The organism is Xanthomonas sp. NCPPB 2250, from assembly GCF_056725265.1.
On record NZ_CM161520.1, the window covers coordinates 111,107 to 168,777 of the forward strand.

At 69.7% G+C, this 57,671-nt stretch carries 45 protein-coding genes and 1 pseudogene; 22 read left to right on the top strand and 24 right to left on the bottom strand.

What is annotated here, in order from left to right:
* Positions 1-11: 11 nt before the first annotated feature.
* From AC1PMG_RS00535 to AC1PMG_RS00550, 4 genes are all read right to left on the bottom strand, one after another.
* On the bottom strand, positions 12-632 hold the full coding sequence (locus tag AC1PMG_RS00535; protein ID WP_267120140.1) for a response regulator transcription factor: 621 nt from the start codon (positions 630-632) through the stop codon (positions 12-14).
* The gene (locus AC1PMG_RS00540; RefSeq protein ID WP_481110265.1) at positions 629-1,699 is read right to left on the bottom strand and encodes a sensor histidine kinase; all 1,071 of its coding nucleotides are present in this window, start codon (positions 1,697-1,699) and stop codon (positions 629-631) included. The genes AC1PMG_RS00535 and AC1PMG_RS00540 overlap by 4 nt, the downstream gene beginning before the upstream one ends.
* 42 nt (positions 1,700-1,741) lie before the next feature.
* Entirely contained in the window at positions 1,742-2,470 is a 729-nt protein-coding gene (locus AC1PMG_RS00545) for an MgtC/SapB family protein (RefSeq protein ID WP_267082472.1), read from the bottom strand.
* Positions 2,471-2,594: 124 nt separating this feature from the next.
* Positions 2,595-2,921, bottom strand: a complete 327-nt coding sequence (locus AC1PMG_RS00550; protein ID WP_481110266.1) for a hypothetical protein — start codon at positions 2,919-2,921, stop codon at positions 2,595-2,597.
* Positions 2,922-3,304: 383 nt separating this feature from the next.
* Here AC1PMG_RS00550 and AC1PMG_RS00555 point away from each other — a divergent pair, with 383 nt between their 5' ends.
* The 3 genes from AC1PMG_RS00555 (at position 3,305) to AC1PMG_RS00565 (ending at position 6,237) form a co-directional block, all read left to right on the top strand.
* Positions 3,305-4,894, top strand: a complete 1,590-nt coding sequence (locus AC1PMG_RS00555) for a DNA recombination protein RmuC (protein WP_481110267.1) — start codon at positions 3,305-3,307, stop codon at positions 4,892-4,894.
* A gap of 526 nt (positions 4,895-5,420) precedes the next feature.
* Entirely contained in the window at positions 5,421-5,963 is a 543-nt protein-coding gene (locus tag AC1PMG_RS00560; protein WP_481110268.1) for a glutathione peroxidase, read from the top strand.
* A gap of 91 nt (positions 5,964-6,054) precedes the next feature.
* Positions 6,055-6,237 carry a hypothetical protein gene (locus AC1PMG_RS00565; protein ID WP_481110269.1) on the top strand — a complete coding sequence of 61 codons (183 nt, stop codon included), beginning with the start codon at positions 6,055-6,057 and terminating at the stop codon, positions 6,235-6,237.
* An 854-nt stretch (positions 6,238-7,091) separates the two neighbouring features.
* Here AC1PMG_RS00565 and AC1PMG_RS00570 read toward each other — a convergent pair.
* The 6 genes from AC1PMG_RS00570 to AC1PMG_RS00595 all read right to left on the bottom strand — a co-directional run bounded on the left by AC1PMG_RS00570 (position 7,092) and on the right by AC1PMG_RS00595 (position 11,339).
* Positions 7,092-8,180 carry an MlaA family lipoprotein gene (locus AC1PMG_RS00570; RefSeq protein ID WP_481110270.1) on the bottom strand — a complete coding sequence of 363 codons (1,089 nt, stop codon included), beginning with the start codon at positions 8,178-8,180 and terminating at the stop codon, positions 7,092-7,094.
* Between the two features lie 3 nt (positions 8,181-8,183).
* The gene (locus AC1PMG_RS00575; RefSeq protein WP_043093981.1) at positions 8,184-8,501 is read right to left on the bottom strand and encodes an STAS domain-containing protein; all 318 of its coding nucleotides are present in this window, start codon (positions 8,499-8,501) and stop codon (positions 8,184-8,186) included.
* Complete coding sequence (locus AC1PMG_RS00580; protein ID WP_017909943.1) at positions 8,491-9,159, bottom strand: MlaC/ttg2D family ABC transporter substrate-binding protein; 669 nt, start codon at positions 9,157-9,159, stop codon at positions 8,491-8,493. The genes AC1PMG_RS00575 and AC1PMG_RS00580 overlap by 11 nt, the downstream gene beginning before the upstream one ends.
* Positions 9,156-9,695 carry an outer membrane lipid asymmetry maintenance protein MlaD gene (gene mlaD / locus AC1PMG_RS00585; protein WP_481110271.1) on the bottom strand — a complete coding sequence of 180 codons (540 nt, stop codon included), beginning with the start codon at positions 9,693-9,695 and terminating at the stop codon, positions 9,156-9,158. The genes AC1PMG_RS00580 and mlaD overlap by 4 nt, the downstream gene beginning before the upstream one ends.
* 103 nt (positions 9,696-9,798) lie before the next feature.
* Positions 9,799-10,548, bottom strand: a complete 750-nt coding sequence (locus tag AC1PMG_RS00590; protein WP_017909945.1) for an MlaE family lipid ABC transporter permease subunit — start codon at positions 10,546-10,548, stop codon at positions 9,799-9,801.
* Complete coding sequence (locus AC1PMG_RS00595) at positions 10,548-11,339, bottom strand: ABC transporter ATP-binding protein (protein ID WP_209230300.1); 792 nt, start codon at positions 11,337-11,339, stop codon at positions 10,548-10,550. Before AC1PMG_RS00595 ends, AC1PMG_RS00590 begins: the two co-directional genes overlap by 1 nt.
* Positions 11,340-11,668: 329 nt before the next feature.
* On the opposite strand from AC1PMG_RS00595, the gene AC1PMG_RS00600 reads away from it, so the two are divergent.
* Positions 11,669-11,956: a DUF6916 family protein gene (locus AC1PMG_RS00600; RefSeq protein WP_017909947.1), complete on the top strand. Its 288-nt coding sequence runs from the start codon at positions 11,669-11,671 to the stop codon at positions 11,954-11,956.
* On the opposite strand, the gene AC1PMG_RS00605 is transcribed toward AC1PMG_RS00600, so the two are convergent.
* From AC1PMG_RS00605 to AC1PMG_RS00620, 4 genes are all read right to left on the bottom strand, one after another.
* Positions 11,949-12,518 (bottom strand): N-acetyltransferase family protein, encoded by a 570-nt coding sequence (locus tag AC1PMG_RS00605; protein WP_481110272.1) that lies wholly within the window; start codon positions 12,516-12,518, stop codon positions 11,949-11,951. The genes AC1PMG_RS00600 and AC1PMG_RS00605 overlap by 8 nt on opposite strands.
* Positions 12,519-12,528: 10 nt before the next feature.
* Positions 12,529-13,065: a phage tail protein gene (locus tag AC1PMG_RS00610; RefSeq protein WP_481110273.1), complete on the bottom strand. Its 537-nt coding sequence runs from the start codon at positions 13,063-13,065 to the stop codon at positions 12,529-12,531.
* 60 nt (positions 13,066-13,125) lie between these two features.
* The gene (locus AC1PMG_RS00615; RefSeq protein ID WP_481110274.1) at positions 13,126-13,653 is read right to left on the bottom strand and encodes a phage tail protein; all 528 of its coding nucleotides are present in this window, start codon (positions 13,651-13,653) and stop codon (positions 13,126-13,128) included.
* 68 nt (positions 13,654-13,721) lie between these two features.
* Positions 13,722-14,273 (bottom strand): phage tail protein, encoded by a 552-nt coding sequence (locus AC1PMG_RS00620; protein WP_481110275.1) that lies wholly within the window; start codon positions 14,271-14,273, stop codon positions 13,722-13,724.
* Positions 14,274-14,573: 300 nt separating this feature from the next.
* On the opposite strand from AC1PMG_RS00620, the gene AC1PMG_RS00625 reads away from it, so the two are divergent.
* From AC1PMG_RS00625 to recD, 4 genes are all read left to right on the top strand, one after another.
* Positions 14,574-19,574 carry a putative Ig domain-containing protein gene (locus AC1PMG_RS00625; RefSeq protein WP_481111734.1) on the top strand — a complete coding sequence of 1,667 codons (5,001 nt, stop codon included), beginning with the start codon at positions 14,574-14,576 and terminating at the stop codon, positions 19,572-19,574.
* Positions 19,575-20,029: 455 nt separating this feature from the next.
* Entirely contained in the window at positions 20,030-23,437 is a 3,408-nt protein-coding gene (recC, locus tag AC1PMG_RS00630; protein ID WP_481110276.1) for an exodeoxyribonuclease V subunit gamma, read from the top strand.
* Positions 23,434-27,258, top strand: a complete 3,825-nt coding sequence (gene recB / locus AC1PMG_RS00635) for an exodeoxyribonuclease V subunit beta (protein ID WP_481110277.1) — start codon at positions 23,434-23,436, stop codon at positions 27,256-27,258. Before recC ends, recB begins: the two co-directional genes overlap by 4 nt.
* Positions 27,259-27,379: 121 nt before the next feature.
* Positions 27,380-29,377, top strand: a complete 1,998-nt coding sequence (gene recD / locus AC1PMG_RS00640) for an exodeoxyribonuclease V subunit alpha (protein WP_481110278.1) — start codon at positions 27,380-27,382, stop codon at positions 29,375-29,377.
* A gap of 139 nt (positions 29,378-29,516) precedes the next feature.
* Here the strand turns inward: recD and AC1PMG_RS00645 are convergent, their stop codons facing one another.
* Positions 29,517-30,260, bottom strand: coding sequence for an SDR family oxidoreductase (locus AC1PMG_RS00645; RefSeq protein WP_481111735.1), 744 nt, complete (start codon positions 30,258-30,260; stop codon positions 29,517-29,519).
* Positions 30,261-30,345: 85 nt separating this feature from the next.
* On the opposite strand from AC1PMG_RS00645, the gene AC1PMG_RS00650 reads away from it, so the two are divergent.
* Positions 30,346-30,912 (top strand): TetR/AcrR family transcriptional regulator, encoded by a 567-nt coding sequence (locus tag AC1PMG_RS00650; RefSeq protein ID WP_481110279.1) that lies wholly within the window; start codon positions 30,346-30,348, stop codon positions 30,910-30,912.
* 223 nt (positions 30,913-31,135) lie between these two features.
* Here AC1PMG_RS00650 and AC1PMG_RS00655 read toward each other — a convergent pair whose 3' ends face one another.
* Positions 31,136-31,468, bottom strand: coding sequence for a hypothetical protein (locus AC1PMG_RS00655; RefSeq protein WP_481110280.1), 333 nt, complete (start codon positions 31,466-31,468; stop codon positions 31,136-31,138).
* Positions 31,469-31,682: 214 nt separating this feature from the next.
* Here AC1PMG_RS00655 and AC1PMG_RS00660 point away from each other — a divergent pair, with 214 nt between their 5' ends.
* From AC1PMG_RS00660 to AC1PMG_RS00670, 3 genes are all read left to right on the top strand, one after another.
* Positions 31,683-31,964, top strand: a complete 282-nt coding sequence (locus AC1PMG_RS00660; RefSeq protein WP_081616370.1) for a type II toxin-antitoxin system RelE/ParE family toxin — start codon at positions 31,683-31,685, stop codon at positions 31,962-31,964.
* A gap of 16 nt (positions 31,965-31,980) precedes the next feature.
* The gene (locus tag AC1PMG_RS00665) at positions 31,981-32,271 is read left to right on the top strand and encodes a HigA family addiction module antitoxin (protein ID WP_017911477.1); all 291 of its coding nucleotides are present in this window, start codon (positions 31,981-31,983) and stop codon (positions 32,269-32,271) included.
* Positions 32,272-32,353: 82 nt separating this feature from the next.
* Entirely contained in the window at positions 32,354-32,734 is a 381-nt protein-coding gene (locus AC1PMG_RS00670; protein ID WP_481110281.1) for a type II toxin-antitoxin system RelE/ParE family toxin, read from the top strand.
* 182 nt (positions 32,735-32,916) lie between these two features.
* Here the strand turns inward: AC1PMG_RS00670 and AC1PMG_RS00675 are convergent, their stop codons facing one another.
* Positions 32,917-34,308, bottom strand: a complete 1,392-nt coding sequence (locus AC1PMG_RS00675; RefSeq protein ID WP_481110282.1) for an ATP-dependent nuclease — start codon at positions 34,306-34,308, stop codon at positions 32,917-32,919.
* Between the two features lie 54 nt (positions 34,309-34,362).
* Positions 34,363-35,187 (bottom strand): restriction endonuclease, encoded by an 825-nt coding sequence (locus AC1PMG_RS00680; RefSeq protein WP_481110283.1) that lies wholly within the window; start codon positions 35,185-35,187, stop codon positions 34,363-34,365.
* A 272-nt stretch (positions 35,188-35,459) separates the two neighbouring features.
* Between AC1PMG_RS00680 and AC1PMG_RS00685 the strand changes: the two genes are divergently transcribed.
* Entirely contained in the window at positions 35,460-36,161 is a 702-nt protein-coding gene (locus AC1PMG_RS00685) for a DUF2306 domain-containing protein (protein ID WP_481110284.1), read from the top strand.
* Between the two features lie 287 nt (positions 36,162-36,448).
* On the opposite strand, the gene AC1PMG_RS00690 is transcribed toward AC1PMG_RS00685, so the two are convergent.
* The 4 genes from AC1PMG_RS00690 to AC1PMG_RS00705 all read right to left on the bottom strand — a co-directional run bounded on the left by AC1PMG_RS00690 (position 36,449) and on the right by AC1PMG_RS00705 (position 42,658).
* Positions 36,449-37,711, bottom strand: a complete 1,263-nt coding sequence (locus tag AC1PMG_RS00690; RefSeq protein WP_481110285.1) for an alpha/beta hydrolase — start codon at positions 37,709-37,711, stop codon at positions 36,449-36,451.
* A gap of 598 nt (positions 37,712-38,309) precedes the next feature.
* Positions 38,310-38,765: a hypothetical protein gene (locus AC1PMG_RS00695; RefSeq protein WP_481110286.1), complete on the bottom strand. Its 456-nt coding sequence runs from the start codon at positions 38,763-38,765 to the stop codon at positions 38,310-38,312.
* A gap of 655 nt (positions 38,766-39,420) precedes the next feature.
* Positions 39,421-40,326, bottom strand: a complete 906-nt coding sequence (locus AC1PMG_RS00700; protein WP_481110287.1) for a type II toxin-antitoxin system RelE/ParE family toxin — start codon at positions 40,324-40,326, stop codon at positions 39,421-39,423.
* Positions 40,327-40,549: 223 nt separating this feature from the next.
* Positions 40,550-42,658, bottom strand: a complete 2,109-nt coding sequence (locus AC1PMG_RS00705) for a methyl-accepting chemotaxis protein (RefSeq protein ID WP_481110288.1) — start codon at positions 42,656-42,658, stop codon at positions 40,550-40,552.
* Positions 42,659-42,993: 335 nt separating this feature from the next.
* Here AC1PMG_RS00705 and AC1PMG_RS00710 point away from each other — a divergent pair, with 335 nt between their 5' ends.
* The 6 genes from AC1PMG_RS00710 (at position 42,994) to AC1PMG_RS00735 (ending at position 51,857) form a co-directional block, all read left to right on the top strand.
* Entirely contained in the window at positions 42,994-43,548 is a 555-nt protein-coding gene (locus tag AC1PMG_RS00710; protein ID WP_481110289.1) for a YdeI/OmpD-associated family protein, read from the top strand.
* An 88-nt stretch (positions 43,549-43,636) separates the two neighbouring features.
* Complete coding sequence (locus AC1PMG_RS00715; protein WP_481110290.1) at positions 43,637-44,986, top strand: MFS transporter; 1,350 nt, start codon at positions 43,637-43,639, stop codon at positions 44,984-44,986.
* 168 nt (positions 44,987-45,154) lie between these two features.
* Positions 45,155-45,754 carry a GTP cyclohydrolase I FolE gene (gene folE / locus AC1PMG_RS00720; RefSeq protein WP_017909619.1) on the top strand — a complete coding sequence of 200 codons (600 nt, stop codon included), beginning with the start codon at positions 45,155-45,157 and terminating at the stop codon, positions 45,752-45,754.
* A 31-nt stretch (positions 45,755-45,785) separates the two neighbouring features.
* Complete coding sequence (locus AC1PMG_RS00725; protein ID WP_481110291.1) at positions 45,786-47,255, top strand: DUF3375 domain-containing protein; 1,470 nt, start codon at positions 45,786-45,788, stop codon at positions 47,253-47,255.
* Positions 47,242-47,931, top strand: coding sequence for a DUF4194 domain-containing protein (locus tag AC1PMG_RS00730; protein WP_481110292.1), 690 nt, complete (start codon positions 47,242-47,244; stop codon positions 47,929-47,931). Before AC1PMG_RS00725 ends, AC1PMG_RS00730 begins: the two co-directional genes overlap by 14 nt.
* Before the next feature lie 95 nt (positions 47,932-48,026).
* Positions 48,027-51,857, top strand: coding sequence for an ATP-binding protein (locus tag AC1PMG_RS00735; RefSeq protein WP_481110293.1), 3,831 nt, complete (start codon positions 48,027-48,029; stop codon positions 51,855-51,857).
* Positions 51,858-51,949: 92 nt separating this feature from the next.
* On the opposite strand, the pseudogene AC1PMG_RS00740 reads toward AC1PMG_RS00735, so the two are convergent.
* Positions 51,950-52,078: pseudogene (locus tag AC1PMG_RS00740) on the bottom strand (sulfite exporter TauE/SafE family protein); the annotation flags it as partial.
* 36 nt (positions 52,079-52,114) lie between these two features.
* Positions 52,115-52,888 (bottom strand): sulfite exporter TauE/SafE family protein, encoded by a 774-nt coding sequence (locus AC1PMG_RS00745; RefSeq protein WP_481110294.1) that lies wholly within the window; start codon positions 52,886-52,888, stop codon positions 52,115-52,117.
* Between the two features lie 96 nt (positions 52,889-52,984).
* Between AC1PMG_RS00745 and AC1PMG_RS00750 the strand changes: the two genes are divergently transcribed.
* From AC1PMG_RS00750 to AC1PMG_RS00760, 3 genes are all read left to right on the top strand, one after another.
* Complete coding sequence (locus tag AC1PMG_RS00750; protein WP_342074772.1) at positions 52,985-53,377, top strand: YchJ family metal-binding protein; 393 nt, start codon at positions 52,985-52,987, stop codon at positions 53,375-53,377.
* Between the two features lie 300 nt (positions 53,378-53,677).
* The gene (locus tag AC1PMG_RS00755) at positions 53,678-55,171 is read left to right on the top strand and encodes a GGDEF domain-containing protein (RefSeq protein ID WP_481110295.1); all 1,494 of its coding nucleotides are present in this window, start codon (positions 53,678-53,680) and stop codon (positions 55,169-55,171) included.
* Between the two features lie 167 nt (positions 55,172-55,338).
* The gene (locus tag AC1PMG_RS00760; protein WP_481110296.1) at positions 55,339-57,627 is read left to right on the top strand and encodes a lytic murein transglycosylase; all 2,289 of its coding nucleotides are present in this window, start codon (positions 55,339-55,341) and stop codon (positions 57,625-57,627) included.
* Positions 57,628-57,671 lie beyond the last annotated feature (44 nt).

The following is a 57,671-nucleotide window of genomic DNA, read 5'->3' on the forward strand; positions in this document are numbered from 1 at the left end:
TCGCAACCGACCTACCGCCCCAGCCGCTCCGCCAGCCGCACCAGCTCGGCCAGCGAGCCGACCTCCAGCTTGCGCATCGCATTGCCGCGGCGCACCTTCACCGTGATCTCGCTGAGCTGCAGCCGCGCCGCCACCTGCTTGTTCAACAGGCCCTGCACCACCAGCTCCACCACCTCGCGTTCGCCGGCGCTGAGCCGCGCCCAGCGCGCCTGCAGTTCCGCCTGCGCCGCATCGGCGGCGCGCCGCGCGCGGTCGCGGGCGATGCCCTGGCCGATCGCGTCGAGCAGGTCCTGGTCGCGGAACGGCTTGGTCAGGAACTCGATCGCGCCGTTCTTCATCGCTTCCACGCTCATCGGGATGTCGCCGTGGCCGGTGATGAAGATGGTCGGCAGCGCCAGCCCGGCCTCGTGCATGTTGCGATGGAAGTCCATGCCGCTCTGCCCGGGCATGCGGATGTCCAGCACCAGGCAGCTCGGCGCGTCGGCGCGCGGATGCGCCAGGAACTCGCGGGTCGAGGCGAAGGCGTGCACCTGCAGGTCCACCGAGGCGAACAGGTCTTCCAGCGCGGCGCGGATCGAGGCGTCGTCGTCGATCAGGTACACCACCGGGCGCGCGGTCGTTTCGGCGGTCATGGTGGAACTCCGTTGGCGGTGGGCAGGCACACGCAGAACACTGCGCCGCGCGGCCGGCCGGGTTCGGCCCAGATGCGCCCGCCGCCGGCCTCGACGATGCTGCGGCTGATGCTCAGGCCGATGCCGATGCCGCCCTGCTTGGTGGTCCAGAAGGCATCGAACAGATGCGCCTGCGCCTGCGCGGACAGGCCTTCGCCGCTGTCGGCCACGCTCAGCCGCACCGAGCGCGCGTCCTCGCGCTCGGTGACGATGCGCAGCGCACGCTGCGCCGGCGGCGTGGCGGCCATCGCCTCGATCGCATTGAGCAGCAGGTTGCCGATCACCTGCTGGATCTGCACCGGGTCGGCCGACACCGGCGGCAGCAGCGCCGACAGTTCGGTGTGCACGCTCACCGCGCTGCGTTCCAGTTCGCCCTGCGACAGCGCCAGCACTTCGGTCACCGCGGCGTTGAGGTCGAAGGCGCGCTGCTGCGGCGCTTCGCCCCGGGTCAGGCTGCGCACCCGCGCGATCACTTCGCCGGCGCGCTCGGCGTCGGCGAGGATGCGCGCCAGCGCCGCACGCGCCTTGTCCAGGTTCGGCGGCTGCTGGTCGAGCCAGCGCTGGCAGGCGTTGCCGCTGGTGACGATGGCCGCCAGCGGCTGGTTGACCTCGTGCGCGATCGACGCGGTCAGGCTGCCCAGGCTGCGCACCCGCGCCAGCCGCAGCAACTGCGCCTGCGCCGCGTGCGCGGCGGCCTTGGCGCGCTCCATGCGCACCGCGATGGAGGCGGTGACCGCCACCACCACGATGCTGATCGCCGAGTTGATCACGCCGACGTGGTAGGCGCCGGCGTGGGTGAGATGGAAGCTGAGCACGACCAGCACCACGCAGATGCCCGCCAGCACGCCCAGCCCGGCCGGCGCCAGCAAGCGCACCGCGCCGAGGATCGCCACGGTGTAGAACAGCGCCGCCGCCACCGCATAGTCGGTGACCGTGTCGGCGACGAAGATCGCGCCCAGCGCCAGACCCAGCGCGGCCAGGCCGAGCAGGCGGCGATGCGGCGGCAGCGGCTTGAACCAGGCGATCATCGGCGGCGTGGCATCGGAAGGAAGAGGTCAGACATGGCCGGGTCAGGCTTCGGCGCCGGCGTTCCAGAACGCCTGTTGTACACCCGGTTCGCCCTCCAGGCGCTGCACCACCGCATCCAGTTCCTCGGCGCGCACCGCGGTGGCGTACAGGGTGGCGGCGATCTCCACGTCCTTCTGTCCGAACGGATGCTGCTCGACCTCGCGCGCCGGGTAGTGCGCCTCCTCCAGCAGTTCGATCAGCCGCTCGCGCACGTCGCCGTGCACCTCGCGCGCGCAGATCGCATAGAACATGTAGGTGGCTTCCAGCGAGGACTCCTTCAGCGGATGCCGGTTGATCCGGTTCACCATCGGCCGCAGCAGGGTATTGCTGAGCAGCACGAACATGGCCGCCAGCACCGCCTCGGCGACCAGCCCGGCACCGGCGCAGGCGCCGACCGCGCCCGACCCCCACAACGTCGCCGCGGTATTGAGCCCGGTGACGTTGGCGCCTTCCTTCATGATCGCGCCGGCGCCGAGGAAGCCGATGCCCGAGACCACATAGGCCACCACCTGCACCGCGCCCTGGGTGCCGCCGTGGATCTCGAACAGGCGGTCGCCGAGCGAGACGAAGATCGCCGCGCCGACCGCGACCAGGGTGTTGGTGCGCAGCCCGGCGGTGCGCTGGCGCACCTGGCGCTCGAAGCCGATGATCGCGCCGAGCACGAAGGCGGCGGTGAGGCTCACCAGGGTGTCGAGCAGCGAGCCGAGATTGAACAGACGAATGGCTTCCATCAGGGCGCGTTCCGGTAGGCGAGGGGAGCGATCATGGCGGCTCCGGGAAAGGAGTGAGCGGATGCGGGTGGCGCATGATGCCGGGGCAAGATGGCATCCGATACCGCGGCGGCAGGCGCGTGGCTCAGCGCACCCCGGGCCACCACGCCAGCGCGGCATGCAGCCAGTGCGCGGCCGGGGCGTTCGCCCCGGCGACGTGCAGGCGCCGCTGCGCCGCATGCGGCAAGCGCGCGCGGACCCGGATGCGGTCGGCCACGGACAGCAGCGACAGCGCATCGGCCATGACCCGCGGCGACTGCGCGGACAGGGCCAGGGCGAAGGCGCGGGCGCCGTGGGCGGCGAGCAGGTGGCGCAGCGCCTCGGTACGGCGCATGGCGACCGCGGCGCGCAGCGCGCGCTGCAGGCCGCGCTGCAGGCGGAAACGGCTGGAGAACAGCGAGAACAGGAACATGACGACCTCCTTGCGGCGCGTGGCCGGAGGACGTCGCAGCGTGTGCGCGGCGCGCGTCTTCCGGCTCAGCGCCGGGCAGCGACCAGGCGAGGGGAACGGCGGGGAAATGCGGCGCTGACGCCGCGTCGATGCGGATCGGGGTCCATGCTCGCCTCCGGTGGTGTCAGGGGAATGGATCGCGCGGTGCGCGACGCCTGGCGCGGTCGGATGCCGCGGCGCCGCCCACTGGCCAGGCCAGTGGGCGGGTGGCGCAAAGCTTGGCATGCGGTCCGGACCCGTACCAGCCTGCATGAGGCCATGGCGGCGATACCAAGGTATAGCTTTTCTCCCCGCCCGCCGGCGCACGGCGCAGCGATTGAGACGCGGCCGGCTACACTGACCGCATGCAGAACGATGCCCATTTCCTGATCCTCGCCGGCCTGTTGTGCGCCGTCATCGCCCTGTTGCTGGCCGTGTTGCTGCGGCGGGGCAACCACGCCGCGCTGGAGGCGGCCCTGCGCGAGGAGCAGCGCAGCGGTCGCGGCGAACTGCGCGAGCAGCTCGACAGCCTGGCGCGGCAGCAGGACGCGCGCAGCGAAGGCTTCGCCCGCCACCTGGCGGATCTGTCCACCCGCACCGACCAGCGCCTGGACCTGCTGCGCGAAGCGCTCACCGAGGACGCGCGGCGCGGCCGGGTCGAGGCCGGCGCCGCGCAGCAGCGCATGGCCGAGCTGCTGAGCCAGCGCCTGGTCGAGATCCGCGGCCAGCTCGACGCCTTCGGCCAGCAGCAGGACGCACGCATGGCCCAGTTCGGCCAGCAGCAGGCCGAGCTGATCGCACGCATCGACGCGCAGCTGGGCGCGTTGCGCGAGGCCCTGATCGAGGACGCGCGCAAGGGCCGCCAGGAAGGCGCCGATGCGCAGCAACGCTTCGCCGACACGCTCGGCCAGCGCCTGAGCGACCTGGTCCAGCGCAACGAGCAGCGCCTGGGCGAGATGCGCGGCACCCTGGAAGAGCGGTTGAAGGAACTGCAGGCCGACAACGCCGCCAAGCTCGAGCAGATGCGCGGCACCGTCGACGAGAAGCTGCAGACCACCCTCAACACGCGACTGGACGCCTCGTTCAAGCTGGTCTCCGAACGGCTCGAGCAGGTCCAGCGCGGCCTGGGCGAGATGCAGCAGCTCGCCACCGGCGTCGGCGACCTCAAGCGCGTGCTGAGCAACGTCAAGAACCGCGGCGGCTGGGGCGAGGTGCAGCTGGAGAACATCCTCGAGCAGACCCTGACCCAGGAGCAGTACGCACGCGGCGTGCGGGTGCGCCCGGAACGCAACGAGATGGTCGACTTCGCGGTGCGCCTGCCCGGCCGCGGCCACGAGGACACGCCGGTGTGGCTGCCGATCGACGCCAAGTTCCCGCGCGAGGACTACGAGCGCCTGCTCGACGCGCAGGAGCAGGGCGATCCGGAGCTGGTGCAGGCGACGGGCGCGCAGCTGGAGCGCGCGATCCGGGTGCAGGCCAAGTCGATCTGCGACAAGTACATCGCTCCGCCGCACACCACTGACTTCGCGGTGATGTTCCTGCCCACCGAGGGCCTGTACGCCGAGACCCTGCGCCGCCCCGGCCTGGCCGACCTGCTGCAGCGCGAACACCGCATCGTCGTCGCCGGCCCGACCACGATCACCGCCCTGCTCAACAGCCTGCAGATGGGCTTCCGCACCCTCGCCATCGAGAAACGCTCCAGCGAGGTGTGGGGTGTGCTGGCGGCGGTCAAGAGCGAGTTCGGCAAGTTCGCCGGCATCCTGGAAAAGGCCGAGAAGCAGATCAGCACCGTCGGCAAGAGCCTGGGCGAAGCCAGCCGCAAGACCCGCACCATCGAACGCCGCCTGCGCGGCGTCGAGACCCTGGCCGACGCGCAGGCCGCGCCGCTGCTGGAACTGTCGTTGCCGCTGGACGATGCCGAGGCGGAAGAGGCGGCAGGCGACGAACGGGAGTGAGGGCTTGCGGTGCGCGGCGGCGGGGTGTCGAGGTGGAATGACTGGGCGAAGCGGTTGTGTTGGCGCGGGATGGCATGCGACCAGCACGCGCCATGTTGGACGCAGCGCCGCGACCTAGACGGGTCAGCGCGGCCGCTTCGTACGCGCGCGCTGTGCAGATGGCGCAGCATGCGGATGTCCTTGTCGTGCCTGCAGTGTTGATGCGATTCGACGTCGCGGATGCGTTGTCGTCTCCAGGCCGCTCGCCTGCTCGCCCGCTGGCCGATACGCGCGCTTCTGATCACGACGAGAGACACATGTGTAGCGGCGGCTCTTGTTCCTTCTGCGGCAGTCGCGAGCAGGTTTTGCGGACATGGCTGTCGCGGCTGAAGCCGCTCCTACGGGAGCGCATGATCCGCAGCAAAAGCGGGTATTACGTGCCTGCACAGGCTAGCTGTCGGTGCGCTGAGTTACGCGGTCACGGCACTACGCATGCTGCGCCGACAGCGACTATGCTGGCGCTCCCTTTCGATCGAGGTAATGCCCCATGTCCGCGTCGCTGACCGCCATTCCGCTGACCCGCATCGATGGCCAGCCGGCCACCCTCGCCACGTTCGAGGGCAAGGTGTTGCTGATCGTCAACGTCGCCTCCAAGTGCGGCCTCACCGCGCAGTACGCGGGCCTGGAAGCGCTGTACCGCGAGAAGCAGGCCGCCGGCCTGGAAGTGCTCGGTTTCCCGGCCAACGACTTCAAGGGTCAGGAGCCGGGCAGCGAGGCGGAGATCCAGCAGTTCTGCCAGCTCACCTACGATGTGACCTTCCCGATGTTCTCCAAGATCGCGGTCACCGGCGAGGACACGCATCCGCTGTACCGCGCGCTGATCGCCGCGCAGCCGCAGACCGAGGGCGAGGGCCCGATGCGCGAGAAGCTGGCCGGTTACGGCATCGAACCGAACCCGGCGCCGGGCGTGCTGTGGAACTTCGAGAAGTTCCTGGTCGGCCGCGACGGCCAGGTCCGCGCGCGCTTCGCCCCGGACGTCACCGCCGAGGATCCGCGCCTGCGCGCGGCGATCGACGCGGCGCTGGTGTAAAGCTGCGTTGCGCTCGGGGCCATCTGGCGGTGCTTGGACGAGCTGAAGGTACTGTTCTGGCGCTTAGGTAGTTGGTGACCGAGCCGGAGAGGTGATCGATGTCCTTGTTGTCCGGCGTTGCCTGTCGCGGCTGAAGCCGCTCCTACGCAAGGCGTGCAGCATCGAAGCCTTTGCCTTTGCCTTTGCCTTTGCCTTTGCCGTTGCCGTTGCCTTGGCTGTTGCCTTGGCTGTTGCTTGGCTGTTGCTTGGCTTTGGCTGTTGCCCTGGCTTTTGATTTACCGGGTTCCCTTCCGAAGCGGCGGCCAGCGCGGGGAAAAACCCCGAAGGGGCGGCGCACAAGGACGTGCGCCGTCCGCGGCAGGGGCAGGATGCCCCTTCCGCGGATCCCCGTGATGGACGCGGACCCGGAGCGCGCAGCGCGGAGGGCGCGAAGGCAGGGCGCGCTTTCTTTTGGTTACCTTTTCTTTGCGCGAGCAAAGAAAAGTAACTCGCCCGCAAGGGCGAAAGCCTTTGCTGTTGCTTGAAGTTTGCGTGTCAGGCGAGAAGGTCTGTAGGAGCGGCTTTAGCCGCGACCAACGCAATCGGTGATGCCTGTCGCGGCTGAAGCCGCTCCTACGATTCAGCGGCCACCGCCGTAACAGCAAGTGCAAGAGCAAAGCTTTCGCCTGGCGGCGAGTCACTTTTCTTTGCTTGTGCAAAGAAAAGTAACCAAAAGAAGCGCTTTACCACAGCCGAAGGCTGGTCAAGCACACCCCGCAGCGCGCCCTCCGCGCTGCGCGCTCCGGGTCCGCAGCCACGACGGGCATTTTTCGACGGCACATCCATGTGCCGGCGAAAAACGACGCGCATCCTGCGCGTCGCCCTTCGGGTATTCGCCCGCCGCGGCTGCCGCGCCGAGGGGACCCCGGTAAATCAACAGCCAAAGCAACAGCAACAGCCAAAGCCAAAGCCAAAGCCAAAGCAAGAGCGAAGCGACGGCACGTCGACGTCCGCTGCGGATACAGCGTCACCCGCTGCAATCCAACAGCCATTCCACTCTGCGCTGCTGCTGTGCGCGGTGGCAAAAAAGTTCAGGCACAAAAAACCCGGCCGAAGCCGGGGTTTTTGTGTTGCCTAAGTGCAGGCGACTCAACGACCGCCGCGCCACTCCGGGACCGGCATCGCGTCCACCGGTACCGTCGGATTGGTTTCTTCCTCGCGCAGATAGGCCGGCAGATCGTCGTCCTGACGCTTGTGCCCGCGCATGTCGCTCTCGATCTGATAGTTGCGGCGCTGCAGCCACGCATCGCGGGTCAGCTGATACTCGTCCGGCGCCTGGTCGCGCAGACTGTCCAGCGACAGCAACTGCGCGCGCGTGTCGACCAACTGCAGGCCCTGCAGGCCGATGCGCACCCGGTCCTCCTCGATCTGCTGCAGTGGCGACAGCGGCGCGTCGCCGACCAGGCCGAACGCATCGCGCACCGTGCGCGGGCCGAACAACGGCAGTTCCAGGTAGCGCGAGCGGCGCCAGCCCCACACACCCAGGGTCTGGCCGAAGTCCTCGCTGCGCCGCGGCAGGTTGGCGTCGGTGGCCGGGTCGAAGATGCCGCCGATGCCCAGCGTGCTGTTGATCAGGAACCGGCTCAGGGTCTGCCCCGCCTGCAGCGGGCGGCCCTGCAGCAGCTGGTTGACCATGGTCAGCGGCGAACTGAGGTTGTCGAAGAAGTTGGTCACGCCCAGCCGCACCGGCCGCGGCACCACGTTGACGTAGGCGCGCGCCAGCGGCCGCGCCACGCCACGGTCGACCACGTTGTTGAAGGCATGCACCTTGCGGTTGAACTTCTCCCACGGATCGTAGCTCTGCGGTGCAGGCACGCCCTCCGGCAGGGTCGGATCGGCGACCGGGTTGTACGGGTCGCCGCCGTACAGCGCGGCGTAGTCGTCCTCGGCCGAGGTCGGCGTGCCGTTGGCCGACCCGGCGCCCGGGGCAGCACTCGCCGGCGGCATCGCCGCAGGCGCGCTTGCCGATGCCGGCGCGGCGCCGGTGTCCATGCCGGTGGCGCTGTCCGCGGTCGCCGGTGCGGCGTGCGCATCGGGAGCCGCGGCGCTGTCGCCGGCGGCCGGCGCGGTCTGTGCCACCGGCGGTGGGGGCGGTGGCGGCGTGCGCTTGGGCGCGCCAGCGCAGGCGCCCAGGGCGGCGGCCAGGGTCAGGGAGGTGAGGATACGCAGCACGTTCATGTGTCAGCTCGCCGCAGGGGGAGAGTGGAAGTCCAGGGTCGAGGCCAGCCGGTAGGCGGCGCTCAGGTCGGTCAGGCCGGCCGGGGCGCCATGGATGGCGACCTCGGCCTGGCCCTGGGCGCGCAGGCGCGCGGCGAGTTCGGCGAGCAGCGCCAGGCCGGCGCTGTCCACCCGCGAGACGGCCTGCAGGTCCAACGCGCGTGCGCCCGGCAGCGCGCGCAGCGCTGCCGGCCACAGCGCGGTGGCCGCCGCACGGTCGAGCACGCCGCTCAGCGCGAGCGTGTCGCCGTCGCGGCGCAGTTGCGGCGCATCACTTGCCACTGTTGCCCGCCGGTGCCGCCTGCAGCGTGCCGTTGCGCAGCTCGGCCGCGACCTCGGGGATCGACTTGTTGCGCAGCGGGGTGTCGAACTGGTTGCGGAAGGTCTGCACGTAGGACACGCCCTCGACCATCACGTCGAAGATCTTCCAGCCGGCGCCGGTGTTGCGCAGCAGGTAGTCCACCGGCACCGGGTCGCCGCCGCTGCGCAGCAGCTCGGTGGAGACCTTGACGCCGCGGCCGCCCGGCAGCGGGGTTTCCGACTTCACCCGCACCTGCGGCTTGCCTTCGAAGGTCAGCAGCGAGGTGCCGTAGCGCTGCATCAGGTTGTCGGCCATCGCGTCGCCGAACAGCTTGACGTCGGCGTCGGAGGCGCCGCGGCCGTGCACGCCCAGCACCAGGCGCGCGGCGTAGTCGCGGTCGAAGGACTTGTTCATCTCGCTGTCGATGAACTGGCGCAGCGCGGTGGGATTGCTCTTGAACTCGCTGCGGCGCTGTTCCAGCGTGGTCAGGATGCGGGTGCTGTTCTCCAGCACCACCTTGCTGGCCGAACCGGCCTGGGTGGCGGCGGCGGCCGGCGCGGCGGCCTGGGCCAGGGCGGCGGAGGGGGCGGCCACGGCCAGCGCGGCGGCGAGAGCGGCGGAAAGCAGTTTGATCGTCATGGCTTGGGTTCCGTTGCGGGCGTGGTGGAATCGGCCGAGGGTGCGGCAGTGGGTGTTGCGTTCTTGTCGCCGCCGGCGCTGCCGCCGCCGAACATGTACTTGCCGACCAGCTGGATCAGGTCCACCGCCGGCTGGGTGAAGGCGATTTCCTGGCCGGGCTTGAGCGTGTCGGGGTCGCCGCCGGGCTGCAGGCCGACATAGCTCTCGCCCAGCAGGCCGCTGGTCAGGATCGCCGCCGAGGTGTCGGCCGGCAGGTCCTTGTACTTGTCGTCGATGGACAGGGTCACCACCGAGTCGAACTTGGTCGGGTCCAGGTCGATCTTGGCGACCTGGCCGATGATGACGCCGCCGATCTTCACCGGCGCCTGCGCACGCAGCTGGCCGATCTGCGAGAAGCGCGCGACCAGGTCGTAGCGGTGGCCGCCGAAGCCCCACTGGCGGTTGGTGGAAGCCAGCGCCAGCACCAGCAGCGAGGCCAGGCCCAGCAGCAGGAAGGCGCCGACGGCGAACTCGAGACGGGGACCACGGAGAGCCATAACGTGTCTACCTTGTTGATTCAGCGTGGCCGCGGCGCCAGTGCCGCGACCGGGATGTTGCCGCGGAACCTGCCGTCGCCGGCCGGCCCCGCGTTGGCGCCGCTCAGCGGAACAGCAGCGCCGACATGACGAAGTTGAACATCAGCACCAGCAGCGAGGCGTTGACCACGGCGCGGGTGGTGGCCACCGAAGTGCCCTCGATGGTCGGTTCGGCATGGAAGCCGACATACGCCGCGACCAGCGCCGCCGTGCCGCCGAACACCGCCGACTTCAGCATCGCCACGCCGAAGTCGTCCCAGAAATCCACGCTGCTCGACAGCGCCGACCAGAACGTGCCGCGGTCCAGGCCGAGCGCCGCCACCGCCTCGAAATAGCTGGCGCTGATCGCCAGCGAGCAGAAGATGCCGGTCAGCAGCGGCACGGTCAGCACCGCCGCCCAGAAGCGCGGCGCCACCGCCTTGGCCACCGGGTCGATCGCCATCAGCTCCAGCGCCTTGATCTGGTCGGTGGCGCGCATCAGGCCGAGCTCCGCGGCGATGGAACTGCCTGCGCGGCCGATGAACAGCAGTGCGGTCAGCACCGGCGCCAGCTCGCGGTACAGCGACAGGCCGAGCAGGGTCGACAGCGCGTCGGAGGCGCCGTAGGTCTGCAGCGTGCGGTAGCCTTGCAGGGTCAGCACCAGGCCGACGAAGGCGCCGCCCACCGCGATGATCGGCAGCGAGCGCGCGCCGACCTTGTAGATCTCACGGATCAGCTCGGCCAGCAGGTCGCGGGTCGGCAGCGAGCCGCGCAGCACGGTCAGGAAGAACAGCCCGGCGCGGCCCAGGGAACGGATCGGGGCAACGATGGCCATCAGGCGGCGCTCCGCGCGCGCTGCGGCGCATCGAACGGGATCGGGCCGTCGGGACGGCCGTGCAGGAACTGCTGCAGCAGCGGATCGGTGCTGGCCTGCAACGCCTGCGGGGTGCCGGCAAAGACCACGCCGCCGTTGGCGATGGCCACGGCCTGGTCGCAGATCGGCAGGGTCTCGTGGACGTGGTGGCTGACGATGATGCTGGTCAGGCCCAGGGTGTGGTTGAGGCGCTGGATCAGGCTCATGATCACGCCGGAGGCGATCGGATCCAGGCCGGTCAGGGGTTCGTCGTAGATCATCAGCGGCGGGTCCAGGGCCAGCGCCCGCGCCAGCGCCACGCGCCGCGCCATGCCGCCGGACAGCTCGCGCGGCCAGGCATCGGCAGCGGCCAGCAGGCCCACCGCATGCAGCTTCAATGCGACCAGCCGCTGCAGCACCGGCTCGGGCAGACGGGTGTGGGCGCGCAATGGCAGCGCCACGTTCTCGGCCACGCTCAGGTCGGTCAACAGGCCGTTGCCCTGCAGCAGCACGCCGATGCTCTTGCGCGTTTCGCGCAGCGCACGGCTGCCGCGCGGCAGCGGCTTGCCGAACACTTCCAGCGTGCCCGCGGCCGGCACCAGTTCGCCGGTCAGCGCCGCCAGCAGCGTGGACTTGCCGCTGCCGGAGGGGCCGAGCACCGCGGTGATGCTGCCGCGCGGCACGCTCAGCGAGACGTCGCGCAGGATGGCGCGGCCGCCGCGGTCGATGCGCACGCCCGACAACTGCACCAGATTGGATTCGGAAGACGCCATCGCGACCTTTAACGAAAATACAACATAGGATCGATCCGTTCGGCTGAACTTAACCGAACTGGCCCGTGCAGTATTGTGGCATCGCGCGGGCCGGTGTGCGCGCCCGCTTCGCCCCGTTCATGCAACAGCGTGTCATACGGCCGCGCATTGGTCGCCGGCGACGCCGCATCGCCTCGGGGCGGCCGCCACCGCGCCAGCGCCGCGCAGCTGCACTTGAGGTGTGGACAAAGGGCGGTGTGGACAAATGCCCGCACAGCGCTTGTGCGCGTCGCGACGGCACGCGACGATGCCGGCATGGCGACCGTGCCGAACCACACCTGGAGTCAAGGATGGAGCTGTTGAGCTTGGAACACTTCGCAGGAAGCGTGAACGAGACGTTCTCGGCGCAGTTGAACGAAGGCGAGGTCGCATTCGTGCTGGTCGAAGCGCGGCCGCTGCCGACGCCGCCCGCGGCGCGGCGCGCCCCGTTCTCGCTGCTGTTCCGCAACGGCTCGGCGTTCCTGTTTCCGCAGCAGACCTATCAGATGCGCCATCCGCGCCTGGGCGAGATTGGGATCTTCCTGGTGCCGGTTGCGCGCGAACGCGACGGCTTCCTGTATCAGGCGGTGTTCAACTGACGCGCGCGGCCGGCTGCGTGCCGGCGCCATCCCAGCGCATGGCCAGATGGGTCTGGCCGGCCTCGCCGGCAACGAAACCCAGTCGAGCATAAAGCCGCTGTGCCGCGGGATTGGCGTGCAGCACGTGCAGCGTCAGTGCGCGCCCATCCGCATGCGCGAGCGCCTGTGCCTGCGCGATCAGCGCGCCGCCGATGCCGTGGCCGCGGCAGTCCGGCAGCAGGCTGATATCGACCAGGACGTGCGGATCCGTGCTGCGGTCCAGATACAGCCGGCCCAGTCGCGCGTGCGCGTCTTCCACGATCAGGAAGTCGGCACCCGGGAAATGCTGCAGATAGTGCGCATGCTGCAAGGCGAACTGCTGGTCCAGGAAGGCACGCTTGGCCGGTTCCGGCCATGACACCGCGGCCAACTCGTCGCGGCGCGTGCTGGCGTACAGCGCGCGCAGCCAGTCGAGATCCTCCGTCTGCGCAGGACGCAGGACGATGCCGCGCGCCCGCAATGCGGGCGGCGCGGCGAACCCGGCGTCCCGTTGCGGGAAGCCGGGCGACGCGGCGATCGACATCACCCCTGTCTCAGTTGAAGACCGGGTAGTCGCCCTGCAGCGCGATGCAGAAGTTCACCGCCAGATACGGCTGCCGGTTCTCGTGCGCCTGGCCGATGCCGGTGGGCATCACCATCGTTGGGGAGAACTGCTTGTCCGGGGCGACGGCAAGGAACGGGCGCTCGTTGGTGAGATTCAGCGATGACAGTCCCGCACCGCTGACCGGCGTGCCGGCCTTCTTGGTTGCGTCCGCTTGCGAGAACGCATTGACGCCATGCTGATGCAGTGGAATCTGCGTACTCTGCAGGCTCACCGACGCCGAGCCGAAGTTGCTCCCCAGCGTGTGCGGGGTCAGGCCTGGCCCCGCACCTTGCTGGCAGCCGGCGCGCGCAGTGAAATTCGGCAACTGGAAGGTGGTGCTGCCGTTGCCGCCGTAGGCCACGCCCAGCAGCGAGAACAAGGCGGTGTTCTGGGTGACCGGCAGGACCGCGCCGTTGCACAGGGCCCAGCCATAGGGGTTGTAGTCGAAGCCGAACAGCTGGATTTCGCCGAGATAGGGTTCGGTCATGAGCGGATTCCTCCGATGGAGCGGATGCGGGCCGCAGCCATGTCGGCGCGGCGCAGGGGATCAGGCCTGTTGCGGGAAGATGCCGGTGGTGGCGATGCAGTACTGCACCGTCAGCGTCGGCATGGTGTTGTCGTGTGGCTGGTTGCCGCCGGCGTACGAAGTGCTCTGCCCGGACATCGCCACCATGGAGGCGCCGGTGAGGTCGCTGGCATAGAACACGCTGCCGTTGACTGCGCCAGGCAACAGCCCGGCTGGCGCTGGCGCGGTCGCTGCGGCGGTGGTGGCCTGGGCGGTATGCGTATGCGCCGGCATCTGCAGGTCGAGCAAGGTCACCGTCTCGGTGCCGGCACGCTGTGCAAGGACGTAATTGCTGAGTCCCGGTCCCTGGCCCTGATGGACCGGCAGACGGCCACGCAGATCCGGCACCGCGAACGTGCTGGTGCCATTGCCGCCGTAGGCGGTGCCGAGTAGCACATACAACGGTTCGTATTCGGAGATCTGCAGCAGCGTGCCGTCGCACGCCTGCCAGCCCTGGGGCGTGCGGCCGAAGCCGAACATGCGGATTTCGCCGATGAAGGGAGTACCCATGAGATGCTTCCTGGTCGATGAGGCGCCACGCGCACCGATGCGCGCTGCGCGCCCGAATGCGGATGCGCCTAGCTGCGCGAGGGAAAGATGCCGGACAGCGCGATGCAGAAATTGAGCGTGGTGTACGGCTGCACGTTCGGATGCGCCTGGCCGCCGCCGCTGTTGGCGATGGTGGACTGCGCCAGCGGCACCATCGCACCAGGCGCGGCATACAGCGCGTGCGGCGTTCCCGGACCAGGACTGACGACGTTGTTCGCGAACAGGCGACCGACTGGCGCGCGGTTGTCTCCGTTGCCGCTGCTGCAATCCAACAAGTGGGTATGTGCGGGCAGGTTATCGCCCACCAGCGTCACCGTCTCCGCGCCAGCGGCCTGGCCCATCGGCATCGCAGACGGTTGCCATGCCGGATCGGCCGACGGCCCATAACCCATCGGCGTGCGTCCGCGCATGTCCGGCAAGCCGAACGTGGTCTTGCCGTCGCCGCCGAAGCGGGTGCTGAGCAGACTGAACAGGGCCTGGTTCTGATTGATCGGCAGCAATTGCCCGTTGCACTGCGCAAAATATTTTGGCGCAAACGCGAAACCGGTCAGCATGATCTGACCGATGAAGAACTCGCTCATGCGGATCTCCCCCCGGAGTGGATGACGTCAGACCTCATGTCTGGCGCCGAACTACTTAATCACGACTTCGGCGACATGCAAGCGCCGATTTGCTGAACCAGACAGACATGACGCATTTGTTGCTTTACGCGGCGCCGGATTTGTTGTTCCAATGGCCGCGCGACGCGCATGGCCGATGCTTGCTGGGCCGATGTTCCGCGAAGTCCGAGGCACCAGGATGGCTGCCAGCGCCCATGGGGTGGCGCGATTTAGGGGAATCGAAATATGTCTACGAATTGCACCGTGTCGAGCGGCGTGCGCCTGACGTTGCGTTGGCTGATGGCGCTGCTGCTGATGACGACGTCGCAGGTCTGTCTGGCTGCCTACTGCACGACGCCGCAGACCGCGACCGTGAACGCGGGTCAGTCGGTGACGTTCGACGTCAGTAACTGCGATGGCCCCGACAACTTCGGCATGAGCGATGGCGCGCAACCCTCGCACGGAAGCTACTCCCTCACCGGTCAGCTCGATGGTGTCGGCACGCAGCGCGTGACCTATACCAACAACGGGGACGGCGCGACCTCGGACTCGTTCTATCTGTTGGACCAAGACAACGGTCAGGTCGTCTTCAACATCACCATCAACCCCTCGCGCACCGCCAGCATCGCCGTCTCGCCGTCCAGCGCCAACGAAGACAGCGGGACGGCCTTCGTCTACACGGTGACGCTGAGCCAGACCAACAGTTCGGCGACCACGGTGAACCTGACCCGGAGCGGCACCGCGACCAGCGGGACCGACTACACCGGCGCGGTCACCAGCGTCGTGGTGCCGGCCAACACGACGTCCGCCAGCTTCAGCGTCACCCCGGTCGCCGACACCACGGTGGAGCCGGACGAGACGGTGATCTTCCAGGTGGCCAGCGGTAGCGGCTACTCGATCGGCAACCCGTCCAGCGCCACCGCCACCATCGTCAACGACGACTATCCCTCGGCGAGCATCGCGGTGTCGCCGGCCAGCGTGTACGAGAACGGCGGCAATAATCTGGTCTACACCGTCTCCCTGAGCCAGCCTTCGCCATCGGCGCTCTCGATCGGTTTCAGCGTGGGCGGGACGGCGACGTCCGGTACCGATTACGCCGCGGTCAATTCGCCGCTGGTGATTGCGGCTGGTCAGACCAGCGGCACGATTACCGTCAGTCCCACCCCCGACACCACGGTGGAGCCGGACGAGACCGTAGTGATCAGCCTCAACGCGGGCAGCGGCTACACCGTCGGTTCGCCGTCCAGCGCCACCGGCACCATCCTCAACGACGACCAGCCGGCGCTGTCGATCAACAACGTGTCGCAGAACGAAGGCAATGCCGGCAACACCGCGTTCACCTTCACCGTCTCGCTCACCCAGCCGGCCGGCAGCGGCGGGGTCAGCTTCAACATCGCCACCGCCGACGGTACCGCGACCGCGGGCACCGACTACGTCTCCTCCAGCGTGAACGGGCTGACCATTCCGGCCGGCAGCAGCAGCGCCACCTTCACCGTGCAGGTGATCGGCGACACGCTCAACGAGCCGAACGAAACCTTCTTCGTCAACGTCACCAATGTCAGTGGCGCCACGATTGCCAGTGGGCAGGGAGTGGGCACGATCAACAACGACGACGCGCAGCCGGCGCTTTCGATCGGCGATGTCAGCGTCGCCGAAGGCAACAGCGGCACCACCACGGCGACGTTCCCCGTCACCCTCAGCGCCGCCAGCGGCCAGACCGTCACGGTCAACTATGCGACCGCCGACGGCAGCGCCAACGCTGGCAGCGACTATGTCGCCCGCTCCGACACGCTGACCTTCTTGCCCGGCACCACCACGCAGAACGTGGCCGTCACGGTCAACGGCGATACCACCGTCGAGCCGGACGAAACCTTCACCGTGACCCTGTCCGGTGCCAGCAACGCCACCATCGCGCGTGCCACCGCGACCGGCACCATCCTCAACGACGATGCGGTGGTGACGATCTCGCCGACGTCGCTGCCGGCGGCCACCGCCGGCACCAGCTACAGCCAGACCCTGAGTGCCAGTGGCGGAACCGCACCGTATGGCTTCGCGATCACCACCGGCACATTGCCGGTGGGGATGCTGCTGAGTTCCGCCGGCGTGCTGTCCGGCACGCCCAGCGGCAGCGGCAGCTTCAATTTCACCGTGTCCGCGACCGACAGCGGCGGGTCGCCCATCAGCGGTAGCCGTGCCTACACGTTGACGGTGGCGGCGCCAACCGTGTCGCTGCCGGCGACGACCCTGCCCAACGGCACCGCCGGCCAGGCCTACAGCGCGTCGATCACCCAGGCCAGCGGCGGCATCGCCCCGTACACCTATGCGGTCACGGCCGGCGCCTTGCCGGCGGGCGTGACCGTCAACAGTGCGAGCGGTGCGCTCAGCGGCACGCCCACCGTGACCGGCAATTTCAGCTTCACCCTGGTCGCGACCGACAGCACCTCCGGCACCCCGGGCCAGGCGGCGCGCAGCTATACGCTGGCGATCGTGGCGCCGACCCTGACCGTCGCCCCGTCCACGCTGCCGTCCGGGACCGCGGGCACCGCCTACAGCCAGACGCTGAGCACCAGCGGCGGGACGGCCCCCTACACCTATGCGCTCAGCTCCGGTGCCTTGCCTGCGGGCCTGAGCCTGAGCAGCGCCGGTGTCCTATCCGGCACCCCGACCGTGGCCGGCAGTTTCACCTTCGTCGTCGGCGTCACCGATGCCGGCAGTTTCGGCGGCTCGCACGCCTACACCCTGTCCATCGCCTCGCCGACCCTGGCCATCACCCCGCCGACGTTGCCGGCAGCGGCGATCAACGCCAGCTACAGCCAGGCGCTGAGCACCAGCGGCGGCACCGCGCCGTACAGCTATGTGCTCAATGCCGGCGCCTTGCCGAGCGGGATGAGCCTGAGCGCGGGCGGCGTGCTGTCCGGTACGCCGACCACGGCCGGCACCTTCGCGTTCACCGTGGGCGTTACCGACGCCAACGCCTTCACTGCGGCGCAGGCGTTCACCCTGACCGTGGCCTCGCCGACGCTGACGCTGGCGCCGCCGGCGCTGCCGGCCGGCATCGCGGGCAGCGCCTACAGCCAGGCGCTCAGCGCCACCGGCGGTACCGCGCCCTACAGCTACAGCCTCGCCACCGGCGTGCTGCCGGCCGGGCTGAGCCTGAGCGCCGCCGGCGTACTGTCCGGTACCCCGACCCAGGCGGGCAGTTTCGTCTTCACCGCCACCGTCACCGACAGCACCGCCGGCGTCCCCGGCCAGGCCAGCCGCAGCTACACGCTGAGCATCGCCGCGCCGACCCTGACCCCGGGGCAGCCGACCTTGCCTGCCGGCACCGCGGGCACGGCGTACAACCAGACCCTGAGCACCAGCGGCGGCACCGCGCCGTACAGCTACAGCGTGGTCAGCGGCGCGCTGCCGACCGGGATGAGCCTGACCACGGCGGGCGTGCTGTCCGGCACGCCGAGCGCGGCCGGCAGCTTCGCCTTCAGCATCAAGGTGAGCGACGCCAACGGCTTCTCGGCCACGCAGGCCTACACCCTGACCATCGCCTCGGCGGTGCCGGCACCGGTGGCGGCGAACGACACCGGCGCCACCCTCGTCGATACCGCGCTGACCCTGGCGGTCACCGGCAACGACACCGGCAGCATCGACAGCATCGCCATCGCCACGGCGCCCAGCCACGGCACGGCGACCGTCGATGGCGTGCGCCTGGTGTACACGCCGGCGCCGGGCTACGTGGGCGTGGACAGCGTGCACTACACCGCCATCGGCGCCGGCGGCAGTTCGGCGCCGGCGGTGGTCACCATCACCGTCAACGCCCGCCCCATCGCGGTGTCGGTGACGGTGCCGGCGGTGACCGGGCAGGCGCAGACCCTGGACGTCACCCGCGACGCCACCGGCGGTCCGTTCGTGGCGGCCGCCGTGGTCGCGGTGCTGCCGGCCAATGCCGGTACCGCCACGATCACCCGCGCGGCCGCGAAGGCTGCGGGCGTGCCGACCGCGGCCGCGGACGACGGCCCGGGCTTCATGCTGACCTTCGTGCCGAACCCGGCCTTCTCCGGCAACGCCACGGTGCGCTTCACCCTGTCCAACGCGTATGCGACCTCGGCCGAGGCGGACATCGTGTTCATGATCGCGCCGCGCCCGGACCCGACCCAGGACGCGCAGGTGCGCGGCCTGATCGACGCGCAGGCCGAGTCGACCCGGCGCTTCGCCAAGGCGCAGATCGACAACTTCCAGCGCCGCCTGGAGGCGACCCACCGGGGTGCGCGCGGCTTCGACAACGGCGTGAGCTTCCAGGCCGGCTCGCAATGCCGCCAGCGCGATCGCACGCTGCAGAGCGATCGCAACCTGGACGCGCAAGCGTGCGATCCGGCCAACCGCGACCTGCGCGACGGCGCCATGGACGGCGGCGCCGACACCGCGTCGGCGGCACCACGCGATGCCACTGCGGCAGGCGATCTCGGCCTGTGGGTGGGTGGTGCGATCCGCTCCGGCAGCCTGGACAAGCAGTCGCAGCGCGCCGGCGTGGATTTCCAGACCGATGGCCTGAGCCTGGGCGCCGATTACCGCGTCTCCTCGTCCTTCGCATTGGGCGCGGGCGTGGGCTTCGGCCGCGACGACAGCGATGTCGGCCGCGACGGCAGCCGCAGCAAGTCGACCGCGTACACGCTGGCGCTGTATGCCAGCTATCACCCGGGCCAGACGCTGTTCTTCGACACCCTGGTCGGCTACCAGCTGCTGTCCTACGACCTGCGCCGCTACGTCACCGACAACGGCGCGCTGGCCGAAGGCGACCGCAGCGGCCACCAGTGGATCGCGTCGCTGTCGGCCGGTGCCGACCTGCAGCGCGGCGATTGGCAGATCACCCCGTATGCGCGGGTGGATGCCGCGCGCGCCACGCTGGACGCCTACAGCGAAGCGGCGATGGCGCCGTACGCGCTGCGTTACGAGGACATGGACGTGGCCACCACCACCGGCAACCTCGGCCTGCGCCTGGAATGGCGCCGGCAGATGACCTGGGGCCGGCTGACCCCGCAGTTCCGGCTCGAGTATCAGCACGACTTCCAGGGCCGTGGCGACGCCACGCTGGGCTATGCCGACATCGTCGGCGGCACCCTGTACCGCACCGGGCAGAGCGTGTACGACCGCAACCGGCTGATGCTGGGCGTGGGCGTGGTGTTCAGCACCGACCAAGGTCTGTCCACGCGCGTGGAATACCGCGGCGTGACCGACGGCGGCAGCGGCAGCGACCAGACCTGGATGTTCAACGTCGAGAAGAAGTACTGACGTTCAAGCCCCTCTCCCCCCGGGAGAGGGGTTGGGGTGAGGGTTCGGCGCGAAGCGACTCGCGATGTCTGGGTGCCCGAGGCTACGCCCGTACCCTCATCCGGCCCTTCGGGCCACCTTCTCCCGGTGGGAGAAGGGAAGAGCTAGCCCCTCTCCCCCGGGAGAGGGGTTGGGGTGAGGGTCCGGCGCGAAGCGTCCCGCGATGTTCGGGTGCACAAGGCTGTGCCCGTACCCTCATCCGCCCCTGCGGGGCACCTTCTCCCGATGGGAGAAGGAGACGGCTAGCCCCTCTCCCCCCGGGAGAGGGGTTGGGGTGAGGGTCCGGCGCGAAGCGACTCGCGCTGTCTGGGTGCGCGAGGCTGCGCCCGTACCCTCATCCGGCCCTTCGGGCCACCTTCTCCCAGCGGGAGAAGGGAACAGCGCCGCCTGCCCGCATCCGGCACAATGCCCGGCACATGCCTGCCCCATCCGCGCCCGATTTCCGGCTGTATCCGTCCAACGCGCTGGATACCCTGGCCGCCCTGCTCGCCGAAGAACTGCGCCGGCCGCCGCCGGAGCAGCCCTTGCTGGCGCCGGAGGTGGTGCTGATCCCGCAGGTGGCGATGCGGCGCTGGCTGCAATCGACCCTGGCCGCCGTGCACGGGGTGGCGGCGAACCTGGAATTCCTCACCCCCGGCGAGTTCGTCGCGCGCGCGCTGGAGCGCAATCTCGGCGCGGCGGCCGACGACCTGGACATGGCGACCATGCATTGGCGCCTGTACGCGGCGCTGCAGGGCGACCTGGGCAGCGACGCGGCGCTGGCGCCGCTGGCCGGCTATCTGGCCGACGGCGATGCGCTCAAGCCGTGGAGCCTGGCCGGCGAGCTGAGCAACGTGTTCGAGAAGTACCAGGCCTGGCGCCGCGACTGGCTGCTGCGCTGGGAAGGCGGCGCCGACCCGGACGATCCGCAGGCGCGGCTGTGGCGGCGCATCGCCACGGGCCGCGCCTACCGCGCACGCCGCATCGGCCAATACCTGGACCGCTACGCGCGCCCGGACGGGCCGCTGCCGCAGGGCCTGCCGCGGCGCCTGTTCGCCTTCGCCGTGCTCAACATCTCCCCCGACGTGCTGCGCGTGCTGGCCACGCAGGCGCGTGCCGGCACGTTGCACTTCTACCTGCCGACCCCGGCGCAGGGCTACTGGGGCGATCTGCAGACCCTGTGGCAGCGCCGCCGCGAGGGCGGGGCGGTGGACCTGTTCGCCGAGCAGGTGCAGGAGAATCCGCTACTGCAGGCCTGGGGCGCGGCCGGGCGCGACTTCATGGCGCTGATCGGCGACTACGAGGTGGTGCATCCGCTGGCCGAGATCGCGGTCTACGCCGATCCGCTGGAGTCGGGCCGGCGCGCGCTGGCCGACGGCGGCCTCGGCGACAGCCTGCTGCGGCGCATGCAGAGCGACCTGTTCCATCGCCGCGCGCCGGCGCGGCCGGCGCCGCTGCCCGCGGTGGATGCGCACGATCCCAGCCTGCAGGTGCATGCCTGCCACACCCGCCTGCGCGAACTGCAGGTGTTGCACGATCAAGTGCGCGCATTGCTGGACGATCCGCGCTTCGAGCCGCCGCTGCAGCCGCGAGAGATCGCGGTGCTGTCGCCGGATATCGACCCCTATGTGCCGTACCTGGACGCGGTGTTCGGCGGCCACGCCGGTGACGACGCCTTGCCCTATGCGTTGGCCGACGCCAGCCCGCTGGCCAGCGAGCCGTTGGCCGAGGTGTTCCTGGCGCTGCTCGGCCTGCCGATCGCGCGCTTCGGCCTGCACGAGATCCTGGACCTGATCGCCAGCGCGCCGATCGCCGAGGCCGCCGGCCTCGACGAGGCCGGGCTGGAACGCCTGCGCAGCTGGCTGCACGCCGCTGGCGCGCGCTGGGGCCTGGACGCGGCGCACCGGCAGCGCCACCAGGCGCCGGCCGACGACGCCTACACCTGGCGCTTCGCCCTGGACCGGCTGCTGCTCGGTCACGCCAGCGGCGCCGAGGACGACATCGACGGCGTGGCGCCGTGGCCGCAACTGGAAGGCAGCGCCCTGGCCGCACTGGACACGCTGCTGCGCCTGCTGCGCGTGCTCGACCGCCACCAGGCCGCGCTGGCCGAGCCGATGCCGCCGGCGCAGTGGCGCGAAGTGCTGCTGGGCCTGCTCGAGGCGCTGCTGCCGCAGAGTCCGTCGGCGCCGCGCCAGCAGCGCGCGCTGGAGCGGCTGCGCGCGCTGATCGACCAGTTCGCGCGCGATGCCGCCCGCGCCGACTACGCAGACGCGGTGCCGGCCGAGGTGGTGCGCGCGCACTTCGCCGCGGTGCTGGGCGAATCGGACACGCGCGCGCCGCTGCTCACCGGCGGCATCAGCTTCGGCCGCATGGTGCCGATGCGGCTGCTGCCGTTCCGGGTGATCTGCCTGCTGGGCATGAACGATGGCGATTTCCCGCGCCGCGATCCGGCCGCCGGGCTCAACCGCCTCACCGCCGAACTGGGCACCACGCGCCGCCGCCACGGCGACCGCTCCACCCGCGAGGACGACCGCTTCCTGTTCCTGCAGCTGTTCGCCTCGGCGCAGGAAGTGTTCTACCTGAGCTATCTCGGCGCCGACGCGCGCGACGGCAGCGTGCGCGAACCCTCGCCGCTGGTCGGCGAACTGCTGGCCTGCGCCGCCCAGTACCATGCCGACCCGGCCGCGGCCGCGGCGCTGGTGGTGCGGCATCCACTGCAGCCGTTCGCCGCCGCCGCGTTCGGCGCCACCGGTGCCGAGGCCGCCGACCCGCGCCGTTTCAGCTACCGTCGGCAGTGGCGGCCGGCGGTGGACAGCCTGGTCGGCCAGCGCCAGCCGCTGGCCCCGTGGATCGACGCGCTGCCCGCCGCGGCCGACGACGCGCTGCCTTCGCAGCTGTCCATCGACGACCTGCGCCGGCTGCTGTTCGATCCGGCCGGGCAGTTCCTGCGCCAGCGCCTGGGCCTGCGCCTGCCCGATCCGGCGCAGGCCGACAGCGACCTGGAACCGCTGCTGGCGCCCAGCCGCGGGCTCGATCAGTACGGCCTGCAGCAACAGGTGTTCGAAGCGGTGCTGCGCGAGGACACCGACGCCCTGTACGAACGCCTGCGCGCCCGTGCACTGCTGCCGTCGGGGCCGCTGGGCCGGCGCCAGCTCGACGAGCGCGTGCGCCAGTTGCGCCCGTACGCCGAGGCGTTCCGGCAGTGGCGCGGCAGCGATGCCGCGCCGCTGGCGCCACGGTTGCAGGTGGACCTCGACGGCACCGCGCTGCACGGTCGCCTGCCGGGCTGGTACACGCCGGGCGTGGCACGGGTGCAGGTGGGCGCCTTGAGCGGGCGTAGCGCGATCCGCCACGGCCTGGAATGGCTGCTGCTGCGCGCCGCCGGCGAACGCGTGCCCTACGTGCGCTTCTTCGACCACGACGACAGCCTCGGCCCGCATCCGATGGACCGCGACCCGCTGCCCGCCGCGCAGGCGCAGCAGGCGCTGGCCGAGCTGCTGCAGCTGTATCGCCACGGCCGCCAGGCGCCGCTGGCGTTCGCGCCGTACAGCAGTTGGAAGTACTACCAGGCCGCGCGCGCCGGCGATCTCGACAAGGCGATCAAGGACGCCGCCGCGCAATGGCAGGCCAGCTTCGGCTGGAGCGAGGCGGACAGCCCGGAACTGCGCCTGGTCGGCCGCGGACGCGACCCGTTCGCCGATGCGCAGCGTTTCGCCGACTTCGCCGCCACCAGCCAGCGCGTGTTCGGTCTGCTCGAACAGGGCGACGCCGGCCCCGCGCTCGATCCCGAACGGCTGAGCGAAAGCTGGCAGCGCTGGCGCGGCACGCAGGAGGACGCCGAATGAGCGCCGCGCCCGACCGCGACCCCTACCTGCAGTTGCCGCTGCACGGCGTACGCCTGATCGAGGCCAGCGCCGGTACCGGCAAGACCTTCACCCTGGCCACCCTGTTCACCCGTCTGGTGGTCGAACGCGGCCTGCGCCTGGGCCAACTCCTCGCCGTCACCTTCACCGAGGCCGCCACCCAGGAACTGCGCCGGCGCATCCGCGAGCGCCTGGCACTGGCGGCCAGCCTGGTCCCCGATCCCGACCAGGACCTCGTAGGAGCGGCTTTAGCCGCGACAGACAGCACGGACAGCGCGTCGACGCCGCAACAAGACCCGCCCGACGTCGCCCTCACCCGCGACATCCTCACCGCGCACCTGGCCACAAACACCGAAACCCCCACCGCCCTGCGCCGCCGCCTGCAGCAGGCCGCCGAGGACATCGACCTCGCCGCCATCTTCACCATCCACGGCTTCTGCGCGCGCGTCCTGCGCGAGCATGCGCTGGAAAGCGGCCAGGCCTTCGCCGCACCGCAACTGCTCACCGACGACCGCGAACTGCTGCGCGACGTCGCCGCCGACCTGTGGCGGCAGCGCGCCGCCGATCCAGCGATGGCCGAGGACCTGGTGGCACTGTGGCCGGGCGGACCTGACGGCATGGCCATCGATCTGCGCGAACTGGTGCGGCATCCGACGCTGTTGCCGGCCGCGCCGGTCTTTTCCGCCGAGGACGGCGCCGTGCTGCAGCAGGCCGCGCAGCGCGCCGGCATGGCGCTGGCCGAGGCGTTCCGCACCCACGGCACCGCCTGTTTCGAAGCGATCGCCGCGGCGATCGAGGCCGGCGTGCTCAGCAAGGTCAGCTACAAGCCCGACTGGCTGACCGCGTTGTGGCACTGGCTGGACGCCTTCGCCGCGGCGCCGGCGGCGGACGTGCCGCCGCATCCGAAGCTGGTCAAGCTCACCGCCGCCGAACTGGCCGCCGGCACCAACAAGAAGCACGCCGAGCGCACCCCGGCCTCGCCGCTGGGCCACGCCATCGATGGCTACCTCGCTGCGTTGGCGCAGCTGGCGCAGTGGCGTACGCGACGTCGCATTTGTCTCTTGCACGCGCTGCGCGCCGACGCGGCGGAGCGGCTGGCCTATCTCAAGCGCCAGCGCCGCGTGCAGACCTACGACGACCTGGTCGACGGCGTGGCGCGCGCGCTGGAAGGCCCGCACGGCGCCGCCCTGGCGCAGCGGCTGCGCGCGCAGTACGCGGTCGCCCTGGTCGACGAATTCCAGGACACCGACGACCGCCAGTGGACGATCTTCCGCAAGGTGTTCGCCCCGGCGACGGCCGATGCCAACCTGGCGCAGGACGATGCGGCGCTCGCGCCATCGCTGTCGGCGCCGGACGACACGCCGCCATTGCTGGCCCTGATCGGCGACCCCAAGCAGGCCATCTACGGCTTCCGCGGCGGCGACGTGCGCACCTACCTGGCCGCCGCCGCGGATGCCGAACGCGCGCCGCCGCTGGCGCACAACTTCCGCTCGCGCCCGGCGCTGCTGGCGGCGATCGACGCGCTGTACGCGCAGGCCGGCTACGCCGAGGCCTTCCTCACCGACGGTATCGCCTTCCACCCGGTGCAGCCGGGCAGCAAGCGCGTCGATGCCGACCTGCAACGCGGCGGCGTGCCGGCCCCGGCGCTGACCGTGTGGTGCGCACCGGAACCGCCGCCGCCGGCCACCGCCAAGCCGGGCAAGCCCAAGCCGTGGAGCGCCGGTCGCGCCCGCGAGTTGTGCACTGCCGCCTGCGTGGCGGCGATCCGCGGCTGGCTGGCCGAGGCGCGCGACGGCAGCGCCAGCTTGCTCGGCCACCCCGTGCAGGCCGGCGACATCGCGGTGCTGGTGCGCAGTCATGGCGAGGCTACGCGTATCCAGCAGGCGCTGGCCGCGGCCGGCATTCCCGCGGTCGCCGCCGGCCGCCGCAGCCTGTTCGCCACTGATGAAGCACTGGAACTGCTGGCCCTGCTGCAGGCGCTGCTCGATCCCGGCGACGACGGCCGCCTGCGCGCCGCACTGGCCACCGTGCTGATCGGCGAGGACGCCGCGGCCATCGCCACGCTCGACCACGACGGCGAGCGCCACCGTCGCTGGCAGCAGCAGGCGCTGGACTGGCGCGAGCGCTGGCAGCGCGGCGGCCCGCTGGCGCTGATCGGCGACCTCGGCGCCGCGCACGGGCAGCGCCTGCTGGCCCTGGTCGATGGCGAGCGCCGCCTCACCAACTACTTGCAGCTGGCCGAGCTGCTGCAGGAAGCCGACACCCGCGCGCTCGGCCCGCATGGCCTGGTCGACTGGCTGGCGCGGCGCATCGCCAACGCCGACGACAGCGACGAAACGCAGCAGCTGCGGCTGGAGTCGGACGCACGCCGTGTGCAGATCGTCACCCTGCACAAGAGCAAGGGCCTGGAGTATCCGCTGGTGTTCCTGCCGTACGCCGGCATCGGCCGCAGCGAGCGCAGCCCCGGGCGCCACTGCGTGGTGCCGGCGCCGCACGGCGGGCGGCAGTTGCAGTGGAACACTAGCCGCAGCGGCGGCGAATCCGACCCGGCCTGGGACACCGCCGAAGCCGCGTGGAAACAGGAACAGCGCGCCGAGGACGCGCGCCTGCTCTATGTCGGCCTGACACGCGCCGAACACGCGCTGTGGATCGCCACCGGCGCCTTCCCGCAGCACGAACGCACCGCACTGGCGCCGATGCTGCGCGACCTCGACGCCTTGCAGGCCGCCGCCGGTCCCGGCGCGGTCGCACTCGACAGCACACCGCCGCCGGCACAACTGCCGCGTCTGCCACCCGAGCCGGCGCCGCCGGTGCCGCCGGCGCGCGTGCCGCAGCGGCGCGTGTTGCCGGAGTGGTGGGTGTACAGCTTCACCCAGCTCGCCAACGCCGACGCCGGCAGCGACCCGATGGCCAGCGCCACCGTGCCCAGCAGCGGCGGCAGCGACGAACCCGCCGCCACCGAGCCGGTCAGCGCCGCGGTGGAAGTGGACATGGTCGACCGTCGCTTCGTCGGCAACCGCTTCGGCGTGGCCATGCACGACGTGTTCGAGCGCTGCGACTTCGCCGCCTGGCGTAGCTGGCAGCCAGGGCAGCCAGCACCGGCCGGGCAGGCCACCGCCATCGTCGAAGCGCTGCAGCGCGGCGGCTATGCCGAGGACGAACTGGAAGACGGCACCGCCATGCTCACCGCCCTGGTCGGCAACACCCTCACCGTGGCCCTGCCCGAAGGCACCTGCCTGGCCGCGGTGCCGGACGCGCAGCGACGCAACGAAATGGAATTCCACTTCGCCATGCGCCCGACCCGGGTCGACGCGCTGCTGGCGCTGCTGCACCGCTTCGGCGTGGCCGGCGAGCGCCAGGCGTTCGGTACGAGGCAGCGCCTGGAGGGGCTGATGACCGGCCTGATCGATCTCACCTACCAGCACGACGGCCGCTGGTACGTGCTCGACTACAAGTCCAACCGCCTGCCGGCCTACGACCCCGACGCCCTGGCGCGGGCGATGGCGCACAGCGAGTACACCCTGCAGGCGCTGATCTACACCGTGGCGCTGCACCGCTGGCTGCGCTTCCGCCTGGGCAGTGCCTACGACTACGCCCGCGACTTCGGCGGCGTGCGCTACCTGTTCTGCCGCGGCCTGGACGCGGCATGCGACCCATCGCCGGGCGTACACGCCTGGCGCTTCGACCCAGACCTGATCGAAGGCGTCGACACCCTCTTCGCCGGTGCCCCGCTCGAGCCCCTCTCCCCCCGGGAGAGGGGTTGGGGTGAGGGTACGTCCACTCACGGAGCCCCCACCCCGTGAGCCACCCCACCCACGTCCTGGCCGCCCTCCACCGCGCCGGCACCCCGCGCCCGCTCAAGCCCCTCTCCCCCCGGGAGAGGGGTTGGGGTGAGGGTACGTCCACTCACGGAGCCCACACCCCGTGAGCCAATCCAACCTCCTCGCCACCCTCTACCGCACCGGCACCCTGCGCACGCTCGACCACGCCTTCGCGCACAGCCTGAGCCGCCTCGACCCGAACACCCCCGACCTGGTCCTGGCCGGCGCCGCCCTGGCCTCGCTGGCAGTGGCCAGCGGCCACGCCGGCCTCGACCCGGCACGCGCCAGCCTCCTGCTCGACAGCCGCGACGGCGCGCCGCCTGCGCTGCCCAACGCAGACGACTGGACCCGCGCGCTGGCCGCCTCGCGCTGGGTCGCGCAACCGGCCGCCGAAGATGCCGCCAGCCCCGACAGCCCGCTGGTGCTGGAACACGGCCTGCTCTACCTGCGCCGCTACCGCGAGTACGAGCGACGCCTGGCCCTGGGCCTGCGCCGCCTCGCCGCGCAGCCGCTGCCGCACAGCGACCTCGCCGCGCTCGCACCCCTGTTCGCCCAGCTCTTCCCTCTCCCCCCGGGAGAGGGTGCCCGCAGGGCGGGTGAGGGTCCGACCGCTAACGATCCATCCGACCGCCAAGCCCAGGCCGCCGCGCTCGCCCTGCGCCGCGCCCTGCTGCTGGTCACCGGCGGCCCCGGCACCGGCAAGACCACCACCATCGCCCGCCTGCTGCTGCTGCGCCTCGCCCAGGCCCGCGCCGCCGGCCTGCCGCCGCCGCGCCTCGCCCTGGCCGCGCCCACCGGCCGCGCCGCCGAGCGCATGGCCGAGAGCCTGCGTGCCGCCGTGGCGCGCGCACTCGCCGACGGCGTCGACCCCACCCTGGCCGAGGCGCTGCCGGCCGGCGCCAGCACCCTGCATCGCCTGCTCGGCGTCATCCCCGACCTGCCGCGCTTCCGCCACGACGCCGACAACCCGCTGCCGTTCGACCTGATCGTGATCGACGAAGCCTCCATGGTCGACCTGCCGCTGATGTGCAAGCTGGTCGAAGCCGTGGCCGACGGCGCGCAACTGATCCTGCTCGGCGACGCCGACCAGTTGCCCTCGGTGGAAGCCGGCGACGTGCTCGCCGCGATCCTGCAGGCCGCCGGCGCCGGCGACGCGCTGCAGGCCGACGACGCGCAGGCGCTGCAGCCGCTGCTCGGCCACGGCGCGGTCGCGCACGACCACGGCGGCCTGGCCGGACACCGCGTGCACCTGCTGCGCGGCTACCGCCAGGCCCAGGACTTCGCCCTGGCGCCGCTGGCCGACGCGGTGCGCAGCGGCGATGCCGACGGCGCCCTGCGCCTGCTGCGCGACGGCCAGCTCGCCGGCGTGCAGTTCCACGAGGGCGTCGACGACCCGCTCGCTGCCGGCGGCGATGCCCTGCTCGCGCACTGGCGCGCCCTCGGCGACGCCGACGACCCGGCCCAGGCCCTGCGCGCTGCCGCGCGCTTGCGCCTGCTCACCGCCGTGCGCGCCGGTCCACAGGGCGCGCGCGGACTCAACGCGCGCATCGAGCAGTTGCTGGCCGAGACCGCCAGCGGCGCGCGCCGCCTCGGCGCCGCCTCGCCTTGGTTCCACGGGCGCCTGCTGCTGATCACCGAGAACAGCTATCGCCACGGCCTGTTCAACGGCGACGTCGGCATTTGCTTGCGCGACGCGCAGGGCACCCTGGTCGCCTGGTTCGACGGCGCCGGCGACGGCCAGGTCCGCGGCTTCCACCCGGCCGCGCTGCCCGCGCACGAGAGCGCCTTCGCCATGACCGTGCACAAGGCCCAGGGCAGCGAATTCGACGAAGTCTGGCTGCAGTTGCCGGCCCGCGACGCCCGCGTGCTCAGCCGCGAACTGGTCTACACCGGCATCACCCGCGCCCGCCGCGCGCTGCACATCGCCGCCAGCGAACCGGTGCTGCGTGCCGCCCTGGCCCGGCACGCGGCGCGGATCTCGGGGTTGGCGTGGCGGTTGGGGGCGGCGGAGCCGCGTGTCGATCAGCCACCAACGCCACCACCGCCGTCAACGCCTCCAGCGAAGGATGAGCTGGTCCCCAGCCAGGGCACGTTGTTCTGACTGCTGCGGGCGCGTTGCACTGCGCGCCCGATTCGCCTGCGGCAGACGTCATGGAAAACGTCCGCTTCTCTGCAGGCAAGGCGCGTGCGGCGCAAAGTCGCTAGTTCTGGCTGGCCGCCACACACGCCCGCAAGCGGCCCTAGATGGCCATGACCCCGCCATCGACGAACAGTTCGTGCCCCGCGATGAAGCTGGACGCGTCCGAGGCCAGGAACAGCACCGCCTCCGCAATCTCCTCCGAATCACCCAGACGCCCGAACGGGATCATCTGCTTGAACGCCGCCTCGGCATCCGCATTGGCTTCCAGGTAGGTCTGCATCGCCGGCGTGTGGACCATGCCGGGCGATACCACGTTCACGCGGATGCCGCGGTGCTTCAGGTCGGTCGTCCAGGTGCGCGCGAAGGAGCGGATGGCCGCCTTCGTCGCGCTGTACACCGAGAGCGCGCCGATCCCCTTGCTGCCGGCCACCGAGCCGGCCAGGATCACCGCGCCGCCGGTCGCCATCAGCGGCAGCGCCTTCTGCACGGTGAAGACCGTGCCCTTGATGTTGGTCGCCAGCAGGCGCTCCAGGTGCGCGACGTCGATCTCGCCCAGCGCCGCCGACTCGGACACGCCCGCGTTGGCGAACACCACATCCAGCCGGCCATGGTCCTGCTGGATGCGCGCATAGAGCCGATCCATGTCCTCGGGAACGCCGACATCGCCCTGCACGCCTATCGTGCCGCCGCCGATCTCCGCCAAGGCGGCGTCCAGCCGGTCCTGCCGCCGTCCGGTGATGTAGACCTGCGCGCCTTCCCGCGAAAACGCCTTCGCCGTCACCAGTCCGATGCCGTCGGTGCCACCGGTGATCGCGACCACCTTGCCCTCGAATCGCTTGTCCATGTCGCTTCTCTTGATAAGTGGAGTATTGCTCCACTTACTATACGGAGGTAGCCTCCGTTTCCACAAGCCATCCCGGAAAGCCCCGTTGACCACCGACACCCCCCTGCGCGCCGATGCCCAGCGAAACCGCGAGCGCCTGCTCGCGGCGGCCGAGGAGGTGTTCCTGGAGCGCGGCGCCGAGGCGTCGATGGAAGACGTCGCCAAGCGCGCCGGCGTGGGGATCGGCACGCTCTATCGGCGCTTCCCCACGCGCGAGTCCTTGTTCGCCGCGGCCTACAGCGGCCGCTTCCTGTCGCTGGCCGCGGCCAGCCACGCGCGCGCCAGCACGCTCGACGCGTTGGCTGCGCTGCGCGCGTATCTCGAGGACTTGGCGCTGCACACGAGCGTCTACCGCGGGCTTGCCGCCTCGCTCGGCGCGGTACTGCAGAGCGGCACGCCGGGCTGCGAGGCCGTCAGCAAGGAAGGACAGCAGCTGTTGCGGCGCGCGCAGAAGACCGGCGTCGTCCGCCGCGACGTCTCGTTCGACGATCTCGTGGTCGTCGCCACCGCGACCTCGCTGGCCACCGAGCAACTCGGCTCGCCGAAAACGCGGATTGCGCATCTGATCGGGTTGTTCGTCGACGGCATCGCTGCGCCCGCGCCGCGTTCCTAGCCAGTTGATCCGCGGCGCGCGGGCAGGGCTTCAACAATGCTGCCGGTGTGATGCGTGAGGCCCATCCGCAAGCCGGCAGAATCTCAGAGTTCCGCGATTGTGCGCGTCAGACGCTGCCCCGAGTGCAAGCAAGACGATGCTGCGCGCCGCGCTCGCGCGACACGCAGTGTGGATATCAGGCTGGGCGTAGCGTCGTCCGGGACGACGCACGCCAAAGAAGCGCTTACTTGGCCGGGACGCGCTGGTACTCGTCGCTACCGGTGTTGAGGTGCCCATCGGCCTCGTCGATGGCGAAGTTCACCGTCTCGCCGTCGTTGCTCACCTGCAGCACCCCGTCTTTGTAGATGGCCGGGTAGCTCTCGGTTTTGGGCTTGCGGGTGAAGAAGCGCGGGGTGGTGTTGCGCACCATGAACGACTCCCCGTTGCGCTCGATGTCGATCGTGTCGTCCTTCGATTCCACGTTGACCCAGTGGCCGACGAACTTCTCGCCCTCCACCCTGGCGCAGCCGGTCACCAGCATCGCCGCGGCCAGAGCCGCTCCCATCCACTTCATCATGTCCCCGCCTCCGGTGTTGGAATCGGGGCGAGGATGCGGTGGGTTGGATGTATGGGAGGTCAAGAATGGGGAGGGGATCACGTCGGGCGCCGGTTGGCCCGAATCCCCCCTCCGCACGCCATTCCTCGTGCTGCCGAGGCTGGAGCAGTGTGGAGTTCGGCGCCTGTCACTATGACGGGTTGCGTCATATGACGAGTGCCGTTATGGTGGCTGTGTGATCAGGAGCTTTATCGATAAGGAAGCCGAAAAGATCTGGCGTGGCGAGCGCTCGCGCAGGCTGCCGGCCGATATCCAGCCGGTTGCCCGACGCAAGCTGCGCATGCTCAATGCCGCTGCCAGTCTCGAGGATCTGCGTGTCCCGCCGGCCAATCGGCTGGAAGCGCTGAAAGGCGATCGGCGTGGTCAGCACAGCATCCGCATCAACGACCAATGGCGCATCTGCTTCCGCTGGCACGACGGCGATGTCGCCGAGGTCGTCATCGTCGACTACCACTGATTTCAGGCAACTCATTATGGCATCCCTGCCCAACATCCATCCCGGCGAAGTGCTACGCGACGAGTTCCTCGTCCCGCTCGGCATCAGCCAGAACGCCCTCGCCCGCGCCACCGGCGTACCGCCGCGTCGCATCAACGAAATCGTGCTGGGCAAGCGCGGCATCACCGCCGACACCGCCGTGCGCCTGGCCGCGGCGCTGGGCACGACCGAACGCTTCTGGCTGAGCTTGCAGGCGGACTACGAACTGGAAGAGGCGCATCGCTTGCTTGGCGATCTGCCGGCGAGGATCAAGCGATTGGCGGCTTGAGGCAAGATTATGGGACCTGCTGGAAAACGGGAAAACCGGGGTCAGAGTGCACTTCTCCTACAGCAGCTTCAGGCATCGTCCGATGGGTCGGCCCCCTCTGGACAAGGTCAGGCTGGTAAAAAAGTGCACTCTGACCCCTGTTTCTCCTCTCCTGCTGGACGCCGATGCCGCTGCGGCCTTCGGTGACCTGCTCGCCGAATTGCGGGCGGCCGTGATCCCGAACCTGCGGCGCTTCCCGCGCATCGGCTGGCCCTACCTGGACACCCCACCGCAATCGGCCGAGGCGCTGGCGCAACTGGCCGCATTGCCGGCGGGAGCGCCGGATGCGTTGCGCATCTACCTGCACGGCGACTACTTGATGCTGTACACGGCGGTGGAGACATCCACCACCGTGTATATGCTCACCATTCGCCATCGCCGGCAGCTTTCGTTCGATTTCGCTGGGCTGTGGAGCCGCGGGTGAGGATGGAAATAGTGCAATCTGACCCCTGTTTCACTGTTTCCGACACCACCAAGCTCTATACCTATATTGCTATCCAATTAGAGGTGCCCAGGTTCGCATGCTTTTAGCTTTGTTACTGTTGAAGGTATGAGCTGCAAGCAGTTTGAATAGAACAACCCCAATCTCGTACTCAGAAACTCCACTCAGTTGTCGATGTAGTTAACTATTATATCTTTACAAATTGACTTTGCCTTACTTCTTTGTTCTTCAGGGGAGCTATTGGCATCAATTTGCGAAAAATCACCCCGTCTCATCACAATGTTAGATGTTCCAAAATGGGATCGAAGTTGATCTCGAACATTGATCCATTGTAGGTCTAAATATTGTAATAACCCCACCTCAGGGGTGTAGGGTAGAAAGCTAATAATATTTTGATGTGTACTATAAAGTTGTCGTAAATCTTCTGATTGAGCGTTCTCAAGCGAGTCTTGAGCATCCGCATCTAGAATGACAAATCCTTTAGTATTGCTGGACAATAACGGCTTTTGTCGGTCAAAAAATCTAAGAACATTGGTGAAGCCGCCAACGGGAACAACAGCAACGGTTGGCCTAAGAGGCATAGGGCCTCCATATTTTTGATCAATTGTTAGATTGATGATCTCTTTTACAATAATAGACGCCTTTTCATCTTCGACATAGATCATGCGATCAGCTAGCTTCTCTTCTTGGTAAGCAAGTGATCCCAAGACGTACGATGGAAAGCACCCTACAGTGCACGTGACCTCATCTCCCTGGATTTTTTGCAGAAAAATTATGCGCGCTTTCGCCGCGGACTTTATTAGAGTTGATGAATGAGTCGAGACTATAATGGTTAGGTTGCGAGCAATGGCTTCTTTTTCGAGGTACTTCATTAGCTCGATTTGCGCAATTGGATGTAGTGCTAATTCAACTTCATCAACTAGGATTAGCGATTTTTTTGGGGCTTCACTAATGGTTTTTGAAAGCCGCAGCATGCATAGCTCGCCCAAGCTGAAACTTTTCTCAGAATAGTACTTTTTCTTCTTCCCGCTTGTTGTTGGCAATTCGATAAGGAAGGCTTCGTTTCCAACGCCTCGCCTAGTGTTTATAACTTTTAGGTGGTCAAATTTTCTTGTGCAGAATATCTGATTTAGTGCTGATATGACTTGTTCAGGCGCATTGCGAGCTCTTCGCACGCTAAAGTCGTCATTTGTTGGCTCAATCCGCCGGCTATCAGCCGCAACATACTTGACTGCTGGGTAGCCAAGTGAGCGTAAGAATTTCTGTCCATCTTTGGGGCTTGGTACCCATCTCTCAGTTCTATACGAGTAAGTAACTTTATCTGTGCCTTTTGAGTAGGTAATTTTCGCGCCCGAGTATGAATCCAATTGATCTGATATTAGGGAACTCTTGAAGTGAACGGGAAATGCCAAGCTATACCCAATTCGGCGTAATGCAGCTAGCAGTGATGTCTTGCCTGTTCCATTTTCTCCCGTGAGTATCCATAAACCAGGGTTTGGCATCTCAAAGTTCAGTTTCTTTATGTGGCGTAAGTTTTCTATATGTATTCTAGTCATTGATTTTCTTCTATAATCGCGTAGTTAGAAATACTACTAGACCGCCTATGCCACCTATCCGCTCCCTCGGCAACGCGGGAAATGGCTGCAGCCAAGGAATGCGTCACCCGTGCGCCTGTTGATTCGCTGCACAAGCGCGCTTCCGCATCGTGGGCATGCTGGCGATTGAGAAGTGACATTAATCTGCGAGACAACCGCCGGTTCGATGCGGGGCTTGGTAGCTGCCTCAGTCGTACAACCAGTCTGAGCCAACCGAATCATCTCCAGTAGGAGCTCGCCACCGATCAGTTCGATCGCCTTGCCCCGCGCAAACCGTTCCGCATCGTTTGTATAGCCGCCAACACAAACAATCTTCACCGCATCGGCCTGGTGATGTGCCAGCAATCCATACATCTCACGCACGACGCTGACACCGACCTGTCGCCTTCTCCACTGCTTGCATTGCACCAGCGTGCGGCGGCCGTCCTTGCGCAGGATCAGGTCGATGCCGCCGTCGGCGCCGCCGAGGCCGGTCTCTTCGACGGCGTAGCCCTGGCGGCGGAAGGCTTCGCCGACCAGAAGTTCGAATTGGAGCCAGCCGCCGGCGGCCAGGCTTTCCAGGGTGGTGCGGGTGTCCAGCAGGCGGCGGCGATGCCGCGCTTTGAGGAATGAGGCAAGCGCCGCCAGCCAGCAGAGCAGTAGCAGGATCCACGCCATCGGAGCGAATGCGCCTTGCGCTTGCTGGGCGATGGCCTGCGACAACGCGCCGTCGTGGTGGGAGAACCACCAGGGGATGCCGTCGCGCACGGCGAGGAAGCCGGCGATGCCGGCCATGATTCCCACTGGCCACGGCAACGCCGCCAGCGCGTCGAATCCGGTTTTCCCCTGTCTGCGTCCCATGCGACCCCCGTCCCCGGATCGACCATAGACCTGGGCGCGGCAGATGTCTGTACTGTTAACTGTGTCGTCTACAAAACGAGACGCAATTTGCATTTAAGACTGGGTGGTGGCGTCGCAATCGGTAGCCGGATCGCTTGTGCCGATCGGTGAAGCGACGTGTGCGGCAGCGTTCTCGGACGAGCCTGTCCGCCGCCCGTCGCCGCCTTCCGTGGCGCCGAGACGTCCATGCTAGCGTCGCGCTGCCGAGGGTCCGGCGCAGCGTGGGGCAGGGAATGAGCAGCGAGTCGACGCGCCGCCAACTGGCGCCACCACGCACCACGTCAATCGTGCGCCTGGCCTGGTGGCTACTCTGGCTCGCCCTGGCCCTGGTCGCCGGGGAGTTCGTGCATTCGGTGTATCTGAAGTACGCGTCGCTGCAGTCGCCGGCCTATGCGATGTTCCTCACCCGCCGCGGGTGGCTGTGGTGCCATCTCGGTGGCGGGGCGGTTGGCCTGTTGCTGGGGGCGCTGCAGTTCGCGACGCAGCGGTGGCGGCGCTGGCCGCGGCTGCATCGTTGGGTGGGGCGGGTGTATTTCGCGGGGATGCTGGTGGCGATGATCGGGGCGGTCGGGCTGATCGCGACCTCGCCGGCGCCGCTTTCGATCCGGGCGGCGTTCGCGGCCACGGCGCTGGCGTGGCTGGTCACGGGGTCGGTCGGGTTGGTGGCGATCTGGCGCGGGCAGGTGCTGCGACACCAGCGCTGGATGGTGCGCGCTTATCTGGCGACGCTGGCGCCGGTGGTGTTCCGGGTGGCGTTGCCGTCGGCGATCGGCCTGGGCCTGACGCCGTCGCCGGGCTTGATCGCGCTGCTGCTGTGGGCCAGTTGGGTGGTGCCGTTGTCAGTGCATGGCGTGGGCCGCGCGGTTGCCGATGCACGGGGTCGACGAAAGCAATCGGCGATGTTGCCGCGCGGCGTCGGCGTCGGCACGGGGTGACGGCCAGGCGTATGGGATCGTGTGCCGGCCGGTGATTGCCGCGGCCTGTATCGCCACGCCGATCTGCCGTCATCCCAATCCTGGGTCAGGTGTGCCAGTGCTCGCGCTGTCGCGCAGCTGCGCAGAATGCGCGGTCATCGTCGTCCCAGCATCGTCGTCCGCATCGTGCAGCGCCTGCTCCGCACAGAAAAACACTGCCACGCCTGCGCCCAGGCGTGGCAGCCAGCGGGACGGACGATCGCAGGCGCCGGGGGAGGAGTGCGCCTGCGTTGTCGCCCGCCGCGACCTCAGCGGAGCTTGTCGAACAGTTGCTGGCGCACGGCGATGGCGCAGGCGTCTTCGGTGAACAGATGCTCCAGCGCGCTGTTGTCGCTGGGCTTGCCGGTGCCCAGGTCGAGTACGGTCGCCTGGTTGCTGCCGCGGGCCTTGAACGCGGCGACGGCGGTGGTGGCGTTCTTCAGCGGCACGGTGGCGTCGTTGTCGGAGCCGCACAGCAGGGTCGGGGTGCGCGGCGCCCAGTCGAGCAGGTCGTTGCGCTCCAGGTCGCGCAGGAACGGGTCGTTGGCGTTGCTGGCGAAGTCCTTGTAGAAACCGGGCTGGAAGTACTGGCGGATCTTGTCCACGCCCGGCAGGGTGTCTCCGAGCACCAGGTCGGTCAGGCTCTGGTTGCCGGGGAACAGCTTCTCCACTTTCTTGGCCCACGGATCCTGGAACACCTGCGACGGGTCGAGGTAGAGGTTCTTGTAGGTGTGCTGCATGCCGACGATGGCGTAGCTGGCCAGGACGATGCCGAAGGTGTTTTCGCCCACCGCGTTGCGGCCGCTCCAGCTGTCGCGGAAGGTCTGGCTGAGCGCGTACGGGCCGGAGATCGGCGCGCTGGCGACCAGGTTGAACTCGTTGGACAGGTGCGCTTCGATCTCGCGCTGAGTGGCCATGGCGGCATGCCCGCCCTGCGAGAAGCCGGTCAGCATCACCTTGCCCGACAGCGGGGTGTTGAGCCGTTGCAGCACCTGGCGCGCGGCGCGCATCGCATCGATGGTGGAACTGGCCTCGGACGCGGCGTGCAGGTAGGGGTGGAACGCGTAGGTGGACTGGCCGATGCCGAGGTAGTCGCTGCTCACCACCACGTAGCCCTGGGTGGCGAGGTGGGTGACCATGGTGTCGTCGCCCTTGTCGTCGCGGATCTCCTTGGCCTGCTCGGCGCGGCGTTGCGACTCGGTGCCCTGGCTGTAGCTCACCAGCGGGAACGGACCGGGGCACTGGCTGCCGCCCGGCACCAGCAGCGCCGCCGACGCGGTGGTGGGTTCGCCATCGACGCCGATGGTGGCGTAGGTGAACTCGGCCACGCGCACGTCGCACTTGGCCTGGTCGGGGGATTGGTCGTTGGCCAGCAGCGTGGCGATCGCCTGGCGGGTGTAGCTGGTCAGGACATTGCTCTTGAGCACGGTGCCGCGCGCCGGCGCCGCCGATGCGGCCAGGGGCAACAACGCGCCCGCGATGCCGATGAGGGAAAGTGCGCGCAGCGCCAGTCGATTCCGCTGTGTGGCCATGGAAACATCCTCGTGTCGAATCCCGGTCGCCCGGGGGGTGGGGGAGGGCGCAAACGCTACTATGTCGTTCGCATTATTTTGGCGACACGTCGAGATAATATTTATCTGCGGTATTGATTCGCATCGCACCTGACGAAATTTCACGACACATCGCGTCGGAAAATCCCGCGATCCATCGATGCTGCGGCGTGCGCTGCGCCACAGTGGCGACGAGGAAAGGATGAAAGATCCGCATGGTTTCGCGCGAATCCAGCCGAATTCCGCTGTTTCGGCCGGCTGCGTGCACGTCACGGGAATTTGTCTACGTTTCTGAAGCGGACTTTTCAGAAGTTAATAATCTTGATTTTAAGATAATCGGAGGGCGGCGATGGATAATCGCGCCTGATGATCCGAGTATTGTCCGCTGCCAGGAAACGGGTGGGCGACGCAAGGACAGGAGCAGGACATCGTCGACGTCGCGCGCGTCACGGCGTGTCTTGTCTGTCGCCGTGCGCGGTCGCGGTGGAACTCGCGCCGCGGCACAAAAAAGCCGGCGGACCTTGCGGGCCGCCGGCTGCGATCGACGTTGCCGACCCGCGCGCGGGCCAGCGGAACGGGGTCAGCGCACCTGGTACAGCACGGTGGCGCCGGGCTTGGGTTCGAACGCGGGCACGGTTTGCTGCTTCAGCGCGGTGCCCTTGGCGTCCCACACCAGGGTGTCGGACGGGTATTCGTCCTTGCGGGTCATTGCGTCGATCTGCTTGACGATCACGCTGGAGCCGGCGGCGACCTCGGGGTTCCAGGCGAACACGCCGAGCCTGCCGTAGAACACGGCCGGGGCGGTGGCGTCCAGGCGCCGATCGGGGCACATCACCAGGCCGCGATCGAGCATCACCCGCAGCGCGCCCACCGGCACGGCCTTCACCGCCGGCGACGTGCGGTCGGTGCTGTGGCCGGGGCAGACGTTGGCCGAGCGGGTCAGCATGTCCTCGACCACCTGCCGGTCGGACTGGGCCAGCGCGGGCAGGGCGACGGCGGCGAGGGCGAGCGTTGCGAGGGGGAATTTCCAGGGCATGTCGAGACTCCTTCAATGGAGGAAAGGCGCCGGGCCCGGCGAGACCCGCAAAGCGGGGGACAGGCGGCCGCGGCGGCGCGGGCCGACTCTAGCAACGGTGCCGGCGGCGAATGCAAAGCGGGCGTGAGGGTGCGGGGTGTGGCTGCTTCGGGCGTGGCGCTGTGCAGGCTTCGCTTCGCATCGCCTGAGTCGCCTAAGCCGCGGTTGAAACCGCTCCTACAGTCCGCGCATCGCTTGGTGCCTTGTTCAAGTGCTGGCGCTGGCGGCAGTGCGGAAGACTGGTCGCTCGTTGTGCGAGGGACTTTAGGGCATCTCTGACAACAACGAAGGCCACTCGTAGGAGCGGCTTCAGCCGCGACGGGCGTTACCGGGAATGCCCGTCGCGGCTGAAGCCGCTCCTACAATCGAGCCAAGACATCATGCCGCCGCGGCAATAACGCGTTACTAGAGGTGTCCTTCAGGTCCGATGGCAGCGATGTCGGCTATGCCCGAAGCTTCAGGCGTCGCGGCTGAAGCCGCTCCTACGGGAGGGGCGGGTCGCTTGTCCGCGATGTCAGTGCTGCCGGGAGTGCTGACAGAGGGCCGCTCCTTGTAGGAGGGACTTCAGTCCCGACTGCAGTGAGGTCGGACGCATCAATCGCCCGCTCACAGCAACTCAGCGATACGGCCCCGGCCCGCGCCAGACCAGTTCGCCCTGGTGGTAGACCTGCAGCATGGTGATGACCTGGCGGGCATCGCCGATGTCCTTCAATTCCGGGGAGTCCGGCGGCAACGCGCGGCACTTGCCGGAGCCGCGGGTGAGCGCGATTTCCAGCGGGCAGACCATGCGGTACTCGGTGCCGGGCAGCAGGATGAACATCTCTTTCATGCCCTGCTGCTGCCAAGTGCGCAGCTGGCTCTCGCTGCCCAGGTCGTAATAGACCAGGTAGCCGCCGACCTCCAGGCTGGGCTGGGCCGCGTCCATGTCGTGGCGGTTGCCGCGGCTGCCGGGGCCGGCGGCCATTCCGCTGTTGTCCGGCGCGGTGTCGGTGTCGAGCGCGCCGGGCGGACGCCCGGTCCAGGTCTGCGGACGGCGCTCGGTCGGCGGCGGCGGATTGCTGTCGGCGGTCTGCGCCGGACTCGGCGCCGGGGCGTCCGCGGGCGGGGTGGGCGCCGGCGGTGCCGGACGCGGCTGCGGCACCGGGGCGGGCGTGGGCGTGTCCGCCGCTTTCGGGGTATCGACGCGATCGGGCGGCGGCACCGGGTCGTCGGACTGCGCGACCAGGGTGGATTGCACGGTGGTGGTGGCGCGCGTGCGCTTGGGTGCGGCGGACGCCGGCGGCGGGCTGGGCTTGGGCGGCAGCGGCTTCGCCGGCTTGTCGCTCTCGCCGAGGAAGTCCACGCGGATCCGGCTGCCGCCGGCCGCGCCCTGCGGCGTGGACATGGTGGGCTTGGCCGCATACAGCAGGGCGAGCGCCATCAGCACGTGCAGCAGCGCGCTCAGCAGCCAGGCGATCCAGCGCTGCCAGCGTTCGCTGCGGGTCTCGGCGGCGACGGGCGCGCGGTGCGACGCGCGGCTCATGCCGTCGCGGCGGCGTCGGGGAGGCCAGCCTTCATGCGGTTCCGGGGAGGGGGCGAACGTGGGAGGCCGCCATCGTAACGCTTGCGCCGGCGCCGGCCATGGCAGCCGATGCGATGGCCGGCATCGGCCGACACCTGGCGTTCACGCGCTGGGCTGCCGGCCGATCACCGGTGCCGGCGGGCGGGACGAGCCGAAGCGGCACGGCCGCCGCCGTGCCCGTGGATCAGACGTAGGCGCCGACCTTGAACACTTCCACCGCCTGGGTGAGCTGCGCCGACTGCTCCTCCAGCGAGCGCGCCGCGGTGCTGGCTTCTTCCACCAGCGCCACGTTCTGCTGGGTGGTCTCGTCCATGCGCGCGATGGTCTGGTTGACCTGGGCGATGCCGTTGGCCTGTTCGTGCGAGGCGGCGGAGATCTGGCCCATGAGGTCGGTGACGTGCTGCACGCTGGCCACCACCTGGTCCATGGTGGCGCCGGCCTGGTGCACCAGCGTGGCGCCGTGGGCGACGCGCTGCACCGAGTCGTCGATCAGGGTCTTGATCTCCTTGGCGGCGCCGGCCGAACGATGCGCGAGCGTGCCGACCTCCGCCGCCACCACCGCGAAGCCTTTGCCCTGTTCGCCTGCGCGTGCGGCTTCCACCGCGGCATTGAGGGCGAGGATGTTGGTCTGGAAGGCGATGCCGTCGATCACCGCGATGATGTCGGCGATGCGCCTGGAGGCGGCCTGGATACCGTCCATGGTCTCCACCACCTGGCCCACCACGTCGCGGCCTTCGCTGGCCACGCCGGCCGCGCCCAGCGCCAGCTGGTTGGCGCGCTGGGCGTGTTCGGCGTTCTGCTTGACCGTGGAGGTCAGTTCCTCCATCGAGGCGGCGGTCTCTTCCAGGCTGGCCGCCTGCTGCTCGCTGCGCTTGGCCAGTTCCTGGTTGCCGCTGGCGATGTCCTCGGCGGCGAAACCGATGCTGTTGGTGGTGCGCTGGATGTGCGCGACGATGTCGGTGAGGCGGTGCACGGTGCTGTTGGCATCGTCGCGCATGGCGGCGAACACGCCGTGGAAGTTGCCGCTCATGCGCACGGTGAGGTCGCCGTCGGCGATGCAGCGCAGCAGCGCGGAGAACTTGGCCAGGTTGGCGTCGGCGGTGGCCATCATGGTGTCGAGGTTCTCGACCATGGTGCGGAAGGCGTGCTCGAACTTCTCCGGCTGGCCGCGGTGGGCGAAGTTGCCCGCGCAGGCGGCCTCGGCCAGGGTCTGAATCTGCACGTTGATGGCATGCAGGTTCTGCTTGACCTGCTGCATCGCCGCGGTGATCGCGGCCTTCTCGCCGGGATAGTGGGCGATATCCTGGCTGAGGTCGCCGATGGCGTAGCGGCCCATCACCTCGGTGATGCGCAGCTGGGTCTGCACGTGCGCATCCACCAGGGCATTGGTGTCGGCGACCATGCGCCCGTATTCGCCGGGGAAGCGTTGCGCGTCCATGCGGTAGCTGATGGCGCCGGCGTCGTGGCGCGCAGCCATCTCGCGCTGTGCGGAAATCACCTCGTGCAGGCGCCGCTGCATCTGCTGCATGGCGCGCAGCAACTGCCCGGCCTCGTCGTGGGTGGTGGCGGTGTCCGGGCTGCTCAGGTCGCCGGCGCCGATGCGCTCGGCCAGGCCCAGCGCCTGCCGCAGCGGCCGCACCACGCGGCGGGTGAGCAACAGCGCGATCAGCGCGCCCAGCAGCAGCGCCAGCACGGTGCAGCCGATCATCAGCAGGGCGAAGCCGCGCGCGGTGGCCATCGCTTCCTTGGCGGCCTGGCGGTTCTTGGCTTCCTGCAGGTCGATGAAGGCGTTGATGCTGGCCAGCCAGTCGACGAAGGCCGGGCGCGCCTGCTGCAGCAGCAGCGCCTGCGCCTGCACGGTGTCGCCGGCATCGCGCAGCTGCCGGACCTGCGCGATCAGCGGCATGGTGCGCTGTTCGATGCCCTGGATGCGCTGCAGGATCGCTTTTTCCTGGGCGTCGCTGGAGGCGGCGAGCAGGGCGTCGAGCGGCTGGGCGGCGCGCGCGTAGTCCCCGGCCAGTTTGTCGATGGTCTGCTCGGTCGCCTGCCGGCCGGCCGGATCGTCCAGCAGCACCACGTCGCGCAGGGCGATGGCGCGGTCGTGCACGCTGCCGCGGAAGTTGATCGCGTAGCGCTGCTTGACGCTGTTGACTTCGTTGATGGCGGTCAGTCGCTGGTCGATGCTGTGCACGCGCTGGATGCCGACCACGGTGAGCAGGACCATCAGCACGATGATCGTGAGGAAGCCGAGCGCGAGGCGCTGGCCGATGCGCAGATTGGAAAGGGCGTGCATGGGATCGGGGGAATGGGGGAAGGAAGAGGGATCGACGGTGGGTGACGGCGGACGGGCAGGCAGGTTGCCTGCGCCCGCGTGACGCGCGCATAGCGCGGGTCCCCGGGCCGGCGCATGGATAGCGGCGACGCCCGGTCGAACTGAAGGGATGGGGCCTGAGCGTGCGCCGCGCAGTGCGGGGAACGTGACGTTGTGCCGGTCTCCAGTGGCGGTGGCCGCCAGGCAGGTCAGGCAGGGCGCAGTGCCCGGTGAGCGACAAGACCAGGAGCGCGTCGCGCCGCCGCCGCGCGCAGGTGCAGCATGGCACCGCGCGCGGCCGGTGCTAAGGTCCGCGCATGACCGGCGCCGCCGACCCGATCCGCTTCCAGGCGACATTGCTGCGTCCAGCCACGCCGCCGGACGCGTCCTGGTGTTTCCTGCTGCTGCCTGCGGCGGCCAGCGCCGCGCTGCCCACGCGTGGCCTGGTCAGCGTGGAGGGCCGGTTCGCCGGGCACCCGTTTCAGGCCACGCTGCAGCCCGATGGGCGAGGTGGCCATTGGCTGCAGGTCGAGGAGGCGTTGCGGGCGGCCGCGGCGGTCGAGGTCGGCACCACGGTGACCCTGGAGATCGCGCCGGTGGCGGTGAAGCCGGAACCGGCGGTACCCGACGATCTGGCGCGCGCGCTGGCTGCGCATCCGCCCGCGCGCGCGGCCTGGGACACGCTGACCGCGGTGGCGCGGCGCGACTGGATCTTCTGGATCGGCTCGGGCAAGCAGGTGCAGACGCGGGTCAAGCGCATCGCCAGCACCTGCGACATGCTCGCCGCGGGCAAGCGCCGGGTCTGCTGCTTCGATCGCTCGGGCATGTACAGCAAGGCCTTCGCCGCGCCGCAGGCGCAGTGCGCTGGATGACGCGCACGCCCGGCGTGGCCGCCGTCGCGACAGGATCCTCGCAAGTGCCTGCCTATACTCCGTGACGTCCATCCATGAGGCCCATCGCATGAGTGCATCCACCTCTTCGTCCGCCGCCGCCGCACCGGGCAGCCTGCGCCGCTCGGTGTCCAACACGCTCAAGGGCTCGGCCGGCAACCTGGTGGAGTGGTACGACGTCTACGTCTATTCGGTGTTCGCTACCTACTTCGAATCGCAGTTCTTCTCCAAGGAGGACAAGAACGCCACGCTGTACGTGTGGGCGATCTTCGCGGTGACCTTCCTGATGCGCCCGATCGGCGCCTGGTACTTCGGCCGCTTCGCCGACCGCTATGGCCGCCGCCTGGCGCTGACGGTGTCGGTGTCGGTGATGGCGGCCTGTTCGTTCCTGATCGCGGTGACGCCCACCGTGGCCAGCATCGGCGGCGCCGCGGCGGTGGTGCTGCTGCTGGCGCGCCTGCTGCAGGGCTTCGCCACCGGCGGCGAGTACGGCACCAGTGCCACCTATATGTCCGAGGCGGCGATTCCCGGGCGGCGCGGCTTCCTGTCCTCGTTCCACTACGTCACCCTGGTCGGCGGCCACGTGCTGGCGCAGGCGGTGCTGTTCGGCATGCTGCACTTCTTCGACAAGGGCCAGATTTCCGAGTGGGGCTGGCGCGTGGCCTTCGGCCTGGGCGGCATCGGCGCGCTGGTGGTGTTCTGGCTGCGGCGCACGATGGACGAGTCGCTGACCTCCGAGTCCATCGCCGCGGCCAAGCAGGGCAAGGACAGGTCCTCCGGCTCGCTGCGCGAACTGTTCGTGCACCAGTGGCGCCCGCTGCTGCTGTGCTTCCTGATCACCGCCGGCGGCACCGTGGCGTTCTACACCTACTCGGTGACCGGGCCGAAGATGATCCAGACCGCCTTCGCCGGCGACGACGTGATGGCCGGTACCATCATCAACCTGGCCGCGCTGATCGTGCTGATGCTGATGCAGCCGGTTGGCGGCTGGCTGTCGGACATCATCGGGCGCAAGACCCTGCTGGTGTTCTTCGGCATCGGCGGCGTGCTTTATACCTGGTTCCTGGTGCTGGAGCTGCCCAGGCAGAGCGACTGGCTGAGCGCGTTCGCGATCCTCACCATCGGCTTCGTCATCCTCACCGGCTACACCTCGATCAACGCGGTGGTGAAGGCCGAGCTGTTCCCCACCCATATCCGCGCGCTGGGCGTGGGCCTGGGCTATGCGCTGGCCAATTCGGCCTTCGGCGGCACCGCGCCGCTGCTGTACCAGGCCTCGCTGAAGACCGGCCACGTCAACACCTTCGTCTGGTACGCCACGGCGGTGATCGCGGTGTCGCTGGTGGTGTACATGTTCTTCCTGACCAACAAGGGGTCCAACTGGCTCGACCACGAGGGCGAGATGCACGCGCGCCGGCGCTGACCGGCGCGGCGCCGGCCCGGGCGATGCGCGTGCCGCCCGGGCGCGGAGCAGATGGACGCTGAACGGCGCACCCGGTATCGGCCGGGTCGCCCCGCCGCGCGGAGGCCGCGCATGCGGCGGCTGCCAGGCGACTCGGGTACCATGCAGCCCCCTTACGGGCGTTCCCCCATGGCCGATTCCGACAACAGCTCCACTCCCCCGGTGACCCAGGCGCAGGCCGAAGACGCAGTGCGCACCCTGCTGCGCTGGGCCGGCGAGGACCCCACCCGCGAGGGCCTGCTGGACACCCCGCGGCGCGTGGCCGAGGCCTATGGCGACTGGTTCAGCGGCTACCGCGCCGACCCGCGCGAGTACCTGCTGCGCACCTTCGAGGAAGTGGCCGGCTACGACGAGCTGATCGTGCTGCGCGACATCGAGTACGAAAGCCACTGCGAGCACCACATGGCGCCGATCATCGGCAAGGTCCACGTCGGCTACCTGCCGCGCGGCAAGGTGGTGGGCATCAGCAAGCTGGCGCGCGTGGTCGAGGCCTATGCGCGGCGCTTCCAGGTGCAGGAGAAGATGACCGCGCAGATCGCCCAGTGCATCCAGGACGTGCTGCAGCCGCTGGGTGTGGGCGTGGTGGTGGAAGGCGCGCACGAGTGCATGACCACCCGCGGCATCCACAAGCGCGGCGTCAGCATGGTCACCTCGAAGATGCTCGGCACCTTCCGCGAGGACGCGCGCACCCGCGCCGAGTTCCTGCGCTTCATCGAGCGCGTGCGCTGAGTCTGCGGATGCGGTGGCGGTCGGTTCCTGCATGAAGCCGCATGTCCGGATCGCCGGCTATCGCCAGTTGCGCGAACAGCCGTTGTGGAAACTGCTCGCCGCCGACCATGCCCCCGAGCTGATCGGCCTGCTGCAGACCCTGCTCGGCGACGCCCAGCGGCGGCTGCCGGCCGACGTGCTGCACGAGCGCCTGCAGCGCCAGCTCGATGCGCTGAAGGACGACGAGCTGTCGCGCGAACTGCCGCGCACCGCGCAGGCCTACGTGGCGCACTGGCTGGCGCAGGGCTGGCTGGAGCGGCGCCTGCCCGAAGGCGATGCGCAGGAAGAATACGAACTGTCGCGGCAGGCGGCGCAGGCCATCCGCTTCATCGCCGGCGTGCGCGACAGCGCCAGCGTGGCCACCGAGAGCCGGCTGTCGCTGGTGATCCAGCAGCTGGTGCAACTGGCCGGGCAGACCGAGACCGATCCGGACGCGCGCCTGGCCGCGCTGCGTGCCGAGCGCGAGCGCCTGGACGCGGAGATCGAGCGTGTGGCCGCCGGCAAGCTGGCCGCGCTGGACGGCAAGCGCGCGCTGGAACGCACCCGCGACATCATTCGCCTGTCCGACGACCTGACCGAGGATTTCCGCCGGGTCCGCGACGATTTCGAGCGGCTCAACCGCGAGTTCCGCGAGCGCATCATCGACGACGAAGGCGCGCGCGGCGACGTGCTGGAAAAGCTGTTCGCCGGCATCGACGTGATCGGCGAGAGCGAGGCCGGGCGCAGTTTCCAGGCGTTCTGGAGCCTGCTCAACGACGCCGAGCAGAGCGTGCAGCTGGACGCGGCGCTGGAAGCGCTGCTGGCGCGCGGTTTCGCCCGCCGTCTGGACCGCCACGAACGTGCCTTCCTGCGCGGGCTTACCGGCACCCTGCTCGAACGCGGCGGCCAGGTGCACGAGGTGATGCAGCATTTCGCGCGCAGCCTGCGTGGCTTCGTGCAGAGCCGCGGCTACCTGGAACAGCGCCGGCTCAACCAGTTGCTGAAGCAGGCACAGGGCGAGGCGCTGCAGTTGCGCGATCACCTGCATGCCACCGCCGCCACCGGCTACGTGCTGCCGCTGAGCAGTGCGCGGCTGCGCTCGCCGTCGCAGTGGCGCCTGCACGACCCGCGCAGCCAGCAGGTGGACGGGCGGGTGCAGGCGGCCGAGGCGGCGACGATCTCGCTGGACAGCGTCGGCGACCTGGTGGCGCAGTCGGAGATCGACCTGCGCGGCCTGCGCAACGACCTGCACGACCTGCTCGGCCGCCAGCCGCAGCTGAGCATCGGCGAGGCGCTGCGGCAGCGCCCGGCGGCGCAGGGCCTGGGCAGCGTGATCGGCTACCTGGCGCTGGGCACCCGCCATGGCGTAGTGGTCGACGGCGAATGGGAAGCGGTGCAATGGGAGGGCGGCGACGGCCAGGTCCGGCGCGCGCGCATCCCGCTGGTGTGGTTCACCAAGGAAAAACGCAATGAACTGGTCTGACGAATTCCACGGCCACGATGCAGATGCCGGCGACGCCGCTGCGGCCGCTGCCACTTCCGCTGCGGCCGATGCCGGCACCGCGTTGTTCGCCGGCGACAGCGGCAGCCTGCCGCTGGAGGCGCGGCGCGCGCTGTGCCAGCTGCTGTCCGGCCCCAGCGTCGATGCTTACCGGCACGGCCCGCTGTGGCAGGCCTTGCTGCGCCACGAGGCCGCGGTCCGCCGTGTGCTAAGCGAGCTGTTCCTGGAGCTGGTGCTGGACCGCGACGGTGGCGTGGCGTTCGCGCGCCAGGCCGACACCGGCGAGCTGGAGACCCCGGCGTTGCTGCGCACCGCGCCGCTGACCTTCATCGAGTCGGTGCTGCTGCTGTTCCTGCGCCAGCAACTGGCCGAGGCCGACACCCGCGGCGAGCGCGCGGTGGTCGACGAGGCGCAGCTGCTGGAAGTGCTGTCGGTGTACGAAAAGAACGTCTCCACCGACCGCGCCGGTTTCGCCCGGCGGGTGCTGGCGGCGATCGCCAAGATGCGCGACAACCACCTGCTGTCCAAGCTGCGCGGCAGCGAGGACCGCTACGAAGTCTCGCCCGCGCTGAAGCTGCTGTTCTCGGCCGAGGACGTGCAGGCGCTGTCGGCGGCCTATCGCGGCCTGCGCGACGGCGTGGCCGAGGCGGCGCCGTGACCGGTCTGCGTCCGCACGTCGCGCACGCCTAGCGCCGGCCTTGCCCCGAGCGCCGGCCGCCATGGCGGCCGTCCCCGTTTTCCGATGAGTTCCCGATGACGTCCCTGTCCGAATCGTCCACCGTCCCCGTCGCCCCGTCCCTGTTCGCCGAGACCCTGGCCGAGCAGCGCGCGCAGCAGTACCGCATGCGCCGCCTGCAGGTGCACAACTGGGGCACCTTCAACGGCCTGACCGACGTGCCGATCGCCGAGAAGGGCTTCCTGTTCGTCGGCCGCTCCGGCTCGGGCAAGTCGACCCTGCTCGATGCGATGTCGGCCCTGCTGACGCCGCCGAGCATCGTCGATTTCAACGCCGCCGCGCGCGAGGCCGAGCGCAGCGGCCGCGACCGCAGCCTGGTGTCCTACGTGCGCGGCGCCTGGGCCGACCAGCAGGACAGCGCCTCGGGCGAGATCGCCACCCAGTACCTGCGCAAGGGCGCGACCTGGTCGGCGCTGGCGCTGGAGTACCGCAACGCGCAGGGCCAGGCGGTGAGCCTGGTGCGGCTGTTCTGGATCGCCGGCAGCGGCACCGCCGCGGCCGACGTGCGCAAGCACTACATGGTGGTGCCGCGCGGCTTCGACGTGGCCGCCGAACTGGACGGCTTCGACCTGGACCTGCGCCGGCTCAAGCTGCGCCTGGGCGAGGACGTGCACCACTTCGACAGCTTCGCCGGCTATGCCGAACGCTTCCGCCACCTGCTCGGCATCGGCAACGAGATGGCGCTGCGGCTGCTGCACAAGACCCAGTCGGCGAAGAACCTGGGCGACCTCAACGCCTTCCTGCGCAGCTTCATGCTCGACGAGCCGCGCACCTTCGAGGCGGCCGACCGCCTGGTCGAGGACTTCGCCGAACTCGACGGCGCGCACCACGCGGTGGTGACCGCGCGGCGCCAGGTGGAAACCCTGACCCCGGCGCGCGACTACCACGCCGAACTGCTGGCGCTGCGGCGCGGCGTCGGCGAGCTGCGCGAACTGCAGCTGGGCATCGACGGCTACCGCGAGCAGCGCCGCCTGGCCCTGCTGGACGCGCGCCTGCAGGAACTGGACACGCAGGACCGCGGCCTGGCCGGCGAGGAAGGGCAGCGCCGCGAAGCGCTGGACAACCACGAACAGACCCTGGCCGAGCTGGAGACGCAGCAGCGCGCGCAGGGCGGCGAGCAGGTCGAGGCGCTGGAGCGCGAACGTGGCCGCGTCGAGCGCGAGCGCGACGAGCGCATGCGCCGCCGCAGCCAGGTCGAACAGGCCTGCCGCCAGCTCGGCATGGGCCTGGCCGGCAGCGCCAGCGGCTTCGCCGAACAGGTGGCGCAGGCGCGCGCGCTACGCGACGGCGTCGCCGGCGAGGCCAGCAGCCTGGACGAGGCGATCGCCGAACGCATGGCCGAGCGCCGCGAGGACGAACGTCGCTTCGCGGTCATCCGCACCGAGATCGAGGCGCTGCTGAAGGCGCCCTCGAGCATTCCCGCGCCGATGCAGGCGCTGCGCGCGCGGCTGTGCGCCGAGACCGGCCTGTCCGAAGCCGCCCTGCCGTTCGTCGGCGAGCTGGTGCAGGTGGAGGCCGACCAGGCCGCCTGGCGTGGCGCCATCGAGCGCGTGCTGCACGGCTTCGCGCAGTCGCTGCTGGTCGACGAACGCCACTACGCCAGCGTCGCCGACTGGGTCAACAAGACCCAGCTCGGCACCCGCCTGGTGTACTTCCGGGTGCGCCACAACGCGCCGCTGCAGCAGCGCGAGCCCGATGCCAAGTCGCTGCTGCGCAAGCTGGAGCTGCGCGACCATGCCTATGCCCCGTGGCTGCGCCAGGAACTGGCGCGGCGCTTCGACTACACCTGCGTGGACACCGTGGCGCAGTTGCGCGATGCCGAGCGTGCGATCACCCGCGAGGGCCAGGTCAAGCATCCGGGCGACCGCTACGAAAAGGACGACCGCCACGCCGTCGGCGACCGCAAGCGCTGGCTGCTCGGCTACGACAACCGCGACAAGCTCAAGGTCTTCGAGCGCGAGGGGCAGACCCTGGCGCAGCGCATTGCCGCCTGCGACGCCGACGTCTCCGCCCTGCGCAAGCAGCGCGAACAGGACCAGGGCCGGCAACTGGCCGCGCACACCCTGGCCGAGCGCGAGTGGGACGAGATCGACGTCGCGCCCAAGCTGCAGCGCCTGAGCGACATCGCCGAGCAGTTGCTGCAGTTGCGCGAGGGCGATACCGCGCTGCGCGCGCTGGGCGAGCAGATCGCCACCGTCCGCGCGCGCCGCGACCAGGCCCGCCGCACCTACGAGGACGTGCGCCTGGAGCGCGCGCAGGTGAGCCGCGAGCGCGCGCGCCTGGAAGCGCAGCGCGAGACCTGCGCCGCGCGCGTGGCCACCGCGGTGATCGGCCCGGCGCAGGTGGCGGGCCTGGACGCGCGGCTGGCGGCGCTGCCGCCGCTGAGCCTGGACAACCTGGAAGCGCATCTGCGCAGCGTCGAGCGCGGCCTCGGCGAACAGTTGGCGCAGAGCCAGGCGCAGGACGCGCGGCTGAGCCAGCAGGTGCTGGACTGCTTCCGCCGCTACTGCCAGCAGTGGCCGGAGGACAGCGGCGATTTCACCGTCAGCCTGGCCAGCGCCGACGATTTCCTGGCGCGCCTGCAGCGCCTGGAGAGCGACGGCCTGCCGCGCCACGAAGGCCGCTTCTTCGACCTGCTGCAGACCCAGAGCAAGAACAACCTGCTGGCCCTGCAGCGCTACACCGCCGAAGCGCACAAGGCGATCAAGCAGCGCATGGACGAGGTCAACGCCAGCCTGGAACAGGTGCCGTTCAACCGCGGCACCTTGCTGACCATCGAGGTCAGCGACCGGCGCCTGCTCGAGGTGCAGGAGTTCCAGCAGCAGTTGCGCGCCGTGCTCGGCCACCAGCAGACCGAGGATCGTGCGCTGGCCGAGGCGCAGTTCGCCATGCTGCGCGGCCTGGTGCAGCGGCTCGGTGCGCAGGAGCCGGAGCTGCGGCGCTGGCGCGAGCAGGTGCTGGACGTGCGCCAGCACGTGGAGTTCGTCGGCGTGGAACTGGACGCGAACAGCCGTGCGCAGGTGGAGATCTACCGCAGCGGCGCCGGCAAGTCCGGCGGCCAGCGGCAGAAGCTGGCCACCACCTGCCTGGCCGCGGCGCTGCGCTACCAGCTCGGCGGCGAGGACGGCGAACTGCCGCGCTACGCCGCGGTGGTGCTGGACGAGGCCTTCGACAAGGCCGATAACGAATTCACCGCGCTGGCGATGAACATCTTCGAGAACTTCGGCTTCCAGATGGTGGTGGCCACGCCGCTGAAGTCGGTGATGACGCTGGAGCCGTTCATCGGTGGCGCCTGCTTCGTCGAGATCAGCGGCCGCCACAACTCCGGCGTGCTGCTGATCGAATACGACGAACAGGCGCATCGTCTGAAGCTGCCCGAGCGCAGCCGCAACGAGGCGGCGACGCCTGCTGTGGAATCCGGCGCGGCGGTGGACCAGGCTGGCGCCGATGTGCCGCCGTCGGCCGCTGACGCAGCGGCCACCATCGCTGAGCCCGGCGCAGCCGCTGTGGCAGACGCCGTTGCCACGCCGGCGCGCGCATCCGGCAAGGCGCGCGCTGGACGCAGTAACAGCTTGCAACAGCCGACCACGCTCAAGACGCCGTCAGCGACGTCCGGCAAACGTACACGCACTGCTGGCGCGACGCCTGCGGCCAAGGCTCCATCGGTAAAGGCGTCACGCAAGTCCGCTGCGGCTGCGGCCGCTGCACCTCCGTCCACCGCAAGTCGGCCGGCCACGCGCGCGGCCTCGACGAAGACCGCAAAAGCCGCCACAGCCGGCAAACCTGCGAAGCCGGCCAAGGCTGCGGTCCGCAAGACGCCGCCGACCGCCAGGCGCCGCGACGGCTAAGCGGTGCTGGCGGCCGCGCGTGTGCCCACGGGTACGCGCGCGGCCGCCGCGTCGGGGGGACAGGCACGCAATCGCGCCGCGCCGCACTGCAATCAGTGCAGCAGATCCCAGCCCATCTTGCCGATCAGCACCACCACCAGCACCAGGAACAACTGCCGAATCAACGGCGTGCCGCCGCGCAGCGCCAGCCGCGTGCCGGTCACCGCGCCGGCCACGTTGGGGGGACAGGCACGCAATCGCGCCGCGCCGCGCTTCACTCAGTGCAGCAGATCCCAGCCCATCTTGCCGATCAGCACCACCACCAGCACCAGGAACAACTGCCGGATCAACGGCGTGCCGCCGCGCAGCGCCAGCCGCGTGCCGGTTACCGCGCCGGCCACGTTGGCCACGGCCATCGGCATCGCCGCGGCCAGCAGGATCTTGCCGCTGGGCACGAAGAAGCACAGCGCGGCCAGGTTGGTGGCCAGGTTCACCACCTTCGACGCGGCCGAGGCGCGCAGGAAATCCAGGCCGAAGAAGCGGATGAACAGGAAGATCAGGAAGCTGCCGGTGCCCGGCCCGAAGAAGCCGTCGTAGAACCCGATCGCCGCGCCGATCGCCAGCGCGATCGCCAGTTCGCGGCGGCCGATGTGGCGCGGGCGGTGCAACGCGCCGAAGTCCTTCTTGACCAGGGTGTAGCCCAGCATCGCGATCAGCAGCACAAGGATCAGCGGGCGCACCGCCTGTTTCGGCAGCAGGCTCACCGCAGTGGCGCCGAGGAAGGCGAACACGAACGCGGCGGCGGTCGCATACAGCACCGGCCGCCACGGCAGGCGCACGTGCCGCGCGTAGCGCCAGGCGGCGGTGCCGGTGCCCGCCATGGAACTGAACTTGTTGGTGCCCAGGATCACGGCGGGCGCCTGTTGCGGCAAGGTCGCGAACAGCCCGGGCAACTGGATCAGGCCGCCGCCGCCCACCGCCGCGTCCACCAGCCCGGCGACGAAGGCGATGCACAGCAGCCAGGGCAGTTCGGTGGGGATCGACTCGAGCACGCCGGCGCTCCGCGCAAGGGGCCGCAAGCATAGCCGCCACCGGCCGCGACGCGTGCGCGGCGTGCGCCGTGTCGCCGCAGCCGGCACAATCGGCACATGTCCCGGTCCGCCCCGCGCCTTGCCGATCCCTGCCCCTGCGGCCGTCCGCGCGACTACGCGCAGTGCTGCGGGCCGTACCACGCCGGCGCCGCCGCGCCCGATGCCGAAAGCCTGATGCGCTCGCGCTACAGCGCCTACGTGCGCCGCGACGCCGACTACCTGCGCGCCAGTTGGCATCCGTCCACGCGCCCGGCGGATCTTGCACTGGATACGCATACCACCTGGCTCGGCCTGACCGTGCAGCGGGTCGTCGACACCGGCGCAGACACCGCCGAGGTCGCCTTCCTCGCCCGCTATCGCATCGGCGGCGGCAGTGCCGTGCGCATGACCGAACATAGCCGTTTCGTACGCGAAGACGGCCGTTGGTATTACCTGGACGCGCTGGACTGACGCCATGGCCAGGCGCGGCATCGGAGTTCCGCCCGTTGGCCGAGACGGGGTGTCGTGTCCACCGAGCCTGCCGTCGTGACGCCTGTCGAGTTTCCCGCGCTCTTCGCCCGGTTGCGCCGCTGGCGTCGCCATGGCCACGCATTCCTCTGCGGCTGCTTGCTGCTCGCCAGCCAGGGCGCCATGGCGGCGCCCACACCCATGCCGGCGCTGGAAGGCGCCTGGCGCCCAGTCGCCGCGGCCGACCGCGGGGTGCCGCCATCGCCCGCCGATCCGGCTTTGCAGCGTTTCGATCCGAGCCGGTTGACCAAGTTGCAAGGCGGCGAGGCCGGCGTCTGGGTGCTGTTGTGGCCGGCGCAGGGGCCATGGCCGCCGGCGCCGTGGGTGCTGGAGGTGCCCAGTCCTGCCTTGCAGCGGGTCACCTTGTTTGCACCGGTCGCCGGCGCGGCGCCGCAGCAGCGCGGGTTGATGCGCGACGACCCGCAGGCGTTGCCCGGCAATGGCCGTCTCGGCTTCCGCGTCGACGTCGCCCCACCCGCCGGGCAACCGCTGCGGCTGTGGGTGGACCAGCGCGGGGTCATGGCGGGTGCGCTGCGCTTCCAGCTGCGCAGCGAGTCCGACTACCTGCGTCAGGACGGCCGCTGGCTGGTGGTCGCCAGCCTGAGCTTCGCGATCATGCTGAGCATGGCGGCGATGGCGTTGGTGTTTGCCTGGCGCCTGCGCGAGGCGACGTTCCTGTACTACGCCGTCTACGTGCTCGGCTACGGCCTGGTGATGGCGCTTGAGACCGGCTACGTGGTGCATCCGCTGGGCCTGGAAATGCTCGGCCAGGCCGCGCGGTTCTGGGGTCGCCTGGGCGTCGCCACGTCGATCGTGGCGGCGGTGCTGTTCCTGGAACGCTTCGCCGACCTGGAGCAGTACCTGCCGCGCGCGCGGCGCTGGCTGCGCGGTTATGCGCTGCTGGTGGCGCTGATCGCGCTGCCGGCGCTGCTGCCGCTGCCGTGGCTGGACGCGCTCGGCCGGGCGCTGGTCAACCCGCTGCTGATCCTCGGCGGGCCGCTGCTGCTCGGCGTCGCCGTGGCGGCGGCGTGGCGCGGCGCGCGCTATGCACGGTTGTTCCTGCTCGGCTGGACGCCGTTGCTGGTGGTCACCGCGCTCGGCAGCCTGCAGGGCTTCGGCATGGTGGCGCACTGGACCTGGAGCGAAGAGGCCGCCTTGGCGGCCGGCGCGTTCGAGGCACTGGTGTTGTCGCTGGGCTTGGCCGAGCGCAGTACCTCGCTGCGCCGCGACCGCGACCAGGCGCGACAACTGGCCGACCTGGATCCGTTGACCGGCCTGCTCAACCGCCGCGCCTGGCACGAGCGCCTGACCGTGCTGAAACAGGCCAGCCGGCGCCGGCGGCAACCGTTGGCGCTGATGTTCCTGGACGTGGACCACTTCAAGCGGCTCAACGACCGCTACGGCCACCGTGCTGGCGACGACGGCCTGCGCGCGCTGGCCCAGGCGCTGCGCGAGGAGCTGCGCGGCGACGACCTGATCGGCCGTTACGGCGGCGAGGAATTCGTGATCGCGCTGCCAGGCCTCGATGCGGCGCAGGCCACCCCGATCGCCGAGCGCATCCGTGAGCGCTTCCGCGTCCAGGCCGCGCTGGCGTTTCCCGACCTGCAGCCGACGGTGAGCATCGGCGTGGTCCAACTGCGTCCCGCCGACGATGCCAACGGCCTGGTGCAGCGTGCCGACGAGGCGCTGTACGCGGCCAAGAGCGGCGGCCGCAACCGCGTGGTCGCGGTGCATTGAATGAGCGCCGTGCCGCGGCGCCCCGGGATCGGGGCAGGTGGCGATGCTGCTCCACACCGGCTCACGACCCCGGCACGACCGCCACCGCGCGGGCGCGTCGTGCCACGTGAGCAGCCATTCCCCACGGTTGTTTATGATGTCCGGCCTGCTGTTGGCGAGGAACTCCGATGAAGCGTTTCGCCTGGGCCTTGCTGCTGGCCGCGCCTTGCGTCGCCGCGCAGACCCTGCCCGCGCCACCGCCCGTGGCGCCCGACCCCGCGTTCGTCGGCTGCCTGTCCACGCTGCGCACGGCGGCCGCCAAGAGCAGCGTGACCACCGCCGCGTTCGACCGCTTCACCGCCGGCCTGCAGCCGGACCCGAGCGTGCTGCCGCTGCTTGATGCCCAGCCCGAATTCACCACGCCGATCTGGGACTACCTGGCCGGCCTGGTCGACAGCCAGCGCATCGACGACGGCCGCGCCATGCTCGCCACGCACCGCGACCTGCTCGCGCAGGTGGCGCAGAAGTACGGTGTCGACCCGGAGACGGTGGTCGCGGTGTGGGGCGTGGAGAGCGACTACGGCCGCATCTCCGGCAAGCGCCCGCTGCTGGTGTCGCTGCTGACCCTGTCCTGCGAAGGCCGCCGCCAGCCGTTCTTCCGCAGCGAACTGTTCGCGCTGCTGAAGCTGCTGCAGGCCGGCGACCTGCGGCCCGAGGGCCTGACCGGATCCTGGGCCGGCGCTTTCGGCCATACCCAGTTCATGCCCAGCACCTACGCCCGCGTCGCCGTGGATGGCGATGGCGACGGCCGCCGCGACCTGGTCGCCAGCATTCCCGATGCGCTGGCCTCCACCGCCAACTATCTCAAGCTCGCCGGCTGGCAGAGCGGCCAGCCGTGGGGGCTGGAAGTGAAGCTGCCGGCAGGCTTCGACCCGGCGCTGGCCGGGCGTACCCAGCGCCGGCCGTTGTCGGACTGGCGCGCGCGCGGCCTGACCGCCGCCGATGGCAGCGCGCTGCCCGCCCTGGCGGCGCAGACGCCGGCAGCGGTGCTGATCCCGGCCGGCGTGCATGGCCCGGCGTTCCTGGTGTTCCGCAACTACGACGCGATCTACGCCTACAACGCCGCCGAAAGCTATGCGCTGGCGATCACGCTGCTGTCCGACCGGCTGCGCGGCAAGCCGGGGCTGGTCGCCGCCTGGCCGACCGACGACCCCGGCCTGGGCCGCCCCGAGCGGCGCGAACTGCAGACCCTGCTGCTGGCGCGCGGCCACGCCATCGGCCAGGCCGACGGCGCCATCGGCACCGCCACCCGCCGCGCGATCCAGGCCGAGCAGCAACGCCTGGGCCTGCAGCCGGCCGACGGTCGCGCCGGGCAACGCATTCTCGATGCACTGCGTCGCGAGGCGGGCAGTCCGCCCGCGGCACCCACGCCGACACCGGCCACGCCGCAGCCGCCTGCACCGGCAGCGTCGCCCGCGCCCGCACCGATGCCGGCACCCACCACGCCGCCCGCAACGACGCCATTCGGCGCCAAGCCACCCACCGCATTTCGGCTGCCGGCCGCTTACCCAGCCTTCGCCCAATCCCCCGCGCCACGGAGCATCCATCCCATGTCCGACGTCCCCGGCCTGAGCACAGGCGACTTCCACGGCTATCCCTCGCTGCTGGTGGAGACCCCGCAGTCCACCGCCGCGATCAGCCTGTTCGGCGGCCAGGTGCTGTCGTTCGTGCCCAAGGGTGGCACTGATGCGCTGTGGCTGTCGCCGGATGCGCAGCCCACGCCGACCCCGATCCGCGGCGGCACCCCGGTGTGCTGGCCGTACTTCGGCCGCCAGGGCCAGAGCGACGCCGTGCCCGCACATGGCTTCGTGCGCACCGTGCCGTGGCAGTTGCAGGATGCGCGGCGCGAGCCCGACGGCAGCCTGGTGCTGACCCTGGCGCCGCCCGACTTCGACGACCTGCCGCTGCGCCTGCGCATGCAACTGCGCATCGGCGCCACCCTGGAGCAGCGCCTGGTCACCGACAACGTCGGCACCGCGCCGACCCGTTTCACCCAGGCGCTGCACAACTACTTCCGCGTCGCCGACGCCACCCAGGTGCGGGTGAAGGGCCTGGATGGCCTGGACTACCTGGACAAGTTCGAGAACTACGCCACGCCGCATCGCCAGCACGGCGACTGGAGCCTGCAGGATCCGCGCGACCCCGGCCGCAGCGACCGCATCTACACCGGCGCCGGCGGCCGCTACACCCTGCTGGACCCGGGCCTGCAGCGCCGCATCGAGATCGCGACCACCGGCAGCCGCACGCTGGTGGCCTGGAACCCGGGCGAGGCCGGCGCACAGAAGATGGCCGACGTCGGCCCGCACTGGCGCCAGTTCGTGTGCCTGGAAGCGGCCAACGCCGGACCCGAGGTGATCGAACTGGCGCCGGGCGCTCAGCACGTGCTGCAGCAGACGATCTCTGTCGCGGCGTTGTGACCGCGGCCGGACGGCGGCCCCCGCCTACCGCGGCCCGGCGGTCG

Bases quoted from the DNA above. Each gene is read 5' to 3' on its own strand.
- AC1PMG_RS00535 (WP_267120140.1), bottom strand. From the start codon at position 632: ATGACCGCCGAAACGACCGCGCGCCCGGTGGTGTACCTGATCGACGAC.
- AC1PMG_RS00540 (WP_481110265.1), bottom strand. From the start codon at position 1,699: ATGATCGCCTGGTTCAAGCCGCTGCCGCCGCATCGCCGCCTGCTCGGC.
- AC1PMG_RS00545 (WP_267082472.1), bottom strand. From the start codon at position 2,470: ATGGAAGCCATTCGTCTGTTCAATCTCGGCTCGCTGCTCGACACCCTG.
- AC1PMG_RS00550 (WP_481110266.1), bottom strand. From the start codon at position 2,921: ATGTTCCTGTTCTCGCTGTTCTCCAGCCGTTTCCGCCTGCAGCGCGGC.
- AC1PMG_RS00555 (WP_481110267.1), top strand. From the start codon at position 3,305: ATGCAGAACGATGCCCATTTCCTGATCCTCGCCGGCCTGTTGTGCGCC.
- AC1PMG_RS00560 (WP_481110268.1), top strand. From the start codon at position 5,421: ATGTCCGCGTCGCTGACCGCCATTCCGCTGACCCGCATCGATGGCCAG.
- AC1PMG_RS00570 (WP_481110270.1), bottom strand. From the start codon at position 8,180: ATGAACGTGCTGCGTATCCTCACCTCCCTGACCCTGGCCGCCGCCCTG.
- AC1PMG_RS00580 (WP_017909943.1), bottom strand. From the start codon at position 9,159: ATGACGATCAAACTGCTTTCCGCCGCTCTCGCCGCCGCGCTGGCCGTG.
- mlaD (WP_481110271.1), bottom strand. From the start codon at position 9,695: ATGGCTCTCCGTGGTCCCCGTCTCGAGTTCGCCGTCGGCGCCTTCCTG.
- AC1PMG_RS00590 (WP_017909945.1), bottom strand. From the start codon at position 10,548: ATGGCCATCGTTGCCCCGATCCGTTCCCTGGGCCGCGCCGGGCTGTTC.
- AC1PMG_RS00595 (WP_209230300.1), bottom strand. From the start codon at position 11,339: ATGGCGTCTTCCGAATCCAATCTGGTGCAGTTGTCGGGCGTGCGCATC.
- AC1PMG_RS00600 (WP_017909947.1), top strand. From the start codon at position 11,669: ATGGAGCTGTTGAGCTTGGAACACTTCGCAGGAAGCGTGAACGAGACG.
- AC1PMG_RS00605 (WP_481110272.1), bottom strand. From the start codon at position 12,518: ATGTCGATCGCCGCGTCGCCCGGCTTCCCGCAACGGGACGCCGGGTTC.
- AC1PMG_RS00610 (WP_481110273.1), bottom strand. From the start codon at position 13,065: ATGACCGAACCCTATCTCGGCGAAATCCAGCTGTTCGGCTTCGACTAC.
- AC1PMG_RS00615 (WP_481110274.1), bottom strand. From the start codon at position 13,653: ATGGGTACTCCCTTCATCGGCGAAATCCGCATGTTCGGCTTCGGCCGC.
- AC1PMG_RS00620 (WP_481110275.1), bottom strand. From the start codon at position 14,273: ATGAGCGAGTTCTTCATCGGTCAGATCATGCTGACCGGTTTCGCGTTT.
- recC (WP_481110276.1), top strand. From the start codon at position 20,030: ATGCCTGCCCCATCCGCGCCCGATTTCCGGCTGTATCCGTCCAACGCG.
- recB (WP_481110277.1), top strand. From the start codon at position 23,434: ATGAGCGCCGCGCCCGACCGCGACCCCTACCTGCAGTTGCCGCTGCAC.
- AC1PMG_RS00645 (WP_481111735.1), bottom strand. From the start codon at position 30,260: ATGGACAAGCGATTCGAGGGCAAGGTGGTCGCGATCACCGGTGGCACC.
- AC1PMG_RS00655 (WP_481110280.1), bottom strand. From the start codon at position 31,468: ATGATGAAGTGGATGGGAGCGGCTCTGGCCGCGGCGATGCTGGTGACC.
- AC1PMG_RS00665 (WP_017911477.1), top strand. From the start codon at position 31,981: ATGGCATCCCTGCCCAACATCCATCCCGGCGAAGTGCTACGCGACGAG.
- AC1PMG_RS00670 (WP_481110281.1), top strand. From the start codon at position 32,354: ATGGGTCGGCCCCCTCTGGACAAGGTCAGGCTGGTAAAAAAGTGCACT.
- AC1PMG_RS00675 (WP_481110282.1), bottom strand. From the start codon at position 34,308: ATGACTAGAATACATATAGAAAACTTACGCCACATAAAGAAACTGAAC.
- AC1PMG_RS00680 (WP_481110283.1), bottom strand. From the start codon at position 35,187: ATGGGACGCAGACAGGGGAAAACCGGATTCGACGCGCTGGCGGCGTTG.
- AC1PMG_RS00685 (WP_481110284.1), top strand. From the start codon at position 35,460: ATGAGCAGCGAGTCGACGCGCCGCCAACTGGCGCCACCACGCACCACG.
- AC1PMG_RS00690 (WP_481110285.1), bottom strand. From the start codon at position 37,711: ATGGCCACACAGCGGAATCGACTGGCGCTGCGCGCACTTTCCCTCATC.
- AC1PMG_RS00695 (WP_481110286.1), bottom strand. From the start codon at position 38,765: ATGCCCTGGAAATTCCCCCTCGCAACGCTCGCCCTCGCCGCCGTCGCC.
- AC1PMG_RS00700 (WP_481110287.1), bottom strand. From the start codon at position 40,326: ATGAGCCGCGCGTCGCACCGCGCGCCCGTCGCCGCCGAGACCCGCAGC.
- AC1PMG_RS00705 (WP_481110288.1), bottom strand. From the start codon at position 42,658: ATGCACGCCCTTTCCAATCTGCGCATCGGCCAGCGCCTCGCGCTCGGC.
- AC1PMG_RS00710 (WP_481110289.1), top strand. From the start codon at position 42,994: ATGACCGGCGCCGCCGACCCGATCCGCTTCCAGGCGACATTGCTGCGT.
- AC1PMG_RS00715 (WP_481110290.1), top strand. From the start codon at position 43,637: ATGAGTGCATCCACCTCTTCGTCCGCCGCCGCCGCACCGGGCAGCCTG.
- folE (WP_017909619.1), top strand. From the start codon at position 45,155: ATGGCCGATTCCGACAACAGCTCCACTCCCCCGGTGACCCAGGCGCAG.
- AC1PMG_RS00725 (WP_481110291.1), top strand. From the start codon at position 45,786: ATGAAGCCGCATGTCCGGATCGCCGGCTATCGCCAGTTGCGCGAACAG.
- AC1PMG_RS00730 (WP_481110292.1), top strand. From the start codon at position 47,242: ATGAACTGGTCTGACGAATTCCACGGCCACGATGCAGATGCCGGCGAC.
- AC1PMG_RS00735 (WP_481110293.1), top strand. From the start codon at position 48,027: ATGACGTCCCTGTCCGAATCGTCCACCGTCCCCGTCGCCCCGTCCCTG.
- AC1PMG_RS00750 (WP_342074772.1), top strand. From the start codon at position 52,985: ATGTCCCGGTCCGCCCCGCGCCTTGCCGATCCCTGCCCCTGCGGCCGT.
- AC1PMG_RS00760 (WP_481110296.1), top strand. From the start codon at position 55,339: ATGAAGCGTTTCGCCTGGGCCTTGCTGCTGGCCGCGCCTTGCGTCGCC.